The organism is Thermomicrobium sp. (assembly GCF_053493975.1).
This window is the reverse complement of sequence record NZ_JBRBZA010000033.1, coordinates 1-57132: the sequence shown is the minus strand read 5'-3', so window position 1 is coordinate 57132 and position 57132 is coordinate 1. Positions and strand designations below refer to the sequence as shown.

Here is a 57132-nt window from a genome sequence, read left to right as displayed (position 1 = left end):
CTTCCCAATCCCCCACCCCACCACTCGCTGCCGGTTCGGACGGGGGAGAGAAACCATTGACGGCGCTTTCGACCGTGTGGTAATGTGCTCTCGTGGAACTCTCACTGCACCGTTTTCGGCAAACTTGGACCGGGTCACACGGTGAGCTGAGGAGTGATGGATGACGCAGTACATCGCTCGTCGCCTTCTGATGGTCATTCCGACCCTCATCGCCATTTCGCTGATCACGTTCGTCATCATGCATGCGACACCGGGAAGCCCGATGCAGCCACGTGCCCCACAAGCGAACCCCTTGCCACCAGCCGCCCAAGAAGCGCTGGCCAAGAAATACGGGCTCGACAAGCCGTTGTGGCAACAATATCTGCACTATCTGCGGAACATTTTCACGCTCGACTTCGGGTTCTCGTACCAGTACCAGACGCGTGAGGTGCGCGATATCATGGCTTCCACTCTGCCAGTCTCTCTCCATCTCGGTGTCATGGCCATGGCTCTCGCCATCTTGATCGGCATCCCGCTCGGCGTCATCGCAGCCATCAACCAGAACGGCCCGGTCGATTACCTCTGTAGTTTCATCGCGACGCTGGGCGTCGCTGTCCCGAACTTCATCCTGGCCCTCTTCCTCATCGTGCTGCTCGTCCTGCTCATCCCGATCATTCCTCGTACCGGCGGCTGGGATTCACCGATCGACTGGGTTCTGCCCACACTCGCGCTTTCACTCGGCCCGATCGGGATCATCGCCCGCTATACCCGGGCCAGTATGGTCGAAGTCTTGCGACAGGACTTCATTCGGACCGCCTACGCGAAGGGGCTGAGCGATCGACAAGTGATCGTGCGCCATGTGCTCAAGAACGGCTTGATCCCACCCATCACCATCCTGGGGCCCATGTTCGCTGCCATCGGCACCGGCTCGCCATTCGTCGAGAAGATCTTCCGTGTGCCAGGGATGGGACGCTTCTTCGTCGACAGTCTGATCGCTCGTGATTACCCGATGATCATGGCCGTCATTCTGATCTATGGGGCGTTCCTCGCCATCATGAATATCGTCGTCGACATCTTGTACGGTGTCGTCGATCCGCGTATCCGCCTGGCTTGAGCCGAGACTCGGAGAGGAGCTCACCGCATGGCCACCACCGGTGCTGGGATGACCGGTCGAGCGGAACGGGCCGATGCCCTCATCTGGGCAGCCCGCCCTCACCGGACGCTCTGGCGCGATGCGCTCAGTCGTCTCCTCGCGAACCGCCTCGCCTTGTTCGGGCTCATCATGGTCATCATCTTCACACTCATGGCGATCTTCGCACCCGTGCTCGCCCCGTACCCGTACGATAAAGCCGATTTTTCGGCAGTCTCCCAGTTTCCGACGTGGACCGGAAAGTATCCGCTCGGCACCGATCTCGTCGGTCGCGACATGCTCAGTCGCCTCATCTGGGGTGCACAGGTCTCCATGCTCGTCGGACTCGGTGCCCAGGTCATCGTCTTCTTGATCGGCGTGCCGATCGGGGCGCTGGCTGGCTACCTCGGTGGTCGCGTCGACGCGATCCTGATGCGCTTCGTCGACGTGATGTATGCTTTTCCACAACTTCTCTTCGTTATCCTGATCATGGCGGCGCTCGGACGCGGCATGCAGAACATCTTCATCGCGATCGGTGTGACTGGCTGGGTCACGCTCGCTCGTCTTACCCGCGCCGAGTTCTTGGCGCTGCGCGAGCGCGATTTCGTCATCGCCGCGCGCGCCGCGGGCGCTTCTCCCTGGCGTATCATCACGCGGCACCTTCTGCCGAACGCCCTGTCGCCGATCATCGTGACCCTGACCTTCGGCATTCCCCAAGCCATCTTCACCGAAGCAGCCCTGAGTTTCATCGGGATCGGCATTCCCGAGCCGCGCCCGAGCTGGGGCAAGATGGCTGGCGAGACGCAGCAGTACATTACCTCGTACTGGTACATGCCGATCTTCCCGACCATCCTGATCGCGCTCTTGATGCTCAGCTTTACGTTCCTGGGTGACGGGCTCCGCGACGCACTCGATCCACGGACGCGCAAACGCGACTGAAAGGAGGTGAGGACGATCGGAGAAGATGCACGCTCGTTTGGAGTGAGGAGTCGTCTCTTGACCCCAAGAGGAGGAGGTACGATGAGCGACAAACTCCGCTGGTGGGAAGACCCTGAACAAGTTGCACTCCTGTGGAAACGCTTCCAAGTCGTCGGGATGGACCGGCGCGAGTTCATCCGCATCGTCGGCGCGGTCGGCGGAACCACCGGTGCCGCATTGGCTGCTGCTGCCTGCCAGCGCGCACCTGAAGCCACGCCGACCCCTGTCGCAGCAGTCACGCCACCGCCTGTCCCCACCCCGACGCCACCGCGTGCAGTCGGCCCGACACCGACCGTTGCCCCCGCTCCTACGCCCGCCGAGGGGGAACTCGCCGCGGACCAGGTCTTCCGGACCAACATGGAGCGCGACCCACAGAGTTTCGACTTCAACCGCGATCTCTACTGCGAGGGCGATTCTTCCTGCTTCGCCATGCTCGGGATGTTCACGCCTGATCTCGAGGTGGTTCCCGATATCGCCGAGCGCTGGGAGCCCAACCAGGACGCGTCGGTCTGGACCTTCTACCTCCGCAAGGACACCTACTGGAGCAACGGCGATCCGGTAACCGCTCACGACTACGAGTGGTCCTGGAAGCGCCAGCTCGATCCAGCCACTGCCGCCCCGTATGCCGGCTTCCTGTACGACATCAAGAATGCCGAAGCCTTCAACACCCAGAAGCCCGGCGTGACGCGCGATGACGTCGGCGTCAAAGCACTCGACGACTACACGCTCCAGGTCACCCTGGAAGGACCACGCGGTTACTTCCCGATTTTGGCCGCCTATATCGCCGCCGCGCCAGCCCATCGACCATCGGTCGAAAAGTATGGTGACAAGTGGACCGAGGCCGAAAACATCGTCTGCAACGGCCCCTTCAAGCTCGTCCGTTGGGAGCACGACAAGATCGTCGTCTTGGAAAAGAACGAGAAGTACTGGAACGCAAAGAACATCACGCTCCAACGGGTCGAACGGCCGATCATCCCCAGCGAAGCCGTGCTGCAAGCCTATGAAAACAACGAGATCGACTGGATGTGGCGCGGGCCGCTCGGCCAGCTGGAACGGATCCGCTCCGATCCCAAGCTCAGCAAGGAGTACCACCAATTCAATCTCTTCGGAACGTGGTATCTCGTACCCGATCCGAAGTTCGAGCCCTACAATCTCAAGGAAGTGCGCCGGGCCATGGCGCATGCCATCGACCGCGAGACGATCGTCAAGCAAGTGCTCAAAGGGCTGGCGACCGTCGCCTATACGTTCACCCCGCCCGGCATGCCCTACTACATCGAACCGGACGACAAGATCCGCGAACTGACCGAGTACAACCCGGACAAGGCGCGCCAGTGGCTCAAAGGTACTCCCTACGAGGGCGGCAAGAACTGGCCGAAGGGGCTGACCCTCACCCACCGCGAGGAGGGTGACGCTCCCAAGGTCGCTGCTGCTGCCATCATCCAGATGCTCAAAGAAGTGCTCGGTATGGAACTCGAGCACATCATCGGCGAGCCGCGCGAGACCTACGAGCGGATGTGGAAGCACGAAATCCCGCTCATGTGGGTCCGCTGGTACGTCGACTACCCCGATCCTGCCAACACCCTCTTCCAAGTCTGGTATTCGAAGGCACCGACGGGCCGCCGCCATGAGTGGTCGAACGACGAGTTCGACCGACTCACGCTCCAGGCGAACGGCGAGCAGGACCCGAAGAAGCGGTACGAGCTGTACTACAAGGCCCAGCTGATCCAGCTGGAGGAGGCCGCAGCAATCTATGTCTACAACCCGTGGAGCTACGGACTCATGAAGCCGTGGGTCACCAATCTCCCACGCAATCGCAACGGTGACTTCATGCCGGAGTGGAACATTTTCATCCGACACTACGACTACTACAAGATCCTCAAGCACTGAGCATCTTCCTGGCACGACGACGAACGAGCCTGGGGGCAGCATTCCCCGGGCTCGTTCTCTCTCCTCCGTCATCGGATGTCTTCACGGGCTACACTAGATCCAGCGAAGCTGCTCGCCCCTGGCACGCATCGCCGGGTGTTCGACGAATGACAGCCCGAGCGTCCGCTCCTCAGTGCAGTCGCTCAAGGCTCCTGTCCAGACGAGGTGATGCTGACGCTCGCGCGACTCAGACTGTCCCTCACGATCGCACCCACGCCGACCAGTCCCAGCTGCAACCAGCGATCCGCTGACCAGTCGGCTCCGTGCTCCCCTGGGGACCCGGCTCGATCGTGATACCCATGCCACGATACCGCGTCCATTGGTCCGGAGCCTCGATCAGGAGCAGCACCGAACCGCCACGGTCGGGGAGAAAGACCCCCGCATCGACGCGGCTCCCATCAGTGCGCAGCAGCCAGACCTGATACACCCGGCCAGCCTCGGGACGCTCGAGACCACCGAGCACGAGCAGTCCATCGCGTCCCTCGCGATCGAGGAAGATCCGGCCGACCTCCGGTGGGAAACCTGCTCGCTCCCCCTGCACGACTGTCGACCAATCAGCCCTCGCGAGGACAGCGACGATGCGCTCTTGCTGGGTCGCGAACTCTTCGAGCCGACGCTCGAGGCGCGTCACGGCCAGCAGCAGGACCCCGAGCAACAAGAGCGCCGCCGCAGCCAGTCCACCCCATGCCCAAGCCAGTCGCCAGCGTCGCCGATCTCCAGGATCGGCTCCGGCGAGGATCCGATTCCGGAGCGCAGGCGGTAGATCGACTTGTCGAACGGCTGCTCCCAGCCAACCGAGTGTCTCCTCGATCCGGCGCAACTCGTTTTGGCACAGTACACACGCTTCGAGGTGCTGCGCCACCACCACCGCCTCCGCAGGGTCCAGCAAGCCCAAGGCATACGCTTCCAGATCCACCTTATGATCGGCCAACGATCGTCCTGTCATGACTCGCGATCTCCTGCCAGCGCTTCCGCGAGACGCCGCAGTGCTGTCCGCACGCGTGTCTTGACCGTCCCGAGCGGGAGTCCGAGCCGTTCGGCAATCTCCCGTTGAGTCAGCCCACTGAAGTAGGCGAGTTCGAGCACTTCCCGGAGTCCACTGTCCAGTTCGGCCAGAGCGCGCCGCAGCCCAGCAGCCACATCGGCTCGCAGCACCAGATCCTCAGGATCGTCCTGGCCCAGCGCGCTCATCGTGTCGAACTGCACCCCGACCTGGTAGTCGCGAGAGCGCCGGCGCAGGACATCGATGGCCCGATTCCGAGCCGATCGCAGGAGCCAGGAGACAAATGCCCCTCGCTCCGACTCGTAGAGATGCGGGTACTGCCACAAGTGGATGAACAGCTCCTGGGTGATGTCCTCGGCAGCCTGCTGGTCGTGCACGATGCTCAGTGCCAACGAGTACACACGACGCGCGTAACGGTCATAGAGCGCCTCGAGTGCCGCTCGATCACGGGAACGAAGCCGGGCGACCAGTTCGAGGTCGCTCGGTCCAGTCATCTCTCCCTTCATCGTGCGCCACACACCAGACACCCGACCATCCCAGTGCCACTATCATACGTCTTGCCCTGGGCCGTAGGATTGCTGCTGGGGCTCGGAGACCAGGGAGGGAGTCGAGCATGCACCGCCTGTCCATCGCTGCCGGTATCGTCATCGCCTTTTTGGCTGGCTGGCTCGCCGGGAGCGGTTGCCTGAGCGTCCGTAGCGCCGCGACCCCGACGACGGTTCCCGCGCTCACGCCGATCCCTACCAGCACGCCATCACTCGCGCCGATCGCCGAACTCTCGCCGCCGGTCTCCGCGAGCCCAGTCATCTCTTCCGCTCCGCCACCGACGGGAGACTTCGCGACTGCGATCGAGCATGTCGCCGCTCAGGTGATACCAGCTGTCGTCTACGTGTCTGTCCGGGCCGTCGTACCGGGCTTCTTCGGCTTCGGGCAGATCCAGGAAGGAGTCGGCTCGGGGGTCATCTTCGATCCGCGCGGCTACATCCTCACCAACGACCACGTGATCGCTGGCGCGCAAGAAATCCGGGTCGTGCTCAACGATGGTCGGCAGTTCACCGGTCGCGTGCTGGGTCGCTCCCCAGCCAACGATATCGCTGTCGTCAAGATCGATGGGGAAAACTTGCCTGTCGCGACACTGGGTGACAGCGATCAACTGCGCGTCGGGCAATGGGTCGTCGCCATCGGGAACGCTCTCGGGCTGGAAGGTGGTCCCACGGTCACCGCTGGCGTGGTCAGCGCACTCGACCGGACGATCGACCCGGGCTTCGGTGAGCCGGCTATCGGTCCCCTCATCCAGACCGACGCGGCCATCAACCCCGGCAACTCCGGGGGACCACTCGTCGACCTCGCCGGTCGAGTAGTGGGGATCAACTCGGCCAAGATCCAGACGGCCGAGGGGATCGGCTTCGCCATTCCCATCAACAAAGCCAAGGAGATCGTGCAACAACTGTTGGAGGCTCGCCCGCGCGCCTATCTCGGCATCGTCTCAGTGAGCGTGACACCTGCCCTCGCCGCAGCCTACGGTTTACCGGTGCAGCGCGGTGTCCTCATCGTCGAGGTGACCCCGGACAGTCCAGCCGAGCGAGCCGGACTGCAACCCGGTGACATCATCGTCCGTGTCGATGAACGCGATGTCACGCGGAGCGACGAGCTGCCAGCGATCCTCGCTGCCCATCAGCCAGGCGACCAGGTCACGATCGTGGTCAATCGTCAAGGCCGCGAGCAGACGTTCACGGTGACCCTCGGGAGTGCCCCGGTCATCCAGTGAGGGAGGCGATCGCGATGGCGAGTCAGAGCGACGTGCTCTTCGCTCAGCTGCTGCGCGAGTTCGGGCGCCCAGCGCCGGAGGACCCGGCTCGGCCACGCTTGCTGCGAGCGCTCAGGGAACGTCAGTGGCTCGTGCCGGGAGCGAGTGTGCTTCTTCTCCTCCCCTCGCCGGAACTCGTTGCAGCCGTTGCGGATCACGGTGCGCACGTCACCGTGGTGGAACCGCTCGAACCCCTGCTCGAGCGAGCACGCCAACGGCTCAGTGGCCTGAAGACGCCGATCCACTGGATTCGACGCGATCCGCAGCGCCTCCCGTTCCGCCGCGCGTTCGATCTCGTGCTCGGCTCGGGCCTCGTCCTCGGAACGAGCGGTGCCCAGCAGGCTGATGAAGAAGTGTTGCGTCAACTCGCGCTGGCTCTTCGGTCTGGAGGGACGCTGCTCCTCGACCTGCCCAATCGGGAGCTGCTCGTCCGCGAGTTCGTCGAACGGATCTGGGGCGAGATCGACGGTTTGCGCGTTCTGGTCCGCCAGCACTGGGACCTACCCGAAGGCACAGTGCAGGTCGAGTGGCAGCTCCTCTGGCCCTCCGGGACTAGCGAGCGCTGTGAACGCACGCTGCGTCTCTACGCCGCGAGCGAGCTCGCAACGCTGGTACGCCGGAGTGGGTTCGCCACTCTCGAATTCTGGGGCGACGATGACGCTGCACCGTACCGACTCTGGTCATCGCGGCTGTTGCTCGTCGCGCAGACGGCCAGCGAGCCATCCCAGCCCTTGGCAGTCGGGAGCGAGCCGGAGCAGTCGTCCGCATGATGCGAGAGTCGTGGTCGATCGTCCAGATGGTCAACGCTGAACGGATCGTCGTATTGGGCTGGGGTCGAGCGATCCTCGCCCAACTAGCACATCCTCTCGTCGCAGCGGGGGTGGCCGAACACTCGTCGTTCGCCTGCGATACTTGGTCAGCCTTGCGTCGCTTTCGTGCAACAGTCGATGCGATGCGCGCGCTCACCTTTGGCCCCCCACAGGCAGCTCGAGCAGCCGCTGCTCGCATCATCCGCACCCACGCTCGCGTCCAGGGCAGGCTCCGTGAGCCGAGCGGTCGCTTTCCAGCCGGTACCCGGTACAGTGCGCACGATCCTGCTCTCCTCGCTTGGGTGCACACCACGACCGTCGAAGCGATGATCGCAGCATACGAGCGTTTCGTCCGTGTGCTCACCCCGGAGGAGCGCGACCGCTACTGTCAGGAAGCGAGCGCCATGGAGTTTTGGCTGGGTAGACCGTCTGGGTACCTTCCTCGCTCCTGGGGGGAGATCGAGGAGAAGATCACCCGAGCGCGCCAGGACGGGACGCTCGTCGTCACACCGCTCACGCGGCAACTCGCCGACTCTGTCCTTTCCCCACCGCATCCCTGGTGGCTCGCGCCGAGCGTCCGCTTCTGGCGCTGGCTGACCATCGGTCTCCTGCCCGACTGGCTCCGCGCGGCCTATGACCTCACCTGGTCTGCTCGTGACGACGAGCGATTCGAGCGCTGCCTCGGTGCGATCCGCTGGATCTGGTCGCGGCTTCCCGCGATCGTCCGCACCTGGCCAGAAGCACGGTCTGCCCAGTCAGGTGCGCTTCCCCCCGAAGGAATGACGCGCGTGGGAGTTCCGCGGTGAGAGCTTTCTCCACTTTCGTCCGCCGCTTCGGCATTCCCCTCGGCCTGCTCGCCTTGAGTGTCGCGATCGCTGGCGCGACACTGGCGCGCTACGCGCTACCAGTCAGTACATCGTCCACCACAACGGTCGCCCCTTCACCCGAACCGACACCGACCCCCACGCCGACACCATCTCCGACGCCCGAGCCACCCTCGCTCAGCGCCCGCTCCGTCCTCGTCGTCGATCTCACCACTGACCGGATACTCTTGGAGCGCGCCAGCCGGACACCCCTTCCTCCAGCCAGTACCCTCAAACTCCTGACCGCGCTGACCGCTGTGGAGATCCTCTCATCTGAAGAGATCGTCACGGTCCAGCCAGAAGACATGGTCGATCCGGTCCGTGAATCGGCCATGGGGCTGGGTGCTGGGGACACGATCACGGTCCACGATCTGCTGATCGGCCTGCTGCTCCCCTCCGGCAACGACGCCGCCCGGGCACTGGCCCGCATTGCTGGCGAGCGACTCGCTGGTCCTCCCGATCGATCACCGCGCGACCGCTTTCTCTTTGCGATGCAGGAGAAAGCTCGGGAACTCGGCCTCAGCGAAACGGTCGTCCTGTCGCCGGATGGCGACGACATACCCGAGCAGACGACGAGCGCGCGCGATCTCCTCCAGCTCGCTCGCGCCACGCTCGACCATCCGGAACTCGCTGCTCTCGTTGCGTTGCGCACGGCGCAGATCCGTGTCGGCGGTCCGAACGCACGGGTGCTCGAACTCCGGAACACGAACGAGCTCCTCGGTCAACTCGGGGTCATCGGCATCAAGACCGGCACGACCCCCGAGGCCGGGCAATGTCTGGTCGCTGCGTGGCGCACCAGTGACGAACGGACCTTCGTCGCCATCGTCCTCGGGAGCCAGGATCGCTACGGTGACGTGCGAGCGATCATCGATTGGGTCGCGCGGGCGACCGGCAGCGCACCGGCCCCCTGATCCCCCGTGAACAGCGCCAGGGTGGCCGGGGACTCCAGCACTGCGCTCATCCGATCGAGCGGCCCCGCTTCACCCATGCCGGGCGGAGACAGGTAGTCCAGCGAGGCTCGCTGGACTCTCTCAGCCTCAGCGAGCGCACGCAGACCGAACCCGGCACTACACCCTCGCGGAGTCTCGTGTCGCATAGCTCCGTGCGCCCTCGGCATCCCGTGCCAGAGCGTTGCAGCGCGGATCGCTCGTCTCGTCGCACTACCTGCAGGAGCGGTGGGAAAGTAGCTGCCACTCCAGGCCAGCACCTGTTATGCTTGCCAGCCGTCTTCTCGATTCCTCCAGCGCCCCCCGGAGTAGGAGCGCGAAGGAATGGAAGCGTGACCGCCGAACGTCCAGCCGCACCGTCCGGAGAGACATCGCGACTGACGCGCCTGTACGGCGCTCTGGCCGCGAGCGCGCTCGCGGTGCCAGCCTACCGACGCTTCTGGGCCAGCATGCTCGTTTCCAACATCGGGAGCTGGCTCCAACTCGTCGCCCAAGGATGGCTCATCCTGGCCCTCACCGGCTCGCCCGCCTATCTCGGGTTGTATGGTCTCTTGCGATCCATTCCGACCCTGACGATCACGGTGGTCGGCGGGGCGATCGCCGACCGGGTCGATCGGCGCCAGATCCTACTCGTCACCCAGTCGTTGGCCGCCCTGCTCGCGCTGCTCCTCGGGATCCTCGATCTCACCGGGACGATCAGGCCGTGGCATATTCTGGCTATCGCGTTCGCCACCGCGACCGTCATGGCGTTCGACAATCCGGCACGCCAGGCTCTGGTTCCCGGTCTCGTCGGGAACGAGCGCGTCGCTTCCGCCGTCGGCTTGAACTCCGCTGCGTGGAACGCGGCCGCAGTGATCGGCCCATCGCTGGCTGGCTTGCTGGTCGCCGCGGCCGGCACCGGTTGGGCCTTCGTGCTCAACGGGGTGAGCTATCTTCCGGTGCTCTGGGCCGTCTGGACGATCGCACCAGCACCGCCCGAGCACACGAGCAGGACGTCCCTGCTCGTCCACGTTCGCGTCGGCCTGAGGGCTGTCCGGCACGACCGGCGCCTGCTCGGCCTGTTGACCCTGCTCGCCGTGCCCACCTTCCTCGGTCGCCCCTACCTGCAGCTCATGCCGGTTTTCGCCCGCGATGTCCTGCACACCAGCGCGGCGGGATATGGTGTGCTCATGGGAATCAACGGAGCTGGCGCGCTGAGCGGGGCTCTGCTCGTCGGGCGGCTGGGGTCACGTCAGGATCGCGGTCGTATCCTGTTCCTCGTCAACCTGGTCTTCGCTGGGACACTCGTCGTGTTCGCGCTCTCACGTTGGCTCGAGCTGTCGGCGATCCTGCTCTTCCTCATCGGTGCCAGCCAGACGCTCCTGATGGCTCTCACGAACACGCTCATCCAGCTGATCGTTCCGGACGAGTTCCGCGGCCGCGTGATGGCCCTCTATACCTTGATTCCGATGGGCTTGATGCCACTGGGAACGATGGCACTCGGCGGGATCGGGGATCTTTTCGGCGTGCCAGCCACGGTCGCGGTCGCTGCAGCGGGCGCGTTCGTCTTCACGCTGGCCGGTCGCCGGCTCTTCCCCGAGGTCTACCGGCTCGCTTGACGTTCGCGCTCCGGCTCGGCAGCCAGTTCTGCTCGCACGGTCACGAGCTTCCCCTGGCGCACGACACCGAGCACGATCGTGCTTCCGACCGCTGCGCGCCCCAAGAGACGCTGCAGATCGGTCGGTGACCGCACGGGTGCGCCATCCAGGCTCACGATCACGTCACCCGGTCGCAGTCCGGCTCGCGCCGCAGGACTCCCGACGATGACCTCGCGGACCGCGATCCCAGCAGCTCGCGTTCCACCGTGTTCTGGAACGAAGCGTCCTGGCACGCTCTTGAGCTCACCGATGATCCCCAGCCAGGCGCGCTGCACGCGTCCCTCGCGCAACAGCTGGCCGGCCACCCACTGTGCGGTACTGGCAGGAATCGCGAAACTCAGCCCCTGCGCACCCGCGACGATCGCTGTGTTGACACCGACCACCTTGCCGCGCGTATCGACCAGCGGCCCACCCGAATTCCCCGGATTGAGGGGAGCGTCGGTCTGAATGACGTTCTCGATCGACCGACCGTCCGGCCCCCGCAACGAGCGGCCGAGCGCCGAAACCACGCCGGTCACCACGCTCGCCTGCAATCCCAGCGGATTCCCGATGGCGATCACCAGCTGACCGACCTGCAGGCGATCCGAATCGCCGAACTCGACGATGGGAAGCCCGTTCGCCTGAACGCGCACGACGGCGAGATCGGTCGCTGGATCTTCACCGACCAGCTGCGCCGCGTATTCCCTCCCATCGGCGAGCGAGACGACGATCTGCCGCGCGCGATGAACGACGTGACTGTTGGTGAGGACGTAGCCATCGGGTGTGATCAGGAATCCCGAACCCGCACCAGGAATCTCGGAACCACGATGTGTCGGGCGGACGACACGCAATCCGACGACCGCCGGTGCGACACGCTGGACGACACGAACCACGGCCGCCGAAAAGGCATCGAGCAGGGTCTCCGGCTCGACGGCAGGACTCGTACCGCCCGGCAGAGCCACATCGTCAGCATCGGCCGTTGCGATCGGCTGAACGAAGAGTGTGTGGTGCAGCACGGTTCTCCCTCCTCGGTGAAGCATCGGTCATCGTTCAATCGACATCCGGTCCAGCGTGCCGGAGCTCTTGCACCCGGACCAAGGCGCGGCGCAGTTCCTCGAGCCACTCCGCTTGGTGACGACCGACCAAGCGGACACACCAGGCCAGTGCCTCGCTCCGGCTCCGCGCGATTCCAGCTTCGACCAGCGTATCCAGGACCTGCCGCTCGGTGAGTCGCAAGCGCGTCATCACGGGTATGCTCAGCACCGTGAAGGACTGGCGAATCGGACCGCAGGCTGCTCCCCAGGAGACCTTGCGGCCGAACCGGTACTCGGCTTCGCTGGCGATGCGCATGCGCTGCGCACGCGTTTCCTCGCGGAAACGCTGGATCCGCGCCGCACAAGCGGCCTGCCGCTCCTCCTCGCTCGCACCCTCCGGAAGTGGCGGCTCAGCGAGACGACCGACGACGAGAATCTCGTCCCGGTCGTAGGCGATCTCGGGCGGCTCCACGAACCAACCTTCCGGGAGACGCCCGAGGAACCACGCGCGGAGCTCGGCTGCGAACGGATCGTGCCTCATCGGAGTCCTCCTTCTGTCGATTTCCATACTTACAGTATTACACACTGACACATCCGCCGGTCAGCGGGGCTGTCGGCTGTCCCGGCGAGAGCAGTGCGCCGGGGAGTATCCTCCGTGCGGACGGTGGCGGTGCGGTGCTTCGCGACCCGCGTACTGGGTGTTCGACGGTCTCCTGCCCGCGGCCACGCTCCCTCAGCGATGCCGCGCATCGCAAGACACGAACCAGTGCTTCATGGAATTCGCCTCCTCATTTTCCAGCCGAACAGCCGTCGCCATGCTGCTCACCCTTACGCACGGCTCGACTCGTATCGCCTCGACCGGATACCGCTAGTCATGTGTCATGAAGGCACGATGACCCGCGCATGCCGCTGAAGCGGAGTGGGCCAGGGGTCGCGCTAGCGCCGCGAGGATCGCGATCATGGTAGGCTACCCGCAGGGTGGTGAAGCGGACAGGGAGGGTTGGACACGATGGCAGGTCCAGTGGTCGTTCCCGTACTCCCGAGTTATCTCGATCCGGAGCGCGTGACCCATTGTGCGGTCCCGTTCGGTCGAGCGATCGCCCAGCGACTCGGGAGCGAACTCGTCCTGCTTTCCGTCGTCGAGATCACCGAATCCCTGCGCACGTATCTGGAAGCGGAGGGAGAGCAGGTCGAACAGTTGGTGCAACGCTGGTTGGAGCAGCGCCGCGAGGCGCTCGAACGTCTGCGGGACGCGATCAGCGACGTCCCCTGTCGTATCGAGGTACGGCTCGGGGAGCCGGCCAAGGAGATCGTCGCGTACGCCGAGGCGAGTCAGGCAGCAGTCATCGTGATGAGCAGCCACGGCCGCTTGGGTGTGGCCCGTCTGCTGGTGGGGAGCGTCACCTTCAGCGTGATGCAGCGGGCACGGCAACCGGCGCTCGTCGTGCGCGCTCGTGTACCCGTTCCAGCTCCCAACGCACCGGTCACATTCTCGCCGGTTCTCGTCCCCCTCGACGGTTCCGCGCTGGCCGAGGAGGCGATCGATACCGCGCTCGACCTGCTCGGTCGGGGTTCGGAGCCCCTGCAGCTCCACCTCTTTCATGTCCTCGCCGAGGAAGAAGATCCCGTGCGCTGGCAGCACTATCTCGAAGCTGTCGCTCAGCGAGTCCGTGCCCGCGGCTATCCGACCAGCTGGAGTCTCGGCAGTGGGCCGGTCGCCGAGACGATCGCGGCCGAAGCAGCCATGCGCCAGGCTGGCCTCATCGCGATGGGCACGCACGGCATGAGCGGGATCCGACGAGTCCTTTTGGGCTCGACGGCCGAGCACGTCCTCCATGCGACGACCGTGCCGCTCCTCCTTCACCGGCCTCAGGCCGTCCAACAAGCCCTGGCCGAGCCGACCAGTGCGAGCGAAACGCTGCGGGCGCGCGATATCATGACGCCGGACCCCGTAACGGTCGGGCCAGACGCCACACTCGAACAGGTCGCCCAACTCATGCTCGAGCGGCAGATCGGCGCCGTTCCGGTGGTCGATGCGGACGGAAGGCTGCTCGGCTTGATTCGCGAAGAGGACTTCCTAGCGCAGGAAAAACCGATCCCCTTTGCAGCCTTCCGCGCGCCGCAGCTTTTCGGCCACTGGCTGAATGCGGGAGGGATCGAGCGGATCTACGCTGAAGCGCGGACGCTGCAGGCGGGAGCCGTGGCGCAAGCACCGGCAGTGACAGTGACGGAGGACACACCACTGAGCCGAATCGCCCAACTCATGGTCGAACGCGGCGTCCGGCACATCCCGGTCGTGCGTGACGGCAAACTGGTCGGCATCGTCACCCGACATGATGTCCTCAAGGCGATCGCCCGACAGCACAGCACGTCAGCGACGACGCACGCATCGTAGCCCAAAGCGCCTTCGCTGACTGCCCCGCAGGTCGGAGAGTGAGAGGATCGCGTTCTCATGCGAGACACTGTACACTGGCATGCCCTGACGGTAGCGGAAACGCTCGAGCGCCTCGGCACGAGCCTCGAGGGGCTTCCCACGCGAGAAGCGGAGCGTCGCTTACAACAGTTCGGCCCGAACGAAATCGAAACCGTCCCGCCACCGAGCCTTCTCCGCATCATCCTGCATCAGTTCAAGAGTCCACTGATCTACATCCTGTTGGTGGCAGCATTCGTCACGGCTGGACTGGGTGAATGGATCGATACCGGTGCGATCCTCGCCGTTTTGCTCATCAACGCAGCGCTCGGAACCTACCACGAGTTGCGAGCTGAGCGAGCGATCCGCTCGCTCATGCTCTACCTCAGCCCACGCGCTCGTGTGATCCGCGATGGCGTCGAGCGCGAGATACCCGCCAGGTCTCTGGTTCCCGGTGACATTGTCCTCCTGGAATCGGGGATCCGCGTTCCAGCCGACCTTCGACTCGTTTCGACCACAGCACTCATGGTGGACGAGTCGGTTTTTACCGGCGAATCAGTTCCGGTGGTCAAACGCACCGATCCGGTCGTGCCCGAAGCACCGATCGCTGATCGTGTTTGTATGGCGTTCCTCGGCACGATCGTCACGAGCGGTCGCGGTGTCGGCGTCGTCGTCAGTACCGGTAGTGCCACGGAACTCGGCAAGATCGCTCATCTGGCTCGGGCCGAGACCCAACCGCAGACGCCGCTCGAGAGACAGTTCGCGCGCTTTGCCCGTCTCGTCGCCCTCGTCGTTCTCGTCAGCATCGCAGCGATCAGCGTCTTCGGCGTGCTCCGTGGTGATCAACCGGCGCTCCTCTTCAAGTTCGCGGTCGGTGCGGCGGTCGCCATCGTTCCAGAAGGGCTTCCGATCGTCGTGACACTCGTCCTCGCAGTGAGTGCCCAGCGAATGGCACGGCGCCGTGCCATCGTGCGGCACCTGGCTGCTGTCGAGACGCTCGGCAGTACCACCGTCATCGGCTCCGACAAGACCGGGACGCTCACCGAGAATCGGATGACGGTTCGGGCTCTCTGGGCCGCAGAGCGAGTCATTTCCTTCGAGGATGAGGCACTCGATCCCATACCGCATCCATCGTTCTCTGCACTGCACGAGACATCGTTTTGGGATCTTCCGCCACCTCTCCGCGTGCTCGTGACCGGCGTGCTCGCGAATGAGGCGACCCTCGCACACAGCGAAGAAATCGGACAAGAACGAGTAGGCATGGGTGATCCGACCGATCTCGCACTCCTCATCGCCGGTGCAAAACTCGGTCTCGTTCGAGAGGAACTGGAAGGTATTTATCCGATTCTCGCCGAGATACCGTTCGAACCGGAGCGACGTTTCGCAGCGGTCGTCGCGCGGATCGACGGCCAACCGGTTTTCCTCGCGAAAGGAGCGCCCGAACGCATCCTCGACATGTGCAGTACCTGGGCGAGCCCGCAAGGACTCGCTCCGATCGACCGCGAGGCGATTCTGGCGGCAGCCCACCAACTCGCTCGACAGGGCCTGCGAGTACTCGGCTTCGCGGCAGGCGAAATACCGTTCGAGCACGCCGACCGCATCGAGTCACTGCTCGAGCCCAGTGGCTTGACGTTCCTCGGTCTGGTCGGGCTCTGGGATCCTCCCCGCGCCGGTGTCCGCGAGGCTATCGCCAGCTGCCACACCGCTGGTATCCGCGTCGTCATGATCACCGGCGACCACGCCGCGACCGCTGCAGCGATCGCCGATTTCCTGGGCATCGCTCCCCGTTCGAGCCCTGTCCTCACTGGCCGGGAACTGCAACGACTGTCCGACGAGGAACTCCGTTCCGTCGTCCAGCAGGTTTCGATCTTTGCACGGGTCGAGCCCGAGCAGAAATTGCGGATCGTGCGTGCCTTGCAAGCCAACGGCGAAACGGTTGCCGTGACCGGAGACGGCGTGAACGATGCCCCCGCACTGCGGGCAGCTGAGATCGGTGTCGCGATGGGCAAGAGCGGCACCGATGTCGCCCGCGAGGCAGCCGATATCGTCCTGACCGACGACAACTTCGTGACCATCGTCGCGGCAGTCGAGGAGGGACGCGGCGCCTTCGATAACTTGCGCAAGGCGACCTTCTTCTTGATCTCCACCGGCGCAGCGATGCTTTTCATCCTGCCGTTCGCAGTCCTGGCCGGGTGGCCCCTACCCTTTTATCCAGCACAGCTGCTCTGGCTCAACCTGGTCACCAACGGACTCCAGGACGTCGCCATGGCTTTCGAGCCGAAGGAACCTGGGCTCATGCGTCGTCGTCCACGGCCCCGACGCGAGGGAATTCTCTCCCCACTTCTCTGGGAACGGACACTGCTCAGCGGTCTCGTCATGGCCGCGGGCACGCTGTGGATTTTCGACTGGACTCTGCGTTCGACCGGATCCCTCGATCTCGCCCGCACTGTCGCACTGACGACGATGGTGATCTTCCAGAATTTCCAGGTCGGCAATGCGCGCTCGAGCATTCGCTCGCTCTTCCGGATGAGTCCCTTCTCCAATCGAGTTCTCTTCGGCGCGGTCATCGCCGCCATCATCGTCCATGTCGGCGCACTCCACGTCCCGTTCACCCATTTCGTGCTCCGCGTCGAGCCGATCCCGCTCGACATGTGGCCGCGCATCATCCTGGTCGCCAGCACGATCCTCGTGGCAGTCGAGGTGCACAAGTGGCTGCGGCGACGCTGGCCGCGCCGCGATTCCTGGGAGACGAGCGAAGTTCTCGAGGAACTGCCTCGACAGCCGACGATGCAGCCGGCAAGACAGCCGACACCTGATCCGTGATCGACGGCTGCCTCTCGTTCAGCCGCTGTGCGGGACGGAGAACGCGGCACTGACGACAACGAGCGCACGTGCCGTCTCAGCGGCGCACGCCCTCGTAGAGCAGTTCCCGCGTGCGCGCAGCGATGTCGTCCGGATCGACCTGCAAGCGAGCGACTCCGGTTTCCTGCGCGGCCCGCGCGACGGCCGCAGCGACAGCCGGCGGCACGGAGAGGTCGAGACTATCTGGAATCACGTACTGCGGCGAGAGTTGGCGCGGCGAGACGAGTTCAGCGATCGCTTGCGCGGCAGCCAGCTTCATCGCATCGTTGATGTCGCGTGCTCGCACGTCGAGCGCACCGCGGAACACGCCGGGGAAAGCCAGCGAGTTATTGACCTGATTCGGGAAATCCGAGCGCCCAGTCGCCACCACTAGTGCTCCCGCCTCCAACGCTCGATCCGGATGGATCTCCGGATCGGGATTGGCCAGCGCGAAGACGATCGGATCGGGCGCCATGCTGCGGATCATCTCCGGTGTGAGGATGTTCGGGCTGGAAAGCCCGATGAACGCATCAGCACCCACCAGCGCCGTTGCCAGGTCACCGCGCACGCCTGCCTTGTTGGTCAGCCGAGCGATCTCCATCTTGTAGCGGTTCATCCCCGTCTCGCGCTCGCGGTAGATCGCCCCCAGCCGATCGCAGAGAATGATGTCACCGACCCCGTAGACCAAGAGCAGCTTGGCAGTCGCGATCCCCGCAGCCCCGGCACCGTTGATGACCACTTTCGCCTCGGCGAGCGGTGTGCCCCGCAGCTTGAACGCGTTGATCAGCGCAGCCAAAACCACGATGGCCGTCCCATGCTGGTCGTCATGGAACACCGGCATATCCAGGCGTTCCTTGAGCGCCGACTCGATCTCGAAGCAACGCGGTGCCGAAATGTCCTCTAGGTTGATCCCTCCGAAGGAGGGAGCGATGGCCGCCACGATGTCCACGATCCGCTCGGGGTCCCGTTCGGCGATGCAGATCGGGAACGCTTCCACCCCGCCGAGCGATTGAAAGAGGACCGCTTTCCCTTCCATCACCGGCAAGGCAGCTTGCGGCCCGATATCGCCCAGCCCCAGCACGGCACTCCCATCGGTCACGATGGCCACGAGGTTCCCCTTGACGGTCAGGTCGTAGACCGCTTCGCGGTGCTGGCGTACCTCCTCCACCGGCGCCAGAGCTGCCGGCGGCAAGTAGAGCAAGTTCAAGATGTGATGGTCCCGGACCGGCAACTTGCTGCGGATCTCCAGCACGCCACGATACCGCCGGCGCAAATCCAGCGCTTGCTCGGCTAACGAGCGAGGACGCCGGTTGGCCGGCCGCGCAACGTCGAAGACGCCCTCGTAGATGTAGCGGCGCGTGTTCTCCGCCACCTGCTGCGGGTCGACTTCCCGCGTCGCTTCTTTGGTCTCCAAAGCCGCTTGCACCACCGCCGCCGCGATCGCCGGTGCGACGCGAAAGTCGAAGATCTGCGGGACGATCTGCTCCGGACCACGTTGCTCCGGCGGCACCAAACTGGCCAGTGCCTCGGCAGCATAGATCAACGTGCGCAACCGAATGTTGCGGGCGCCCGAATCGAGCAGGCCACGGAAGACACCGGGAAAAACGAGCGACACATCCATCATGTTCGGGTAGTCGGAGCGCCCGGTCGCGACCACCGCTGCACCCGCCTGCCGAGCCAGGTCGGGATCGATCTCGGGAGTCGGTAGCGCCAGCGCGAAGACGATCGGATCGGGTGCCATCGCCGCGACCATTTCCGGCGACAGGATGTTGCCGCGAGCCAATCCGATGAAGACATCAGCACCCTTCAACACCTCAGCGAGCGTTCCGCGTCGCCGCTCCGGATTCGTCTCCTTGGCCAAGTACGCCTTGGCCCAATTCATGCGGTACGGTCGCCCCAAGTAGATCGCGCCCGCGCGATCGCACACGATGAGATCCTTGACCCCGACTCGGGTCAGCAGGCGCGCGACGCCGATCCCGGCGAGGCCTGCCCCAGCGATGACGACTCGGACCTCCTCCAACCGCTTCCCCACCACCTCCAGTGCATTCTTGAGCGCACCGAGTACCAAGATCGCCGTACCGTGGTGCTGGTTGGAGAAGACCGGGATCGGTGCCGCCTTCTCCAAATGGTCCTGGATCGTGAAGCTGTGCGGGGCCCGGATATGATCGAGGCAGAACGCGCCGAAGGTGGGAATCAACGAACGTGCCACTTCCACGATCGCCAAAGGATCTTGGAGATCGACCGCAATCGGGACCGCATCCACGCCAGCGAAGGTCTTGAAGAGAACGGCCTTCGCCTCCAAGAGCGGGAGCGCCGCCTCGACTGGCGCCCGGGTGGGTCCGAAGAGATCGGACGCATCCGTCAGGATGGCGACCGTGTTCCCGCGTCCAGTCAGATCGAACGAACTCACCTCGTCCTGGCTGATCACCCGGCACGCCTCGGCAACGCCGGGCGTGTAGACCAAGCTGAGCATGGCACGATCGCGCAGCGGCACTTTGCTCGCGATGCCGATCAGCCCGCGATATTGCCGGCGATAGGCCAACGCTGCATCTGGCTGATCGAGCAGATACATGCCCCACCCCGTTCAGCGGAACCGAACGCCGTCATCTTTCCCCGGGCATTCTACGGCTCGGAGGATACCTTGGCAATTCGCAGCTGGCAACGCAGCACCGCACGAGCGATGCCGTGCGCTTCACTCCGCGTTCCATGCCTGCCTCACTGCCCACCGCTGGAGCTTGCCGCTCTCCGTCCGGGGAAGCTCGCTCACGAACCGGAACGCTCTCGGCACCTTGTACCCAGCCAGCCGTTCCCGGCACCAACCGGCAAGGTCCGCCGCGCTCACCGTTGCACCAGGACGCAGGACGACCGCCGCGACGACGCGCTGTCCCCATTCCACATCGGGAATCCCCACTACCGCCGCTTCCGCGACCGCGGGATGCGCCAGCAGCACCGCCTCCACCTCCGCCGGATAGACGTTCTCGCCCCCGGTCACGACGAGGTCGTCGCGCCGGTCGAGCACGGTCAGATACCCATCTTCGTCGAGATAGCCCAGGTCACCCGTCCAGAGCCAGCCGTCACGCAGTGCGCGAGCCGTGAGGTCGGGTCGTCGCCAGTAGCCGGGCGTAACGACTGGGCCGCGAACGGTGATCTCGCCCGGCTCCCCTGGTGCAGCCGGGCTGCCGTCTTCCCGCACGACCCGCAACTCGTTCGGGTACAAGGGCTTGCCGGCCGAGCCGAGTTTCCGCAGCGCGTCCTCCGGCGCCAGCGTCGCCAACTGCGAGGCGGTCTCGGTGAGCCCGTAGGTCTGCAGCACGGGAACGCCGAGGGCAGCGGCGCGCTCCAGCAAGGGACGGGGCGCGGGCCCGCCACCGAGCAGGACAGCGCGCACATGACGCGGATAGGGGTGCTCCCCTCGCGCTTCGAGCATCCGCCAGAGCATCGTCCCGACGACCGAGAGCAGCGTCGCTCCCTCATCGATCGCCTGGTTGACCGCAGCCGGATCGAAGCGTTCGTGGAGCTCCACCGCGAAGCCGCCGATGAGGCTGCGGAACAGAATGGAGAGCCCACCCACGTGGAAAAGCGGCAAGCACAGGAGCCAGCGATCCTCCGGCACGGCCCCGATGTTCAGCTGAGACCCGAGCGCGCTCCACCAATGGTTTCCGTAGGTCAGCAACACTCCTTTCGGTCGGGACGTCGTCCCCGAGGTGTAGACCAGGGTGTGCACAGCGGTGAGGTCGATCGTGCGCCGCAATTCCACCCTCGTCTCGGACAGCGACGACCACTCCCAGTCGATCTCGACCGCGGTGCCCGACCAACCATCCAGCACCGACCAGGTCGTGCGATCGACCACCACGACCCGCGGTCCGGCATCGTCGAGCAAGGCGTGCAGTTCGCTTCTGGTGAGCCGCACATTGAGCGGGACGAGGATCGCGCCCAAGCGGCTGACCGCATGGACTAGCTGGACGAACTCCGGCCGGTTCGCCAGCAGCACAGCGACGCGATCGCCCGCCTGAACACCGAGGCCGGCCAAGCGTCGCGCCGCTTCGTCAGCCGCCGCGGCCAGCGCGGCGAACGACCAGACACGGTCGCGCCAGACGAGTGCCGGACGATCCGGGGTGGTCTGCGCCCGCCAGGCCAGCCACTCGGGGACCAGCATCGGCGCCTCCGCTCAGAATCCGCCCAAACCGAACCAATCGAGGGTATACGTCAGCGCGAACGGCCAGAGCAGAACGGAGTAGAGCACGAAACGGACGATATCGACGCGACCGTAATCGACTTGCCACGGATCGAGGAGGATGGACCCGGCCGTCCAGGCTGAACCAGCGACGAGATACGCGATGAGGCCGACCAGGGCTCCTCGCCAGCGAGCTCCCCGCCGACTCGCCACCCCTCCGACGATCCAACCCGCCGCGACGAGCAGCGCACTGGCCACCGCCAGCAGATTGGCGAGCCCCCGTGAGGTCGCGAGGGTCCGTGGGACGAGCACTGCCGAGACAGCCAGCCCTACCTCGGTCTCGAGCACGATGACCCCGAGCCCTCTCACCACCCGTTTCCGCTCGCCTGCTGTCATCCCACTTCCTCTCCTGCCAGCACCTTCGTTCGATCCAGTCCCAACCCTGGCCCGGGCGGGAGCACGAGGTAGCCATCGGTCGGCTGGAGCATCCGCTCGCGACCGAGCGATTCGACCAGACCAGCGGTGGCGAGTCCGTGAGCACGCTGCCCGCTCCCGGGCAGTGCCGCTGCCACGTGGAGGGCCGCCGCCAGACCGACCGCCGATTCCAAGGTACTCGTCACCACCACCGCGATGCCGGCCCGCTCGCATCGTTCGGCCAGGTCGAGCAAGCGCTCCACACTGCCCACGAGCGGCAGCTTGGCGATCAGGATATCCGCTGCCTTCGAGACGAGCGCCCGTTCCAGTTCGTCAGGGCCGGCGAGCGCCTCATCAGCGGCGAGTGGCACCGGACTCTCCCGCCGCAACGCCGCGAGTTCCTCCAGGGAACCCACCGGCTGCTCCAGGTACTCGATTCCGAGCGGTGCGACCGCCCGCGCGAAGGCGAGTGCAGCTGCGACCGTCGCCGAGGCGTTCGCATCGAGCCGTAGCTGAACCGCTGGGCCGACTGCCCGGCGGACCGCCGCGACGCGCTCCACCTCGCTCGCCGCGATGCGCACCTTGAGCTTGAGGGTCCGAAACCCAGCAGCGACGGCTGCTCGCGCAGCCTCGACCGTGTGCTCCGGATCAGCGATCCCGATGAGCGCGTTCACGGGGACAGAAGGACGCGCCGACGAGCGCAGCCAGAAGGCCAGAGGAACACCGACCCGCTGGGCGCCGAGATCGAGCAGCGCCGTTTCCAGCGCGGCCCGCGCCGCCCGTGCTCCAGGCGTCACTGCCGCGACTCGCTCCAGCGCCTGCCGGAGCGCTTCCTCTCCCTCCTCGGCGACTGCGCGAAGCGCTGCTAACCAGTCAGCTGCCTCCGGAAGCGCACGGTCTTCCGTTCCCGGCCAAGGAGCGATATCCCCGAGTCCGACCAGCCCATCCGCAGTCACCACGCTGAGCAGGATCCCTCGTCGGGTCCTGAGCGATCCCGCGGCCGTCTCCAGCGGAACGCGGAAGCGCAGGCGGTACCATCGCCAATCGAGGCGCGAGCCGCTCACCCGAGCAACCCCAGAGCGAAAAGCGTGGCGAACAGCAGCTGGAGCTGGCCAGTCCGCTTGAGGACAGGGTTGAGGGCCGGACCGCTCGCACCGCGCAGGACCACCTCCACCAGTCGGAGAGCGAGTGGCGAGGTAAGCCAGGGAAGCAGCACCACCGGCCCAGCCCGGTCGAGCAGCCAGAGCAACACGGGGACCAGATAGGCCCCGGCGAGCAGCAGGGCGTACTGCCAGCGCGTCGCCCGCTCACCGATGCGAACCGCTAGCGTGCGCTTGCCAGCAGCTCGATCGGTCGGGATATCGCGGAGGTTGTTGACGACCAGGATCGCGGTGATGAGCAAACCGATTGGAACCGCCGCGAGGAGCGCGAGCCCGGACAGGGAACCGGTTTGGAGATAGGCACTCCCGCCCACTGCGACGAGCCCGAAGAACACGAAGACGAACACGTCTCCGAGCCCAGCGTAGCCGAGCGGCATCGGTCCAGCCGTGTAGAGGATCCCGGCCGCGATGGAAGCCAGACCGATGAGCAGGATCGGCCATCCGCCGACCCAGACGAGATAAAGACCGAACAGCATGGCCAGAGCGAAGGTCAGGATGACCGCCCGGCGCATCGCGGTCACCGTCACCAAGCCGCGCGCCGTGATGCGCGTCGGCCCCACTCGATCGGGACGGTCCGCCCCCTTGAGATAGTCGAAGAGATCGTTGGCATAGTTGGTCCCGATCTGAATGAGCAGCGCGGTCACCAGCGCCGCCAGGAACGGTAACCAGCGGATCGTCCCGGCTTCCCGCACCCCGGCTGCTGTCCCGACGAGCACCGGACCGATGGCAGCGACCAGCGTAGCCGGTCGCGCCCCCAGCCACCACACGCGCCAGCTGGTGCCTCGTCCGGTCATCCGTGCGGGATCGCTCACCGGGACACTCATGCGACTCGCTCCATCACGGGAAGCGCGGGAACTTGGAGAAATCCGGTTTGCGCTTCTCGAGGAACGCCCGGTGCCCCTCCTTGGCCTCGTCCGTCAAGTAGTAGAGCAACGTCGCATCACCGGCCAGCTGTTGCAATCCCGCCAAGCCATCGGTATCGGCGTTGAAGGCCGCCTTGAGGAAACGGATCGCCATCGGGCTCTTTTCCAGGATCTCCCGCGCCCACTCGACTGCGGTCTCCTCGAGCTTCTCATAGGGCACGACCGCGTTGACCAGCCCCATCTCCAGTGCTTCCTGCGCGGTGTACTGCCGGCAGAGGAACCAGATCTCCTTCGCCTTCTTGTGCCCGACGATCCGCCCCAGCAAGGTCGCACCGTATCCCGCGTCGAAGCTCCCGACGCGCGGCCCGACCTGCCCGAACTTGGCATGCTCGGCAGCGATCGTCAGGTCACAGACCACGTGCAGCACATGTCCACCGCCGATCGCATAGCCGTTGACGACGGCGATCACCGGCTTGGGCAAATAGCGAATCTGCTTCTGCAGATCCAGCACGTTGAGCCGCGGGATGCCCTCGTCGTCCACATACCCGCCGTGGCCGCGCACGCGCTGGTCGCCACCGGAGCAAAACGCCTTGTCCCCGGCTCCGGTCAAGAGGACGACGCCGAGCGAGCTGTCGTCCCGGGCATGGGCAAAGGCGTCCATCATCTCCATGACCGTCAGCGGGCGGAACGCGTTGCGAACTTCCGGCCGGTTGATCGTGATCTTGGCGATCCCCTCGCCGGCGAGTCGCTCGTAGAGAATGTCGGTGTACTGCTTGATCGGTACCCACTCGAACTGGCTCATTCGTCCTCCTAATCGAGTCGTGCCGGCAGTGCCGGCCTCCTTCCAGTTCATCAATCTTAGCCATCTCCCACGGTGAGAGTTGTCCCCTCTCCCACTGCCCGCACCGAGTACAGCAGAAAACCACCTTTCGAGTAGCGCACTACTCGGACGAGTCCCGCCACTACCTCGCGCCCAGCAGCATGGAAGGGATCGGCGTGCAGCGAAGGAGCTGTCCTCACCGCTGACTCAGCGATCCCTCCCAAAAGACGAGAGACCGAGACGACAACAGGACACGGCAAGCAGACGGGGCGTTCGCTCGCGAGGCCCCATTCCCTCGACAGACGGGCGCGGTGCCCGGCGGACGGTTCTCCTTCCCTTCGACCAGCTACGCGGCCCGCGGCATCCCGCTGGCCCGCACGACCGTCGGGCAGGAGCGTGTGCCGCATCGGGCCTGCCGCGACCGGAGCGCCGTCACGGAAGGCGCGATCGCGCAGCGAGTCGCGCAGGGGAACATGTCGCGACTGCTCGTTTTGGGCCGGTTCTGCTCGTCTCCCTCCACTACGCCATCGTGGGTGTCGCCCGAGAGGTGGTGCACGTCGTCCCCGCGGTGCCCCGGCGCCGTTGCCGCCGTGACGAGTCGGTACCGGTACCCGCTCGAGACGGAACTCCCCAGTCCTACTGAGCCCCCTCGTGCGATCTCACCCAAGCGAGCCGAGCCTGTCCCACTCGCGCCACGGCAGGCCGATCGCCGCTTTGTCGGTTCCCGCGCGATCGAGCAGTGCACGCCGGACAGATGCGAAACGATCCGACTGCACTCCCGATCTCGCCGCGAGCGCTGTCGGGCGCGGCGAGCCTCGGCCGATCAGCGTTCCCAGTTTTTGTAAACGTGAATTCATCGTTTGCTCTTCTCCGCGCCCAGTCGTCCCGCGTAGAGTTACTCCGACGAGCAGTGTGCAGCGGCCGGCGCCGCGGATGGAAAGCATCGTGCCGCGTTCGTCCCGAACCCGATCGATCAAGCGCACGCTGGTGACCGTACTCGTGCTCAATCTCACGGTCGCGGTCGCCAAGCTCGTGGTCGGCTTCCTTTCCGGCAGCCTCTCCATCTTGGCCGACGGTCTGAACTCCCTGCTCGATGCCGCAGCGAACATCGTCGGACTCGTCGGCATGGCCATCGCGGCGCGTCCGCCCGATCCCGATCACCCGTACGGGCACCGGCGCTTCGAAGCGCTGACCTCGCTGGTCATCGCGGGCGCGATGGGTCTCCTGGTCGTGCAAATCGTCCAAGACGCCTGGCATCGTCTCCAGGAACGCGTTCAACCGGAGGTGACGCCCATCTCCTTCGCCGTCATGCTGGTCACGCTGTTCGTGAATATCGGCGTCAGCACGTGGGAACGCCGGCGCGGACGCGAGCTCCACAGCTCGATCCTGAGCGCCGATGCCAAGCATACGGCCGCCGATGCGCTCGTCTCGCTCGCCGTCATCGGTGGGCTCGTGGCTGTCCGCGCTGGTTATGCCATCGTCGATCCGCTCTTGGCGATCGCCATCGCTGGTGTGATCGCCTGGGGCGCCTGGACGATCATCCGGGATGCCGCGCTCACCCTCTCCGACACCGCTGTCGTTCCAGTCGAGGTGATCGAGCACGCAGTACGGAGCGTTCCTGGCGTCCGGGGTGTCCACAACATCCGCACGCGCGGCGGCGACGGTCTCGCCTGGGTCGATCTCCATATCCAGGTCGACCCGGAACTGAGTGTCCGAACGGCCCACGAGATCGCCAGCGAAGTCGCGCGCACGGTCGAGCAGGCCATCGGTCAGGCCGCCGATGTCACCGTGCACGTCGAGCCGGCTCTCCCCGAACACTTGCGCGTCACCCGCGGGTACCGTGTCTGGACCGAATGACCGATCCGCTCAGCTGATGCCGCCAGGCCACCGCTCCAGCACACCGTTCCGATCAGCCAGCGTGGTATGATGATGGGGCATCGACCCGCATGAGACGATCAGCGCACGCGTTGTGCGCACTCTTGGAAGGAGCGCGATCATGCCGCGACTGCAGGTGCTCATTTGGTTCTTGCTGCCGCTCTTCGCTCTCCTGGCCCTGCTTACCTTCGCCGGATGGGTCAGTGGTGCAGTGGGCGCCATCCTTTTCGTCGCGCTGGCAGCGCTCATCATCGTGCTTGCACTCGTCCTCGCACGCCAGCGCGCTCCCAGCTGACCAGCGTGTCAGGTGTCCAACCGTGCTCGACCTCGCGACCGTGTTCCTGGCACTCGGTGCGTTTCTTCTCGGCCCGCACTGGCTGCTCGGCGCCATCCGCCAGGCTGACCAGTGCGAGGCCGCCGGTGATCCCTTGGGTGCTTTGGCTTGGACGCTCGCCGCGGTGCTCGGCTCCTATGCAGTCGCCCTGGCCTTCCTCGTCCTGGTCATCCAGGCCGCCCGGCACGGCTTCGCTGCGTGAGTCCCGGCCTAGACGACCAAGCCCAAGGCATGGCGCAAGAAGTAGATGACGAACGCCGCGCTCACCACATAGAGGACCGGGTGCACCTCGCGGAACTTGCCGCGGAAGACCTTGATGAGCGTCCAGGTGATGAAGCCAGCACCGATTCCATCGGTGATGCTGTACGTGAAGGGCATCATCAGCATGGTCATGGTGACCGGGAGTCCGACTTCGATATTGGCGAAGTCGATACCACCCACCTGCACCCGCGACGGCTTCCCCTCGGCCTCGGCTTCGGCTCGACTGAGTACACCCATCATCATCCAGCCGACGACGATCAGTGCCGGTGCCGTCGCTTGGGCCGGGACGATCCCGACGACCGGCCAGAACGGCATCGAGAGGAGGAACAAGATCCCAGTCACCACCGAGACCAGACCGCTCCGCCCGCCGACGCCGATACCAGCCGCTGACTCGATGTAGGTCGTCGCTGAGGAAGCGCTGCAGGCGCCACCGACGACCGCCCCGAGCGAGTCGACGAGCAACGCCCGCTGTGCCTGTGGTAACTCGCCACGCTCGTTCAAGTATCCTGCCTGCCGTCCCACGCCGATCAACGTTCCCATGGTATCGAAGAAGTCCGCCAGCATGATGGAGAAGACGACCAGGATCGCGGTGAGGATACCCAGCTTGGCGAAGAAACCGAAGCTGAAGTCACCGATTCGGCTGAAATCCGGTACGGCGATCCACTGCGTGGGGAACTGGGCCACACCGGGTGGGAACGCGTCCGTCCCCGTCACGGCGCGGGCAATCATGGCAACGACCGTGGTGAGCAGGATCCCCCACAGGAGTGCCCCGCGAACGTTGCGCGCGAGCAAGAACAGCGTGATCAACAACCCGACACCGGTGACGAAGACCGGCACGCTGTTCAAGTCACCCAGCCGTACCAGCGTCGCCTCGTCGCGCACCACGATGCCGCCATTGACGAGACCGATGAACAGGATGAAGAGCCCGATGCCGACCGAGATCGCCTGCTTGAGTTCGAGCGGGATCGCTTCCATGACGTAGCGCCGGATACCGAGCAAGACCAGCACCGTGATGACCAGTCCTTCGGCGACGATCACCCCCATCGCCTCGGCCGCAGTCAGCCCGAGCGCTCCCATCAGCTGGAATGCGACGACGGCATTCAGCCCCATCCCCGGGGCCATGGCATAGGCCCGATTCGTCGCCAATCCCATGGCGATCGTCATCACGCCAGCGACGAGGGCCGTCGCGGTCGTCACCGCCGAGATCGCGAGCTTGTCCGGCACATCGGGAGCGCTCAAGATCTGCGGGTTCACGAAGATGATGTAGGCCATCACCATGAAGGTCGTGACGCCGGCCAGAAGCTCCGTCCGAACATTCGTCCCGAGTTCCCGCAAGTGGAAAAAGCGCTCGAGCCAGCTCTCGCCCGTCGCCGCTCCTGCCCCGACAGCCCGCCCGCTCACGCCTTACCTCCTTCGGCCCACCTTCCCGCACAGTGGATACTCTACCGGTCGGGCGAAAAAGCGACAAGACGCGCGCCGAGTCACCCGCGAGGCCGCCAGACTGATTCGAGAAGACGACGATCCATCCCTCTCCTCTGGCGAGTCAAGTCCGATCGCAGCGCCGAGCGGATCACTGCGCCCGCTTGCATCCACGCTGACTGTCGCGCCTCCAGCAACGAACGGAGAGGCAACTTGCGTTCGCCCCCGCCCTGCGCGGGATCGATGCGATCGGGAACGAGAGACGATCGCTGGAAGCGAGCGATCGCGGCGCCGAGACAGCCACACACCGCGAGCCTTTCGGCACCGATTGGCATGGAGCTGCTGAGCACAGCGTGTCGCGACAGCGTTGTTCCTCGCCAGGTGATCGATCAGTCGAGCCACGTACCGGCCAGCCGAGCCCGCCGGACCGGACGAGCTGGCTCGTTCCGCGGAGGACGGAGCTGATTGCCCCCCAGCTGCTGGTGCCTCACCCAGCGCAAGAGTCGAAGGGCACACTGCGACCGGATGAGGCGGCCCCGGCAGCGAGCGCTCTGCAGCCGCTTGGGTGGCGTCGGCTCGCTCCCGGCGCCTCGGTCGAACCGAGCGAGTCACACGCTCACGTGGTCCGCAGCGTCTCGAGAAGCTGGACGATTTCGGCCGAAATCCTCCGTACCTCGTCCACGAGTTCCCGCGCGCGCTCGCGGTCGCCCCGGTTCCAGGCGCGCACCGCCTCGGCCGCCGTCTGGTGCAAGCGCTGGTGCGGTGCTTCCAACTGCCGGAAGACGCTCGAGTTCCCGTAGCGCTCGCGACCGCGACCGTAGTACCAGCGTCCCAACCGGCAGACAGTCCAGTCGGCCACCTGCTCCGGTTGCAGCTGCTCCTTGCCGTGCAGCATGGCCAACAAGCGCTGAACCCACAACAGGTGATCGGCCTTCGCCACCTGCACGAGCTGGGTATCGGAGAGGGCCAGCGTCGTTTGCGCGATCAGCTCCCGCATCGCCCGCAGTCGCTGCATCTGCTCGAGAACACCGATCGTCAACTCCTCGGCCTGTCGCCCGACCGACTCCGCAACCTCCGCGACCGCCTGCACGTTCCGCGCCAGCTGGTTGACCGCCTGGGCTTGCTCTTCGGCTGCCGACGCGATCTCCTGCAAGGGAACGACGATGGAATCGACACTCTTGCGGATCGAGGCCAGCGCCTCCTGCCCACCGGCTGCCACCAGCGCCCCGTTCTCGACCTGCTCGGCGACGACACCCATGGCTTCGCCGACTCGCTGCATCCCCTCGGACAGTGCCTGAACTTGCTGCCGAATTCCCGCCACCGCGTCTTGCGTCGAAACGGCCAAGCGCCGGACCTCCTCCGCCACCACCGCAAAGCCGCGCCCATGCTCGCCAGCGCGCGCCGCCTCGATCGCGGCGTTGAGCGCCAACAGATTCGTCTGTTTGGCGATCGTGGCGATCGTCCCCAGGACTTGGGTGATCGGGTGCACCGCCTGCGACAGCTCCTCGATCCGTCGCTGGAGCTCACCCACCGAGCGCGCGACATCTGCCAAAGACCGCAAGGCCTCGTCGACTCGCTGGATCCCAGCATCGGCACGGTCGGCTGCCCCGCGAGCGGCATCCGAGACTTGCCCCACGCTCCCGAAGACGAGCTGGACAGCTTGTGCCAGTTCCCGGGCGACGCTGGCGGCTTGCGTCACCTGCTCCTTTTGCGCGCGGAACGCTTGAGAGAACTCATCGGCCGCGCGCACGGGCCGGAGCCCCTCGGCCACCGCACCCGATGCCGCAACGAGCAGCTCGGCGACTCGGTCGCGCCAGGCCGCGACCACGCCGGACCATTGGCGACGCAACGCTGGCGGTAACTCGGCGACGACCTGCTCGGCCGTCACCAAGTCTCCACGCGCCAGCTCCGTCGCCAGCCGCTCCAGCGCCAACCAGATCGTCTCGTCGCTAGCCATCTCGTCGGATCCCTGTCCGGGCCAGGGAGCTGCCACCGCTGCCCCACCTGCTCCACCCATTCCCGTCATCAGGTCACCCATGACGACCTCCCTCGATCCGCCACGCCACAGCCTTCTCACTGATTTCATCGGCAGCGTCGGAGCCCTCCTCAAGATCCATCGCGCTCGTCTTCCTTCCAACCGACCAGCGCTGCACCCCAACGATGCCCTTTGACGAAGAGGGGTACGGTCATGACCGTCATCACTTCCCCGGTATCGCGCGCATAGGTCTGGACCAGAAACTGCGACCGCTGCTGTGGAGATTCGCGCAGATCACAGCCTGCCCTGATGAAGTCCGTGCGCGAGGCCATATTCGGCAACCGCTCGGCCGCTGCGCCGAGCCCGACGCGCGCTCCACGCACCAGCACTCGCTGATCCCAGAAGAAGCGCTTGACCCGATTGCCGGCGAGATCCCGCTCCGGAATGCCGGTCCAGTCCTGGCAAAAGGCCCGGTTGTGCATCGGCGCATAGGTGTTCAGGTCGATCGGTAGTGCGAAGACCAGGCGTGGCTCTTTGCGCAGCACTGCCTCCATTTCCTCCGACAGCTCCAGATCGACCACAGCATCGTACGCCGTGCTGTACTTCGGCGGCTGGAATCCCTCCGGTGGTACCCGGCTCACGTCGAAGAGGCGCGCCAGCGAACGGATCGCTGGCCCTTCGATCTCGGTGTAGCGGAGTTCCAGGAGGTCTTCCAGGCGTACGCGTCGCTCGTCGACCGCTCGTTCGAAGACGCGTTGGCAGCGCTCCGCGAGTTCCCGACAGGCGGCGAGAGCCCGATGGAACATGGTACCGGTATCGACTTTGGCGAGCTGTTCGTAGGCATCGGAAGCGACGTGCGCGAGCGCGAAGGTTTCCTCAGCGATCCGCTGGGCCTGGTGTTCGATCGATCCGATGCTCTGGACGATCTCTCCGAGCGAGGCAGCCGCGCGCTCGAGGGCAGTCGTTTGCTCATGAATGACGCGGGCGATCGCGTCGACCGCTTGCGCTGCTCGCGCTGCGAGCTCGCTCGTGGCTCGAAGGGTCGTTCGGGTCTCGACGGTCGCACTTGCCGCCGTCTCGGCGGACTCGACGCTCCGACGGAGCGCCTCGCGGGCCGGCGCGAGCTGAGCCGCGACTCTCTCCGTCAGTGCACGGATCTCGTGTGTCTGCGTCGCTGCATGCTCGGCGAGCTTGCGCACTTCCTCCGCCACCACCGCGAAACCGCGACCCTGCTCGCCGGCCCGCGCCGCTTCGATTGCCGCATTCAGCGCCAGGAGGTTCGTCTGCTTGGCGATCGTGGCGATGACTTCGCTCACCCGCGTGATCTGTGCCACGTCCCCGAGCAACATGTGCAACCGTTCCGCTGCCTCCTGCAGTTGCGCTTGGAGCGCGACCACTTCCCGCTCAGCGAGCTCGCTCGTGCGCAGACCGCGCCCGGACTGCTCATCGACGGCCTGCGCAGCTGCCGCCGCGTTCCCTGCCGCAGTGGCCAGTTCCTCTACCCCTCCATGTATCTCCCGCAATGCGTGCGCTACGGCGTCTGCCTGCTGGCGCGTCTGATCGATCGCCTTGGTTACCGCTTGGATGCGCAGCGCGCTCCGCGCCACCCCGATCGCTGAGCGGCGCACCGATGTCTCCAGAGCCCGCAGCATCGCCTTGAGATCATTTGCCAACCCATCGAGCGCCCGCGCTACTCGGCTGCCCACCGGATCGCTCCCCTGCAGGACGATCGGTTGACTGAACGAGGAGATTCCCGCCTCGAAGAACGCTCGCAACCGTTCCAGGAACTCATGCGTCGTGTCGCTGGCGCGGTCTTCGAGATCGTCCAGGTTTTGCATCCGCACGTGCCTGGTTTCCTCAGGTATCATCGCAACACCCTCCAGGTCGAGCAACAGGATTCGCCGTCTTCCTAAGGAAGATCGGTAGCGACAGCTCCCACCGAGAGGGCCACCTGGTCATCGGATGAACTGCGTGCGGAGACTTCTCCTGTTCGCGCCGATGCTGGATCGGATGCACGGTGCGCCGCTATCGACTGGTAGCGGGTACGCCGGTCGAGGAGCGACGCCCGTTCCTTGCCACGCGACCGGCCTTATGCCATGATCTGGCCAGCACCGCACCCGATCGCGTGGCAGGGCAGGCTGAAGCGATGAGGCGGACGAGCCAGCGGACGAACCGAGCGCGGCGCGGAGCAGCGCTTTCCGCTCAGCTCCTGCTCGTGCTCCTCGTGCTCGTCACTGCCTGCCGCAGCCTTCCCTTCCGCGACCAGTCGACACCGACGCCAACGGCACCCCGCGCCAGCGATCAGCCGCTTTCTTGGACAGAAGTCGAGGAGCGCCTGCGTCCTGCGACCGTCTTGGTCGAGTTCACGTTGGGCGATCAGTCGCCATTTCCTACCACCGGTGTCGCCTACGCACCGGGGCTCATTTTGACGGTCGCTCCGCCCATCGCTGACCAGCCGCCGACCCAGGTGCGTGTCCGCCCACCCGACCGGAGCGAGTCCGAGCCAGCCGAACTGCTCGGCCTCAGCACGTGCGATGGGCTGGCGGTGGTGCGGGTCGCTTCCCCCCATCGACTGCCACTCGCTCCCTTGGCCATCGATCGGACACCGGACATCGGCGAGGACGTTCTCGTCTTCGGCTACCCGGCGAGTGATCCCACCAAGCCAGCGATCAGCCTGCCGGCCGCCGCGACCGGCACCGCGACCGACTCCGACCGCGAGCGCGACGAACTCGGCGTGAACATCGCGCTCGGCGACCTCACTTTGGGCGCCCTGATGGCTGATCGCTACGGCGCAGTGCTCGGCCTCGCCCTGCCTGCTGGCAGCTTCCTCCCCGCGGCGACAGCGCTCCAGATCGCCCAGTCGCTCGCCGAAGGACGCGGCGTCCTGTGGCTCGGGATCCAGCTGAGCACCCACCGCAACGCCGTGCTGTTCGGCACGGCGACCGGTCTCGTCGTCCGTGGGGTCACACCCGGCGGGCCAGCCGCCACCGCCGGTGTCGAGCCGGGCATGCTCCTGACTCGTCTCGCCGATCGAGAGGTGGCCAACTTCGGTCAGGTGTGCGCGACCCTCCGCCAGTATCGCCAGGGGGACGAACTCGCGGTCGAGCTCCGCCAGCCGCGCACCGCGGAGGTCACCATTCTGACGACGATCATCCGCGTCGGTGAGCCGAGCCAGCGCACACCGACCGTCATCCGGGTCGAGCCGCGGCCGGCCAAGGGGCAGCCGCTGACGTACCGCTGGACCTTCGAGGAGACGACGCCGGACGACTGGCCGCTCGGCCGGAGCGATCTCGGCTCGGGCGAGATCGCCGACGGCGCCTACGCGGTCACCTTGACCCAACCGCAAGCCTTCGGCATCCTCGAGCCCCGCACGATCCCGCCTGGCACCGACCAGCGGGTCCGGACCCGAGTCACCGTCCCGGACGAGGCAGCGGTCGGCCTCCTCGTCCGGTCCAGTATCGAGCCGGACCAATCGCGTTCGTTCTATGTGTGCATCGTGGTACGCTCCGGTGGTCAACTGGTCGCGCTCTGCTCGCTCGCTCTCGCCGGCGAGCCGTTCGTGCTGCTGCCGGCCACACCGCTCGCGACGAGCCTGCCGCCAGACGAGCCGATCGAACTCGAACTCGCAGCCCGGGACAGCTCGCTCACCTTCCGCGTCGCCGGCGAGACCATCGCCGAACTCGAGGACCCGCTCCTCGGCAGCGGCACGATCGGTCTCTGGGTGGAAAGCTTCGACACCGTCCCGGTCACCATCCGTTTCGACGAGGTGGAGGTCGAGCTCGTACCAGCCAGCGGGAAGACCCGTGCGCAGACGACCGGTTGAACATCCTGCCTTACCGTGACCGACGCCTGCCAGACAGGTAGGCGAGCGCGAGCATGCCTGCGACATTCGGGGCGAGTCGGTCGTCCGGTCGAGGAGGTACGACGATGTCAGGCCGCTCGTCTCTGCCTGCAGCCCGCCGCTGGTTCCGACAGACGGTTTTCTGGCGTGCGTTCCTGCGTTTCCGTTCACGCGACGGGGCTCTTCACGCGTCAGCCATCGCCTACAGCGCGCTCCTCGCGCTCGGACCGTTCCTGCTCTTCCTCGCCATCGTGACGAGCAGGCTGTTGCGCGGTACGATCCCGCCCGACCTCGTTCTCCAGTTTCTCCTGACCGAGGTGCCGCAAGCCGCACCATTGGAGCCAGAACTCCGCGGTATCCTCACGAGGCAGGCAGACAACTCGAGCGGGCGCCTGGCACTGGTTACCATGCTGCTCTCCCTTTGGTCGACGAGTGCACTCGGTGCAGCGCTGCGACGCGGGCTCCGTGCCGTGGCAGCGCCGGAGCGGCCGGGCTCGTTCGTCCGCGACCGCCTCTACGGCATCGGGGCGACTGTCGGCGTACTCGGGCTGGCGCTCCTCTGGTTCACGGTCGGTGGCATCGTGAGTGGCATCGCTCTCGCCTTACCGGCCGCGCTCCGTTTCGGGAGCGGTCTCCTCGCTTCCTTCGTGCTGTTCGTGCTCCTCTACCGCTTTCTCCTGCCCGCGCCGTCACCCTCCTGGCGGCTCGTCACCGGCAGTGCCCTCGCCACTGCGCTCGCCTGGGAAGCTACGAAGTTCGCGATCACCGCCGCAGTCCAGTGGCTCGGGGGCGGGAGCGCGGTGTACGGCTTACTCGGCGCGGTCACCGGGATACTCGTCGCCACGAACCTCGTGGCTGGACTGACGCTTTACGGCGCAGCGCTCATCACGACCATGACGGAACGGTGATCCGCCCCGGTCGTTCCTGAGGCTCGAGCTGAGCAGTGCATTTCGGGACGAGCGGCGCGCACTCCCCCGCAGAGGCGACCGGTCTCGCCGAGCGACGATCGCGCCGGCATGCTACGCTTGCCACGACCAGACGACGCCAGCGGGGAGGGCGGTACCATGCAGCAGACAGTCCCACCGGTACCGACGCGGCACCGCTTCACGGTCGACGACCTCGAGCGCATGGTGCGCTCCGGCATCCTGCGCGAAGACGCGCGGGTCGAACTGATCGAAGGAGAACTCTACGACATGAACCCGATCGGCTGGGCACACCAGGCCTGCGTGAACCGGCTGACGGAGCTGTTCGTCCGTGCCCTGCACGGTCAAGCGATCGTCCAGCCACAGGGACCGGTCCGGCTGAGCGACCGCTCGCTACCGCAGCCCGACCTCGCCCTCTTGCGCCCTCGCGCCGACTTCTACGCCCGCTCCGGACCAGGACCGGCCGATGTCCTATTGCTCGTCGAGGTGAGCGACACGACGCTCGCCTACGACCGGGACATCAAAGTTCCCCTGTACGCCCGGGCAGGGATTCCCGAAGTCTGGGTCGTCGACCTCGCGGGCGGACAGGTGCTCGTGTTCCGCACACCGATGCAGGATGGGTATCGGGACTCCCAGGTCCATCGCCCCGGTGACCGGATCAGCCCTCAGGCGTTCCCGGACATTTCGCTGGCTGTCGACGATCTCCTCGGGGCGTAACGCTGTTGCCCGTACCGTGGTGGGAGACGTTCGGTTGCAGCACGGCGGGTGGACCACGGCGCGTCCTGCGCCCGCCCGCTCGGCTATCCCCCTGCACCGCGGTGTCGGGTCCAGTACGAGACCATAGCCGAGATCGAATCAGCGAGCTTCCCTCGCGACCCGCCGAGGCGGCAGCGCCCGTCGCCTGGCGTCGTTCGCGAGGGCAGCGAGGCAACCGCGCCTCTTTCGCTACAGCACGCGCCGCGCCCGGAGCGTAGCGGGGCTCTTCATCGAGCAGTGTGGTCGCCGCCGCTCCAGCCTCGACCCACCTGTCGCTCCCCCCAGGGGGTGCGCTGCCTGAGACGAGCGTCTGCGGCATGGTACGAAGGGAGGTTTGGATCCGCGACGCTGACGCCACCCTGCTGTAGCGCTTGCGTTTGCGGCGCGATACGGGGCGGGAATTCTCCGTGGTGGTGCCCCTGCGCTCCACCCCACAGTGCAGGGGAGATACCTCGAAGGATGCAGAAGCCTCAGCGAGTCGCTTGTTCGACGCGCTCTTCACTGCCAGCCCTGACGCAGCAACTCCAGCTGGCTCTCTCGCTCCAGCACGGCTGCACAAGTCTCCCACGAAACTGGCGTGATCTGATGGTAGCGAAGCGCGAAGGGATGCTTCCGGGGTACGGCATCGATGAGGTGCCGAGCCTTCTCTTCCTCGTGCAAGGCGACCGCGATCCATACATCTTCCAGTGTCTCGGGGAGCTGACCGAACATATCGTGAATCGCACGGAACCGATCCGAGAGAAGCTGGTGCACCCGATCCTCCACCGATCCCCGATAGCGCAGGTTGCAGAGAAAAACGACCGCCCGAGGCTGACCGATCCGCTGGATTCGCCCCTTACGCTGCTCGAGACGGGTCGGATTCCACGGCAGATCCACATTGATGAGTGTCCCGAGTCGCTGCAGATTGAGCCCTTCCGAGGCAGCGTCCGTCCCGACCAAAATGCGTAATTCCCCCCGCTGCACACGCTCCTTGAGTACATCCCGGCCAACGCGCGTCGCAGTTCCCTCTTGGAAGAGCTGCGACTTGCCCGAGCCAGCATACAGGCCGATCTCCTCCTCGGGAAGCTGCTCGGAGAGGCGTCGCGCGAGCCACTGCGCCGAGTCATAATATTGGCTGAAGACGATACAGCCGAGAGACCGCCACGGTCCGGTATCGTCGACACCGCGGCAGAGCAAATCGGTGACCGCTTGCAACTTTGGGTCTTCCTCCCTCGCCGCTTCCAGCAACCGGAGAAAGCGCTCGAGCAAGTCCCGCTCCCGTTCGGTGAGGGGATAGAGGAGCGAGGGGCGTTCCTCCTCCTCGTCTTCATCGGCCTGCTCACCACCTTCGAGGAGTCGCAGTGCGGTCAACCTCCCCGCCTCGATCGTGCTTCCCACCCGGCGCAGGAGGAGCGTCTTGAGAAAACCCGAATTGAGCCCAGGGCGCGATGCCACTTCCTGACAAAATTCTTCAGCAGTCTCATAGGCATCCTTGAGAATCGGCGGCAACAAGAGCGCATCATGCTCCCCTTCACCGAACAGGCGGACCCGTACCGGCGTGAGATAGGGCTCACCTGTGTTGGGGTCGATGGTCTGCTCCAAGAACTCGCGCGTTCGCCGGACAATATGTCGAACAAAGGGATTGTGGTTCCGGAAGAACTCGCGGCCGAGGCGCTCGAGCTGATGCTGCGCTGGTGGAGCGAGACGATCGAACGCTTCCGGCGGTGCCCAGCTTTCCGTCTCGTTCATCCCGAGTGACCGGCGGAGGATAGCGAAGACTGGCCCCTCGCCCGCCGGCGGCAACGGATCGCGGACCCACTCCCACACTTCCCGCACGTCGTCCGGCGGACTCGCCCGGTCGAGCACATAGTCCAGCCCCTCACGCGGGCGAGTGAGCCATCGACTGTACCGGCTTCCGAGGACGGTCTCGTTACCGCGATTGAGTGCTTCCAGCAAATCCCAGGCCTCGATCGGATCCAGTTGCACAGGTGTCGCCGTTGCGAGGAGCAGGCTCCGCGTCCGCTCGGCTACACGCTGCAGGAAGCGGAGCAAGTTATTCGGATCGGCCTTCTCGTTGCGATGCGATGGACCCAGGTTTCGGCGTCGCGCCCGGTGTGCCTCGTCGAGGATCACACACTCGTAGCGGAGGCTAGCCAGGATCTCGGCAGCCTCATCGGACTGCGTGATGAGCCCAGCCGAGACGATTCCCACCTTTCGTGGGCAACGGCGCAGTCCCTCCAGCCCATTCGCCGGATAGTCCACGCCGTTCTCGTCGATCCAACCCCGGCCTGTCCACACCGCCGAGGGCACCGCGAGCAAGTCCCACAGTTCGTCTTGCCACTGCCAGAGAAGGGGCTTGGGGACGAGCACCAGGACATTCCCACCACCCCAGAGAGCCATCAATTTGGCCGCGAGCCCGAGCTGGACCGTCTTGCCGAGCCCAACCTCGTCCGCCAGGAGGAGTCGGGCCCCACGCTCGCGATGCAGGTCGAACGCGAGCTTGACGAAGTACTTCTGGTGCGCCCACAAGCCCGTTCCCTGGCGAGCGACCGGCAGCTCCACCGCCGCAGCGGCCGGCTCCGCTCGGTACTGCTCACGCCACTCGGCGATACTCGGTACCACGATCCGGCGCGTCAGGCGCTCGATATCCCGCACCACGGCATCAGCCAGATCGACGGCACCAGCGTGGTACCAGAGCGCCTCGAACTCCTCTATCGTCCAGGAGACACCGGCTTCCGAGTCGTCAGCCCAGAGGAGTTCGTAGTTGACCTCCCACGCTTCCCGTGACTCGTTGACGCTTCCTAGAAACGCGATCTGCGAGCCATCGGCTCGCGTGATCACGCCGGCCTTCCCGTGGATGAGACCGAAATAGGCATCGGGCAAGACGCGGACCTGGAGTTGACCGCTCGCCAGAAACGTGTAGAGGCGACGCAGCCGCTCCTTCAACCGGGGTGGGAGATACTCCGGAAGTGCCTGGCACCACTCAGCGTACATCGCGGCCTTCGCCGCCCGTGCCGTCGCGACGTCCAGCGGCTGCAACGCGGAGTTGGCGACGACACGCACCCGCGCACCGGGTGCCATCCGCTCCAGCGGCTCTCCAGCTACCTCGAGGATCGAGGAACTGAAGAAACCAGCGATCCGATCGTATGCCAGTGCACCGTCCAGGGCCTCGGTGAGAAAGGCACGGAGCGGTGCGCGTCGGGAGGAATAGCGCAACAGCACCGGCAGCCTCCGTTAGAGGGTATCCGCTTCCACGACAGCCTTCAGCCGTCGCGCCGCCTGCACGTCGGGCTGCCAGTGCGCCAGGCCCACCGGTTTCGTACCGAGATACTGCAGGAGCGCGATGATTGCCTGCCGCGCCTGCCAGTAGTCGGGCACTTCCTGCCGGAGGTACTGACGCGCTGGACGCGGGTCCTGTCCAGGATCACTGGCAGTCCGGTAGATCGCGAACAGCACATGACGGAGAAGCGTGCCACCGAACCCGCCCTGCCCGATCGGTCGTAACTCACGGTTGCCGAACTCCGACGGTGTCTTGAGACGCACGCGGTTGGCAGACCGGCTCGCGAGCAGCGAACGGAACTCCCGCGCACCGTAGGTCCGGGCGAACTCCTGGTAGACCCCCTCGCGTGCTTCACCGTGGGCTTCGATCTCGATCCCCTTGAGGTACAGTCGCTCTTCCGGGCTGAGTTGCCGCCAGACGGTCCGCTCGAGCCCGTCGGGTACCAGGTAGTCAGTCGCGATCCGTACGGCCTGCTCGATGATCCGGCCGATCGGTGTGACCTCACTGCGGGTCCGGGGGCGCCGCAACTCGCGCTCGACGTCGAGATCGCCGATCGCGCTGTAGCTCGTCAGGACGCGCAGGGCAGCCGCGTAGGCGGCGAGCTGGTAGTCGGCGTCGCCGAAGTTCGGATCCTCCTTCGGGTCGAGCGCGAGCATCGTTTCCAGCTGGCGCTCGACCTCAGCCCGAATCTCCGGGTACAGATCGACCAGTTCGCCACGGCGGTCGCCTTGACGCTTCCGCAGGACGAGGAGCACCGTCCCCTGGACGTAGTTGCCGGAGCGGATCCCACTCGTGGTCTCGGTCAGCACCGTCCAGGCGGCAGTCACTTGGAGGCCTGCTGCCCACAGCACGAGGGTGAGGTCGACCCACATCTCCGGATCCTGGTGGACGAACAGGACTACCTGGTAGCCGTCCTCCGGCATGCGGCGCGCCAGGTTCCGGTAGCACTCCGCGAGCGCCAGGCGGAACGACTCCCCCTCACCCTTCACTGCGAGCGCCCGCTTGCTATCGGCGTACCAGCCGGGAAAGAGCTGGGGGAGCCGCTTCTCGTACCAGGCCAGGAAGAACTCGGAGAGTTCATGGTAGTTCACGTTGTCGCCATAACCGGGATCGGTGATCCAGATGTCGGCCTCCCAGTCCACGGTACGGGCATCGGCTGGCTGTAGGTGGTACGGGCCGGCCACCGGCGCAACAGCGAGTTGGGCGCAGAAGGCGGTTTCGAGATTGCCTATGGCACGGCAGGCATAGTCGACGAGCGTGTTCAGTGCCTGGTTGAGAAATGTCTGCTGAACGGTCTCACGACCCCTGTCCCACACACTCAGCCTGCTGTTCCAGTTCGCGACGCGGCCGAGCATCAAAAGGAGCGCTGCCGCCTCGAGCCCAGCTTCGTGGGCCGCGCGCTCGGCCAAGAGGCCGTGCAGCAGGAGCTGCCGGGGGTTGAACAGGTGGTGCCAGTGTGTCCAACCGCGCTCCCGGATCGGTTGATCCGTGTTGTAACCTGGTTCGATCCGGGCGCTCGGCAGGTAGCCCTTGTTCTGCCACTCGGCGAAGCGCGCGCGCACGAGTTCCACCACCCGCTGCTCCCGGGCCAGGTCGGCCGCAGTCGGCGCGCGGTAGAAACGTTCGCCCGTCTTGGGATCGATCCAGCGGATGCAGTAGAGTCGCTCCTGGAAGACGTCGTCCGGGCGTGGAACCAGGTCGTCGTTCTCCCACGGCCGCAGGCCGGTCCGGCCGCGGAGTTGCTCGGCGCTCGTCACTTGCCGCTGGGCCGGCGGCAGCCAGTTTCCGTCGCGGTCGACTGGACAGCGCACGCCGCTGGCCCAGGTTCCATCCTCCTCGGCCCGGCGGAGTTCGGCGTCGCTCGCTCCCTCGTGGATCTCGATGGCGAACCGCTTGGTTACCGGATCGGGCACCAATTTCGCCACCACCCGCTTCTTCTTGGAGATCACCCAGGTCGGCGCCAGCGGTACCCACCAGCCAGTCAGCGGGTCGCGCACCTCATGACAGTACAGGTAGGCATCAGCGACCCACCCCTCCTCGTTCCGCTCGATTCCCCAGGCCTCGACCTGCTGCCGCACGTCCTCGAAAACGCGACGCTGGGCCGCGGTCACGCGCTCGACGACCTCCGGCCCGCCGCCGGTGAGCGCCAGTGCGCCCCAGGTAAGCAGCACCGCGACCGGGTTCAAGTCCGAGGCATAGGCCTCGCAGCCGAGCCGGGCCGCCTCGAATGGAATGCTCCCGCCACCGCAGAAGGCGTCACCCACCCGCGGCACGTGCCCGAAGCGTCGTTCACCCAGCTGACGGACGAGGTCGGGCAGGCTGCGGGCGTTCGTGCCCAGGTGCCGGTTGATCCGCTCCCAGGCTGCCGCGCTCGGTCCATCGATCTCCTCCGGCCGGAGACAGAAGCGCAGCCGGTCGTCGTAGCCCATGCGGAGGAAGGCCCGCCTTTTGAGGTGCTCGCGGTCGGCCGCCGAGAGCCCGGGCCTCCAGCTCAACTTCCCGTGCTCGCTCACGAAGTACTCGGCGCGCTCGCGCGGGGTACAGAACGGAGCGAGGTCGGCAGGACTCGCTTGACCGGTGAACCGGCGGAGCATCCCGTCGTCGTCCATCGTCAGCGCGGCGAGGAAGACCTCGCGGTCAGCGAGCGGGTCGTCGGTGGCCGGCATCAGGAGTCCGAGCAGGATGGCCCGCACCAGGACGAGCGGCTTGCGCCCCCACCACTTGCCGAGCGGATTCAAGGTCTGGCCAGAGCCAGCCTTGCGCTCCTTGTAACACTCCTTGGAGAGCTTGCTGACCGGAAACTGCACCTCGATGAACGCAGGCGCATCGCCCTGGGCTCGCACCGTCTCGGTTGCCGGGTGTGGAGCAGCGTTCGGCCCTTCCCCCGTTTGCATCCGTCCCCTCCTCAGCTGTCACGATTCACCGAGCGGCAGGCGCGGCTGTTCGGGGCGCCGCCGCTCCCGGCGACTCCGGCGCTCCTGCGCCTCGAGCAGCGGTGCGAGCTCGCGCAGCGCCGAGGACGGCGTCCCGTCGGTGGGGTTTTCGGCGAGTGCGATCCGGATCGCCTTGCGCCAGCCGCGGTCTTTCCCGTGCTCCGGGTGCCCGGCCGTCGCGTTGATGGTCGTGTAGAGCCACCAGCGCTCCTCCGGGGCGAAGCCGCGCCAGTTCACGATGACATTGGGGATGAGCGACGGGTCGACGTCCTCGACCGCCCACATCAACAAGGCCAGCTCTTTCCCGAAGTGCGGTGCGAGCAGCGTCCGCGTCTTCCAGGTAGCCGGGCGCAGTCCAGCTCGCCGGAGACGAGCATTGAACTCGTCGGCCACCGCCGCCGCGATCCGCGACCAGCGATAGCGGTCCAGATGCACCTTCGGTTCCGGGGCAGGGAGCAGTGGCTCCTCTTCCCCTCGGTCAGACCCGTTCCAGGCGAACCACTCGACGAGCGTCACCGACTCACCTTCGTCGCTCAGCTCGAAGTGATGACCGCCCTGGCTCGGATCGAAGCCGAAATCGTAGATCTGTCGTCGGCGCGTCACTGCTGGACCTCCTCCGACCGGAGCTCTGTCCGTAAGTCGGCGACGAGATCGAGCAGCTGTTGTCCGGTCTCGGTCCAGACCTGCTCGGCATCCAGCGTGACCAGTCCGCTCGGGATATACTGGCGCAACGCTTCCAACATCTCCCGTACCTGGGACGCGGTGAACTCGGTCTGCGGGTCAGCGCTCAGCTGGAGCCAGCGCTGTTCCCGGGCAACGATCGCAGTGATACCGCGCAAGCGCGCCCCGTGCCGCTCGATCGACTCGAGGAAGCGATAGGTGTCCCCCGTGTCGTCCAGCTTGTGACGACGCCGCCAGAGCGCTGGCTTGCGCGGATCGACGGTCGGTCCAATCGGGTCAATCGGCACATCGATCTGGAGGACAGGAGAGCGCAGCCCGTCGGCGACGGCTTGCGCCAGGATCGTCCGTGTATTCGACAGGACCGGAAACGGCCCCTCATAGCGGATCCCACTGCGTTCAGGACTGGAACCGTCGAGCGTGTACCGGATCTCCCCTTCGGGGATAGCGCGGAGTTCGCACATCCGCTGCTCACCCTGCTGGTAGAAGCGATACTTAACTTCCAGGTCGTTCGTCCAGCACACCGGCTCGCCGGTCTCGTGCTCCCCTCGCGAGTCGACGGCGAGGAACCAGATGCGCAATGCCCGGGTCGTGAGCTGGTTACCCTCGAGCTTCGCCGACTGCGTGGTGGGAGGGCCGTCGAAACTATAGTAGATCGTGTCTCCGTGCAAGGGTTGGATGCGGAGGTTGGCTTCGCCGGTGTTGTGGTCGCGGAAGAGACGTTGGACCTGTACCGACGTTTTCGGCTTCGGGAACGGCCCACGCTGGATGTACCCCCCACCGATATCGCGCCAGATGTCTCGCTGGACGAGCGCATCCTTGAGGTGGTCGAGCGCCCGCGGGTGATGGAGTACCCAGCCGGCGTCCGTTGCCGCTCGCCGCTTGATCTCCGACCAGAGCACTTCCTTTTGCCCCTCCGGCCACAGGCGGCTCTCGAGGAGCTGCCGGAACCCCACCGAGTCTGGGCCAGTATCCTCACGGAACTTTCCGACCGCCTTGAGGGCTTCCACGATTTGCTGTTCTCCCTCGTAACGGTTCGCGACGTACCGCGGGTCGAGCTCGACCTGAACGAGCCCGGTCCGGTGCGGGTAGTAGAGGATCTGAAAGGTTTCGCGGCAAGCCAGGTAGAACGCGCTCTCCTCTCGCTCGGCGATCTTGCGCGCCTCGATGAACTGCGGATCGGTCTCCGGAAGATTCTGCTGCTTGAACTCCTGCAGGATCTGCCGGATGGCTCGGAGATAGGCCGCGCGCTCGATCACGCGCTCGTAACCGGAGGGCGTCCCCGTGAGGAAGAGGACTCGATTCTTGTATTGCTGGTTTTCCCACCAGCGTCGTACCTCGTCCAGAGCTGTCGGCAGTGGTCGGAAGACGATCAGCGTCACCCGTTCCGGACTCAGCTGAATCTGATCGAGCGCTGGCAACGGTTCCACGACCTGGTAACAGTTGCCGACCTTCGGCGCGAACATCTCGCAGATGCGGTCCCGGAGCTCGAGTTCGCGTTCGTCGCGTAGTCCGCTCGCGTAACTTTCGAGTTTCGCGTTCAGGTTCTCGACGTTCTTGAAGAGCAGCTTCCCAGCTGCCGTCGGATGGAGATACCAGGCACGCTGCTGGAGACGATCCAGAGCCTCTCGCACCTGCGTAAGGTCACGACCCGGTTCGGCCAGATAGCCGAAGATCTCCGACCGATCTAACCCGAGGACCGGATTGACTGCCAGCGACAACGAGGACAGGAAAATCAACGTTGCCGCATCACGAGCACTGCTCCCACCGAGTTCAGCGTCGATCTGTTGGGCAACCGCGCCACCCCGCTCATCGACAATGTCGTGGGCGATCGCGTTCTCGAGTGCGGCATTGATCTGCCGGATCTCACTGATCATGTCCGAGCGGCTGAGGTCGACGTCATCAGCCCTGATCAGAAACTTGTAATGCGCGGCGCCCGCCGACCACAACTGCGCGACGACAATCCGCATGATGCGAATCAGCGCGCGTGTTTGCTGAAAGCCAGGGTTCTCGCGAAAGCGGGCGAAAAGGTCGCGGATCCCCGGATGGAAGGGGTACGAAGACAGGATCTCGCTCCGCACGGCCTGTGGCGAGAACGCCGTCAAGTCGAGCACGCGCGCCTGCTCGAGTGCCTGGGCGTAGGCGTCTGCAACCTCGCTGATCTCCGCATCCGCGGGAAGGGCCTTGAAGAGTCGTTGTCTCAGGATCGCGTACAACTCGGCCGTATTCAAGCGAACGGGATCGATCCGCGTTGCAGTGCGGTTCGCTTCCAGCTCCAGATTGCGGAGCGCCTCCGAGATTGCCGTGCTCCCCGCCTCGTAGGCCTGGGCACGCAGGTCGGTGAGGACGACACAGACGTTCGGGAGTTTTCCGCTCGCGACGGCGACCAGGAGATTGGCGAGAGCGACGGTAGTCAGGTGGTCGAGCGTCGTTTGCCCGACTTGAATCGCTCGCGCAGCCTGGAAATAGGGCGGCAACTCGTCCAGGAGCAGGAGAACCGGATCACCCCGCAAGAGTTCGACCCAGTTTTCCACACCCGGTGCCCGGAGCGGACTGTAGAAGTCGCGCAACACCTCCCGCCGGTTCAGTCGTTCAGCGATCTCGCCCCAGATACCGTAGGGGGTATTCGTCTTCCGTCCGCTGAAGGCAACCACCCGGACCGACCCGAGCGGTCCTGGTCGATAGAAGGAGCCCATGACCGGCTCCCGCCACTTGGGATACTTGGCGAGGAGCCCAAGTGCCAGCAGGTTATGCGTCTTGCCACCACCCATGGACTGCGAGAGCAAGAAGATACCGGAAGCGTTCTCGGTCCGCCCCTCCAGACGCTTGAAGGCCTCGCTGAGCAGTTGCCGCATCCCCTCAGTCACATAGTTCTCGGCGAAGAAGCGCTCCGGGTCGAGTTGGTCCAGCTCGTCGATGTCATGGACCGTGTCACGAACGTTTGGATCGAACACCCATTCGCGTGGAATACACAGCTCAGCGAGCGTCTTGGCCATCGTTCGCCCTACCCCACCATCGCTGCAGCCTTGTAAGACACCACCGAACAGGACCTATCGGTAGTAGAGATAGGATAAACCGGATCCGGGGCGGGCGCGAGGTCGGAGGGAACCCTGTCCACGCAGCGCGTTTCTGCCGTTCCAGCGGCGCACGTGACTGATCGTTGACCATTCAGAGCGCTTTATCCCCACGCAATGTGCCGCCTCAGCTCGTTCTCGATCGAACGTAGTCCTTCCGTACTAAACACGACGCTGATGCGGGCTGCCGCAACGCGGCCCGCTCGAGTGCGGGGTAGTCATGCGTGTGTGCAGCACACGGCAGCAGATCAGCAGCGTGCCAGCTGGGTGTATCGTTGACGGTAGAAGAGATTATCCGGTAGACTCTGGGAGGGGGTGTACGTACACATTGCGAAGCAACCGACCATCTCAAACGCTCTCGACCAGGAGGTACCGCATGAACATGTTCGAATTGGTCGCTGCGTTTATGACTGCCGCCGCGACAACGATCACGGCTGTCCTCACGGCATTGCGCTACCGGCACGAACGCGCCCTGGAGCGACGGGCGTTCGTGCAGGCGAAGCTCGTCGAGTATCCGGAAGTTTCCGGGTTGTCCCGGCGAGGCGACCCCTATCGCATCGAGCTGCACAACGCGAGGCAGGCGAAGGCCGAGAACATCCGTCTGCTCCTCGACGGCGAAAAGGTGAAGGCACGTCAGGCCGTCGGATCGATGAAGATAACTTCCCTTATTCCTCATGCATTGGAACCGGGTCAGACTGCACAGCTTCGGTTGGCTCTCGACCTCGGTGGCCCACAACCGACAAAGTTCACTGTAGCATGGGACGACCCCGCAGGCCGTCATCACTCCTCGAGCCTGGACTTGTCCTTTTGATGGATCGTCGGAGTGCAACGCCATGAAGTCAACCTGTGAGCCCATCACACATCTCGCCTTCACCGACGAATCGCACTGGAACACCGGTCGCTACCGAGCGATTGGTCTCGTCACACTGGTAGCGCAGTGGCAGGCAGACATCGAGCGGGTCATCCGGGAGATCCTCTCCGACCAAGGGATCACGGGAGAGCTGAAATGGTCAAAGATTGACCGCGACCAGGATCGCGATGCGGTGCTCGACCTCCTCTGCACGGCTCTCCGCCTGATCGCTCAGGATCAGCTTCGTGTCGATGTGCTGATCTGGGATATCGAGGATTCCCGCCACAAAGTGCGACGACGCGACGATCTCAACAACCTGCAGCGACTGCTGTACCGTATCTGCATGGTCGTCCTGACCCAACGCTGACCGGCCGAAGCGTGCTGGGCGATCTATCCGGACCAGCAGGACGGAGTCGACTGGCAAGCCCTGCACCGCATGCTTCGCCGCGGTATCGCTCGCTGGTATCGGCAGCGGCCAGGGCAACTGCTCGGGCCAGTAACCCGCCTGCGTATCGCCGAGCTCAGGCCTGTCTCGTCGGCTGACACGCCGATCTCGATACTCGCCGACCTCTTCGCTGGACTGGCAACATTCGCGTACGAGCAGTGGTCGGCCTTTCGAGACTGGCAGAAGGAACAGCGGGGACAGATCAGGCTGCCCTTGGCAACGGAGAGCGATCCAGCCTCACAGACATCGAAGCGAACACTCCTGCGCTTCGCCATTCTGGATGCTGTGCTCGCGGCATGTTCCAAGCACCGCCTGGACGCCTCTCTGGATACCAGCGGAGGACTGCGCACGAAGGATCCGGCATGTCGACTGAACTTCTGGCTCTACACACCCCAAGGTGCCTACGACAGAGCACCGGTGAAACCGAAGCGACAGACAGGAGACGGATCGCATCTGCACTGAGCTGGACAGCGAACTCCCGCTACTCCAGCCCCTCACCGATCACGAGCCAACCGAACCGGAATAGCCGTTGCACACGCGGACACACGACCCGCAACCGGGGGAGGGGGTCAGTTGCCCCTCTCCTCGCTACAGCACGCGCCGCGCCCGGAGCATCGTCGGGTCGTAACCGCGCCAGACCGGCACGCCGCAGTAGCGCTCGCCTTCCGGGCAAGGCGGATGGATCCCGGCGCGGTCACGCAGGACGCAGGGCGGCTGCATCACGAAGCGCCCGATCCGCGGCAACGCGCGCGCCACTTGCTCGGTCTCCTGCCGGGCCGTCTCCCAGATCTCCCGCTGCGCGTCGAAGCAGAGCCGCTTGACCCACTTCCAGAAGTAGGTGAGGAGCGTCCCCGATTCGTAGAACCGCACGTGATGCGCGTTGGGAAGGAGATAGAGCGCGTACTCCGGCGCCACGCCAGCGTCGAGCAACCGGTTCTTCGTCTCCCAAAGCACTCGGATCGTCGCCCAGTACTCCTCCAGCGCTGCCGGCACCCGCGCGATGTCCTCCGGCACGATCACGTCCGGCTCCGGACGCAGATGCGCCAGCAGGATCGGGCCGGAACTCAGCGTCCCGCGGTGCCGCTGGTTCTGCGCGTCCTCCGCCCCGCTGATCCGCTTCTGGAAGGTGAAGGAGACGTGGTTGAGCGTCTGCATCAGCTTGGAATGCATCGCTAGGTACAGCGGGTGCCCTAGATAGTGGTTGCGCGCCGGGTCGAGCACCAGCGCGATGGCGGTGTCGTCGTCGAGCTCGCTCTCGGCACGGCCGAGCACGGTCCGCACCGCATCAGCGAGCAGACGCTCGGCATCGGGCGTGTAGGCCACGAGCCGCGAGTGAGAGGGCCCGAGCGCCGCGTCGAACTCGCGGAAGAACGCCTCGCTCGCGCTCCGCTCGACGGCGTCCGCGAACTTCCGGAGCGCCCGATACTCCAGCGTGTCCTCGAGCGCCAGCACCTGCGGATCGAGCGGATGCCCCGGCGCACCGAGAAAGTTGGGATCGACCGCCAGCACCTCCTCGACCATCCGGTTGACGACGTAGCGCACCTCGCGCGGGACGTCGAGCTGGTTGGCGAGCGCGTAATAGCGGAGCAGCGTGAGCCCGTTGATCGTATGGTAGAGATGCGCCGGTGTCGCCAGCGGCAGAACGTAGCGGGCCACCTCTTGCGCCCGGCGCTGGATCGCCGTCTGGACGCGTTGCTGCACGTCCGGCCGTTGACTGCGTATCCTTGCCGGGAACACCTCGGCATAGCGCCGCGCGATATCGGGCGTCAGGAGCTCGACGAGCCGGCGGTAGCCACTGAGCGCTCGCTCCATCGCCGCTCGGTAGAGCGCGGCCAACGGTTCGGGGAGTTCCGGCGTGACCATCGTCGCGCCGGTCACCTCGCGGTAGCGCTGCGAGACCTGCTCCGAGTTGTAGAAGGGATGATGGTGGAAGAACGACCAGATCGCCAGGCGGGAGACGCCATCCAAGACGAAGACGAAGTGCGCATGCTGGAAGGTCGTGTGATGGCCGGCCGCAAAGAGGTCAGGATAGAGCGCAGCAGCCCGCTCGCGCCGCGCTGCCTTGGCCGCCTCCCCGTTGCCGCTGAAGAGTTCGACCACGCGCTCGACGCTCGCCGGCCGCGCGCCGTAACACGACCAGGCAGCCGCGATCGTCAGGGCGAAGGGGTGCGCCGCCGACTCGCTCCGCACCAGTCGCACCGTCGGTGGCGGTGACCGGAACGGAAACTCGACCGCCAGCGACTCCACCCACCGCGTCGCCATCGCCGCCCCTCCTCTCGACCACCACGAGTGTACGCCGCGCGCTTTCGAAGCCTACCATGAGTGTACGTACACCGCAAGGGGTGTCCGGACAGGCACCGCTCACGCGACCGCACTCCTCCGGCGTTTCCTGGTGCAACCAGCAGTAAGATGGAAGGGACCGGCCGAGGTGGCGAGGGTGCGTCGATACCGCGCGAGGGCGGGAAAAGGAGGAGAGGCACTCGATCATGCGTGAACGACAGGAACCGCTCGTCGAAGCGGTCACACCGTTGCAGGAACTGGCCCAGCGCGTACCCCAGCTCGAGGGTGTCCCGACCGGAGTACCGGGCCTCGACGAACTCTTCTTCGTCACCGAGTGGCGCGAGGGGAAGGCCGTGCGGCGTGTCCTGGGCGGTATCCCACGCTACGCGGTCCTCCAGGTCACGGGGGTATCCGATACCGGCAAGAGTCTCATGGTCGAGCAGTTCGCGGTGGAGCGAGCCCGGCGGGGTGAGCCCTGCATCTTCCTCACGACCGAGGCACCAGGGCCGTTCGTCGCTGGCAGTCTCCAGCTCCGCGCGCAGGCGATGGGGGTACCCCGCGAGGCGATCGACCGCGCCATCATTCTGATCGACGCGGCCACGCACACCAGCTTGGCGCACGATCTGGGAACGCTCCTGAGCACGCTCGCCTTCGCCATCCGCACCTACCATGCCCAGGCCGTGGTCATCGATTCGCTCACCGGCTTCTACGAGGCACGCGAGATGCAGGCACGCGAAATCGTGCGCCCTCTGTACCTCTTTCTCAAGAAATGGCACCAGACCGCACTGGCGGTCTCCCAAAAGCGGAGTGGACACGAACTCCTCACCGCCGAAGCTGCTGGCGGATTCGCCGTCGGTCACATCCTCGATGGCTCGCTCGTCCTCGCCAAGCAACCTGTTTTGTCCTACCAACAGGCGAAACTGTACCGGACACCGATCGGCGAGACGGTCCGGCTCTTCCGGATCGATGGTTGCCGAATGAGCGGCCACGATACGGCCACGCACCTACTCGAGATCACCCCGGAAGGACTGGTGCGGATCGGACCGCGGCTGAGCGACCTCGCGCGCAGTGCAGCTGTCCGCACCGGAGAGGAGGAGGTGGAATGACACCGATCGAGGTCACGCCGCAGCCACCGGACATCGATCAGCGCGCGCTCCGCGTCTTCCTCAAAGCCATCGAGCTCGTCGGCGGACCACGTCAGCTCGTCGAGTTGCGTCGGCTCACCTGGTTACCCAGTCTGATGGAAGCAGCCTACGCGGTGGTCCTCGCCGAAGAGCATCACTGGCCAGCCGAAGAGATCGCCCGGTTCCTCGGTGTCTCCAGCGCGGCGGTGCGCCATCTCCTGCGCGCTCCCGAGGCAGCCGTGCTGGAGCGCCTCCGCGGCGAGGAACCCAGCGAGCACAACGTCCACATCGCCGGTGGACTGGCCAAACTCGCCCTGGAGGCCCTCCGCCGCGAGGAGGAAAGCGGAACGCTCCAGCCGTGATCGAGCCAACTCGGCAACGAGCAGCACAGCGGCGACGTCGGCGGGGCGACAGCGTCGATCGCCCTTCCTGGCGCCTGGCTTCCTCGCGAGCGGGTCTGGCCGAGCGACCGTTCCGGCACGGTCGTCTCGATCCGGCCCGGAAGTCCTGGGTACCGAGGACGATCTTCCCTCTTTGCAGGCAGCGACCGGAGTGCTATGCTCAGGCAGACCAGGCCGACGCGCCGATCGACGCGACGGGACGGTGCGGATGACGAGCGAAATCGAAACCTGGGACGGCCTACCACCGGACGAGGACCTCGGCTGGCTGATCGAGCCACCCTTGTACTGGATCGTCGAGCATACCGAGCCGCTCCCGCCGATTCCCGGTTTGACCTATCTGGCGACCAATCGCTACGCCGATTGCGCCGCTGACCAGACGCTCGTCGCCACTCCTGACGAGCCGGAGCTGATCGAGCTCCTGCGCGGTGCGCCCGGTGTCCAGGCGATCGAGCCCGGTTACTTCCGCTACTTCTTCCAGGGCGACTCGGTGATCGCTGTGGTCAACAGCGCCGCCATCACCTGGTTCGACTCGGTCGACGAGGCACTGCGCTGGGATCCCTTCGCTGAGTCCGGCAGCTCGTTCCCGCCCGGCCCCTCCTGTTGAGACGATGCCTGCCCCGAACGCACTGACAGTCTTCACGGTGACGCTCCTCTTCGCTGGTGAGCACTGCCTGCTTCTCCACCGCCATGCCTGGCGCCACCGCTTCCCCGACCAGTGGACCGGCCTCGGAGGGCGCGTCGAGCCGGCCGAGCTGGCTGACTTGGCGAGCGCCGCTCGGCGAGAGCTCGCCGAAGAGATCGGAGTTCCGCCCCACGACCTGCCTCCACTCGTCCTGCGCCGCGTCCTCCTGCAGCACCGTCCGGGAGACGCCGAACTGGAACTGCTCCTCTATTTCACCGGCGAACTCGCCGGCCCCCTCGCACTCCCGCCGAGTCGCGAAGGAACGCTCCACTGGGTCGCGCCTGCCGATCTTGCGACGCTCCCGCTGGTCGACAACGCGCGTCTGGTCTTGCCCCACCTCGTCGCCGATCGCGCCCGCGATCCAACCGGCAGCGAGCCGGTCAAGCTGGGCATCGCCCGCTGCGATGAGGAGGGGCGCGTCGTCGCCGTCACCTGGGCCTGATCGGCCAGTCCTCACCGCAGGATCCCCGGGTGTCCACTGCGCATCATCGCGTGCCGCCGCCGACTGCACCCGCCGCCCCGCCCGACCCCTGCCGGGCCGCTCGGGCCATCAGGACACATCGGCCAGGCCAAACCGGACGCGTGCGGCCGGCCTCGAGTCGCCGCTCGCCAGGAACGTAGCCCTCCCGAGCCCGTTTCCCCCCGCGCCGCGAGCACCTCCCAACTCGGCATCCCGCCGCACCGCCCGGCCCCGCTGCCGTCAGCGCGGACCGGTCCAGCATTCCCGCTCGCTCGATCCTGGCACCGAGCGTGCCGCCGGGTGCGACCGATCGCCACCCGCCGAAAAGACCTGGGCTCCCGCTCGCGCGGAAGCCCAGGTTCCGGACGGGGCGATCTCCGGCTCGCTAACCGTCATCCCTCGCGGCGCTTCAGCTGCTCGACCACTGGCTTGGCCTCGCGCTCGAGCGTCTTGGCCACCTCAGCGAAGACACCGGCCGGATCCTCCTGCTGCACGGTCACTCGCTCCAGTCCCTTGCCGATGATCTGGTCGCCGTTCGGGATCCAGACGCGTGCTGCATCCTGTTGCCGTGTCTTGGGCAGCTGCTCGACCGCGGTCTTGAAATTCGGGTTCTCCTTGTAGAAGTTCTGCATCTCCTGGCTGGCGGTCGCCGATTTGCGGACCGGCATGTAACCCGTGTTCTGCGACCACCACATGGTGTTCTCCGGGTCAGTCGCGAAGGCCAGATACTTGAAGGCTGCTTCCTGGATCTCCTTGGGCTTGTTCTTGAGGATCGCCAGGCCAGATCCACCGGTGCAGCAGCCGAACCCCTTCGGTCCCTCCGGCAAGAAGGCCGTCCCGACCGGGAACGTAGCCGTCTTGAGGATGCCGCGCAGCGAGGCAGTCGAGGCCATCATGGCTGCTGCTGCACCGTTCGTGAAGTCAGCCACGATGTCCTTGGTCGGCACCGCCCAGCCGTCTCGCACGGACGCGAGGTAGAGCCGCCCTGCTTCGACCGCCGGATCCTCCTGGATGCGGATGGTGAAGTCCGGGTCGGAGTACCGTCCGCCGTGCTGCCAGACCACCGGCTGGAAGAGCCAGGCGATGTACGACGCCGCGCTCGGGTGGGCGAAGGCGTAGCGCGTCGTCTTGTCTCCTTCTTTCTTGACCAACTTGGGTACCCACTCGAGGAACTCGGCCCAGGTCCCGGGGCCCCGATCGGGCAGCCCGGCCTCTTGCCAGACCTGCTTGTTGTAGTAGAAGAGCGGCGTCGAGCGGGCGAACGGCACCCAGTAGATGACTCCCTTGCGCGTCCCTTCCTCGATCAGCGGATCGACGTAGTCCTTGGTATCGATCCCGTTGGCAGCGAAGAGGTCATTGAGCGGGAGCAGCACGTCGTTGAGATAGAACTTGAACCACCACACGTCGGAGAGCAAGACGATGTCCGGCGTGGTCCCAGCCGCGAGCGCTTGGGTCAGCTTCTGCGCCGTTTCCTCGTAGTTCCCTTGGTACTGGTAATCGACGACCACGTCCTTCTGGGACTCGTTGAACCGCTTGACCATCCCCTGCTCGGCTTCACCCAAGTTTCCGCTGAACGAGCCCCAGTAGACGACTTTCACCGTCGAGCCGGGCGACGTCACCACTGCGGGCGCCGTCGGGCTCGCCGCCGCTGCCGCGGGGGTGGGACTCGGCTGGGCGGTGGTGCCTGCCGCCGGGGCTGGCGTCGGCGTCGCCTCCGTCCCGCCACACGCTGCGAGCAAGGCCGCGCTCGAAAGCTCGCCGAGGGCAACGAGCAGTCGTCGTCGAGTCAAGCTCTTGTGCATCGCGTTCCTCCTCCGTACTCTTTCCGACCTCGCCGACTCGTCGAACCGATCGCTCCGCGCGTCATCCCTTCAGCGCACCACCTCCGATTCCCTTGACGATCCAGCGCTGGGCCACCACGTAGACGACGAGCATCGGTACCAGCGCCATGACCGTGCCGGCCAAGATGGGACCCCAGTTCTGCACACCCTCGACCTGGTAGAGATAGGCCACGCCGACCGGCACCGTGCGCCACTCTAGGCGGTTGGTCACGACCAGCGGCCAGAGGAAGTCGTTCCAGTGCGCCACCAGGTAGATCACCAGAAAGGTCACGATCACCGGCTGCGAGAGCGGCACCACGACGTGCCGCAGGAGCCCGAGATGACCGCAGCCGTCCAGCCGCGCCGCATCGAGGAGATCGCGCGGCAGAGTCAGGAAGTGCTGCCGGAACAGGAACACGCCGAAGGCGACAGCAGCGACCGGGATGATCAGCCCCTGATAGGTGTTGATCCACTTTAGACGCGCCACCGTGAGATAGTTGGGGAGCAGCGTCACGGTTCCGGGGACGAGCAGCGCCGCGATCACCACGGCGAAGACCAACCCCTTTCCCCGCGCGCGCACGAAGACGAGCGCGTAGGCTGAGAGGAGCGCGAACAGGAGCTCGAGCGCCACTGCTCCGAGCGTGGTCACGATGCTGTTGACGAAGAAGCGTCCGAAGGGAACGGCCTGCCACGCCTCGACGAAGTTCCCCCATTGCGGCTCGCGTGGTATCCAGACCGGTGGAAAGGTGTAGATCTCTTGGTTCGTCTTGAGCGCACCGGTCGCCACCCAATAGAGCGGCAACCCCATGATCACCACCACCAAACCGACCAGCAGGCCACGCAGGCCGGTCGCCATCGCTCGTCGCCAGTTGCGCCGCTTAGTCATAGGAGACCCTCCGCTCGCCGAGCCGCACCTGCAACCAGCTGATCACCGCCAAGAGGGCGAACAGCACCACCGCGGCGGCCGCTGCCCGCCCGGCATTGAAGGCGACGAACCCCTGCTCCCAGATGTAGTAGAGGAGCGTCGTGGTCGCGTTGACCGGCCCACCATCGGTCAGGACGCGGATCAGGTCGAAAGCCTGGAACGAGGCGATCGTCGAGACGACCAGCAGAAAGAGCGTGATCGGCCCCAATTGCGGCAGTGTGATGGAGCGGAACCGCTGCCACGCCCCTGCCCCGTCGATCGTCGCCGCCTCGTACAGCTCTTGGGGAATCCGCTGCAAGCCGGCCAGGTAGACGATCGTGCTGAAGCCGACGTTCTTCCAGACGTAGACCAGGATGACGGCGACCATGGCCAACTGCGGGTGATTGAGCCAGTCCGGGGAGATCGTCCCCAACCAGCTCGCCACCTGGGCGACCAGGCCGAAGCGCGGGTTGAGCATGTTGACCCAAAAGACGGCGACCGCCGCGCCGCTCAAGACGTACGGCGCGAAGACGACGCCGCGCGCCAGCGCCAGCCCGCGCAGCGGCTGATCGAGCAAGAGGGCGAACGCCAACCCGAGCAGCATCGTCCCGCCTACCGTGCCCAGCGTGAACACGACCGTATTGCGCACGACTTCGCGGAACTCGCTGTCTTCGAGCAGGAACCGGTAGTTCTCCAGGCCGACGAAGATCTTGACCGGACTGATCAGGTCCCACTTCATCAGGCTCAGGTAGGCGTTGTAGACGAGCGGCCAGTAGGTGAAGACACCCAGCAGGATCAAGTTGGGCGCGACGAGCAGCCAAAAGAGCGGCCACTCGCCGAGCGCCTGGCGCAGCCGCTCCAGTCGCGCTCCGGTCAAGGGCCGTACCTGCGTCGCTGTCTCGGTCCGTTCCAGCACCTTCATCGCTCGCTCCTGACCGTCCCCCGCTTCCGGTCCGCGGGATTGATACGACATAGTCCCCCCAGGTATGTTGCAATTCGGTTACCGATCGGCGCTCTGCCGACCATGCACGCGCGTATCGCAATCGTTCGGTCACGAATCGCTCGTGAGTGTGCGAGAAAATGATAGCGAACAGGGGGAAACTGGGAGGAAAGGAGCGACCACGATGCAGAGCAGCGAACTGCGACACGAAATCTTCCGGAACCGGTCGACCCGCCCGTGGGTCATCGCCCACCGGGGAGCCTCCGGCTTGGCACCGGAGAACACGCTGACCGCCTTCGTCTTGGCCGTCGAGCAAGGGGCGGATGGGATCGAGTGCGATCTCCGCCTCACCCGCGATGGGCACATCGTCGTCTGCCACGATGCCTCGCTCCAGCGCACCACCAACGGGCACGGCCTGATCCACGAGCACACGCTGGCCGAGCTGCGCCTGCTCGACGCTGGCTACGCCTTCACCACCGATCGCGGGGCGACGTACCCCTTCCGGGGTCTCGGGCTGCGCATCCCGACCTTCGAGGAAGTGCTCGCCGCTCTGCCGAGCCACGTCGTGGTCAACGCCGAGATCAAGTCGGCGCCGTGGGATCCCGCCGACCGTCAGCGCGGGCAGGTGATCGCCGAGCGCGTCGTCGCCTTGGTACGCCAGCGCCCCGACCTCCGCACGCGTCTCCTCGTCTCCTCCTTCGATAGCGCCGTGCTCGACACCGTCCGCCGCCTCGACCCCGAATTGGCAGTGGCCCTGTGCACCCTGCCGCTCGCTCCCTTGCCCGAGCAGCTGCGCAGCACGCTCGACCGCGGGTACGACGCCTTCCACCCGATGGACGTCGGCTTCGACGAGCACGGCGCTGCGGTCATCGCCACCGCGCACCAGGCCGGCGTGCCGGTGAACGTCTGGACAGTCGATGTCCCTGACCGGGCAGTGGAGCTGGTCGTGCTCGGCGTCGACGGGATCATCACCGATTATCCGGAGGCGACCCGCCGCGCCCTCGAGCGCGCCGTCGGCGCTACGGCTGCGCGCCCCGTCACCCCCTGAGCGGCGGACGCGTCCCCAGCACGACACCGAGAGGCCCGGTGGACGCTCGGCCAATCCGCCCGCGCGTCCCGCTCCTC

Annotated in this window: 44 protein-coding genes and 1 pseudogene; 23 read left to right on the top strand and 22 right to left on the bottom strand. The window is 65.7% G+C overall.

Annotated features, from left to right (window positions below; genetic code table 11):
- The first annotated feature begins 160 nt into the window (after window positions 1-160).
- The 3 genes from ACWIVK_RS06395 (at window position 161) to ACWIVK_RS06385 (ending at window position 3973) form a co-directional block, all read left to right on the top strand.
- Window positions 161-1093 carry an ABC transporter permease gene (locus ACWIVK_RS06395; RefSeq protein WP_448575769.1) on the top strand — a complete coding sequence of 311 codons (933 nt, stop codon included), beginning with the start codon at window positions 161-163 and terminating at the stop codon, window positions 1091-1093.
- 27 nt (window positions 1094-1120) lie between these two features.
- Complete coding sequence (locus tag ACWIVK_RS06390; protein WP_448575767.1) at window positions 1121-2047, top strand: ABC transporter permease; 927 nt, start codon at window positions 1121-1123, stop codon at window positions 2045-2047.
- Window positions 2048-2128: 81 nt separating this feature from the next.
- Entirely contained in the window at window positions 2129-3973 is a 1845-nt protein-coding gene (locus ACWIVK_RS06385) for a peptide ABC transporter substrate-binding protein (RefSeq protein WP_448575765.1), read from the top strand.
- Between the two features lie 238 nt (window positions 3974-4211).
- Here the strand turns inward: ACWIVK_RS06385 and ACWIVK_RS06380 are convergent, their stop codons facing one another.
- The gene (locus ACWIVK_RS06380; RefSeq protein WP_448575763.1) at window positions 4212-4958 is read right to left on the bottom strand and encodes an anti-sigma factor; all 747 of its coding nucleotides are present in this window, start codon (window positions 4956-4958) and stop codon (window positions 4212-4214) included.
- Window positions 4955-5509, bottom strand: a complete 555-nt coding sequence (locus ACWIVK_RS06375) for a sigma-70 family RNA polymerase sigma factor (RefSeq protein ID WP_448575762.1) — start codon at window positions 5507-5509, stop codon at window positions 4955-4957. The genes ACWIVK_RS06380 and ACWIVK_RS06375 overlap by 4 nt, the downstream gene beginning before the upstream one ends.
- Before the next feature lie 119 nt (window positions 5510-5628).
- Between ACWIVK_RS06375 and ACWIVK_RS06370 the strand changes: the two genes are divergently transcribed.
- The 5 genes from ACWIVK_RS06370 to ACWIVK_RS06350 all read left to right on the top strand — a co-directional run bounded on the left by ACWIVK_RS06370 (window position 5629) and on the right by ACWIVK_RS06350 (window position 11039).
- A complete protein-coding gene (locus ACWIVK_RS06370) occupies window positions 5629-6783 on the top strand; it encodes a S1C family serine protease (protein WP_448575760.1) in 1155 nt (384 codons plus the stop codon).
- 14 nt (window positions 6784-6797) lie between these two features.
- Window positions 6798-7592 (top strand): class I SAM-dependent methyltransferase, encoded by a 795-nt coding sequence (locus ACWIVK_RS06365; RefSeq protein WP_448575759.1) that lies wholly within the window; start codon window positions 6798-6800, stop codon window positions 7590-7592.
- A complete protein-coding gene (locus ACWIVK_RS06360; protein WP_448575757.1) occupies window positions 7589-8437 on the top strand; it encodes an oxygenase MpaB family protein in 849 nt (282 codons plus the stop codon). The genes ACWIVK_RS06365 and ACWIVK_RS06360 overlap by 4 nt, the downstream gene beginning before the upstream one ends.
- The gene (locus ACWIVK_RS06355) at window positions 8434-9405 is read left to right on the top strand and encodes a D-alanyl-D-alanine carboxypeptidase family protein (protein WP_448575755.1); all 972 of its coding nucleotides are present in this window, start codon (window positions 8434-8436) and stop codon (window positions 9403-9405) included. The genes ACWIVK_RS06360 and ACWIVK_RS06355 overlap by 4 nt, the downstream gene beginning before the upstream one ends.
- Before the next feature lie 368 nt (window positions 9406-9773).
- Window positions 9774-11039 carry an MFS transporter gene (locus ACWIVK_RS06350; RefSeq protein ID WP_448575754.1) on the top strand — a complete coding sequence of 422 codons (1266 nt, stop codon included), beginning with the start codon at window positions 9774-9776 and terminating at the stop codon, window positions 11037-11039.
- Here ACWIVK_RS06350 and ACWIVK_RS06345 read toward each other — a convergent pair.
- Window positions 11024-12073 carry a S1C family serine protease gene (locus ACWIVK_RS06345; RefSeq protein WP_448575753.1) on the bottom strand — a complete coding sequence of 350 codons (1050 nt, stop codon included), beginning with the start codon at window positions 12071-12073 and terminating at the stop codon, window positions 11024-11026. The genes ACWIVK_RS06350 and ACWIVK_RS06345 overlap by 16 nt on opposite strands.
- 34 nt (window positions 12074-12107) lie before the next feature.
- Entirely contained in the window at window positions 12108-12632 is a 525-nt protein-coding gene (locus ACWIVK_RS06340; RefSeq protein WP_448575752.1) for a hypothetical protein, read from the bottom strand.
- A gap of 468 nt (window positions 12633-13100) precedes the next feature.
- Here ACWIVK_RS06340 and ACWIVK_RS06335 point away from each other — a divergent pair, with 468 nt between their 5' ends.
- Together ACWIVK_RS06335 and ACWIVK_RS06330 are read left to right on the top strand one after the other, a co-directional pair.
- Window positions 13101-14486, top strand: a complete 1386-nt coding sequence (locus tag ACWIVK_RS06335; protein WP_448575750.1) for a universal stress protein — start codon at window positions 13101-13103, stop codon at window positions 14484-14486.
- A 57-nt stretch (window positions 14487-14543) separates the two neighbouring features.
- Window positions 14544-17324, top strand: a complete 2781-nt coding sequence (locus tag ACWIVK_RS06330) for a cation-translocating P-type ATPase (protein WP_448575749.1) — start codon at window positions 14544-14546, stop codon at window positions 17322-17324.
- A 76-nt stretch (window positions 17325-17400) separates the two neighbouring features.
- Here the strand turns inward: ACWIVK_RS06330 and ACWIVK_RS06325 are convergent, their stop codons facing one another.
- From ACWIVK_RS06325 to menB, 7 genes and pseudogenes are all read right to left on the bottom strand, one after another.
- Window positions 17401-18690: an NAD(P)-dependent malic enzyme gene (locus ACWIVK_RS06325; RefSeq protein WP_448575772.1), complete on the bottom strand. Its 1290-nt coding sequence runs from the start codon at window positions 18688-18690 to the stop codon at window positions 17401-17403.
- A 78-nt stretch (window positions 18691-18768) separates the two neighbouring features.
- Window positions 18769-19914 (bottom strand): annotated as a pseudogene (locus ACWIVK_RS06320) (NAD(P)-dependent malic enzyme); the annotation flags it as partial.
- 120 nt (window positions 19915-20034) lie between these two features.
- Window positions 20035-21498 (bottom strand): o-succinylbenzoate--CoA ligase, encoded by a 1464-nt coding sequence (locus tag ACWIVK_RS06315; protein ID WP_448575748.1) that lies wholly within the window; start codon window positions 21496-21498, stop codon window positions 20035-20037.
- Window positions 21499-21510: 12 nt separating this feature from the next.
- The gene (locus ACWIVK_RS06310) at window positions 21511-21912 is read right to left on the bottom strand and encodes a hypothetical protein (protein WP_448575747.1); all 402 of its coding nucleotides are present in this window, start codon (window positions 21910-21912) and stop codon (window positions 21511-21513) included.
- Complete coding sequence (gene menC / locus ACWIVK_RS06305) at window positions 21909-22994, bottom strand: o-succinylbenzoate synthase (RefSeq protein WP_448575746.1); 1086 nt, start codon at window positions 22992-22994, stop codon at window positions 21909-21911. Before menC ends, ACWIVK_RS06310 begins: the two co-directional genes overlap by 4 nt.
- The gene (locus tag ACWIVK_RS06300) at window positions 22991-23914 is read right to left on the bottom strand and encodes a 1,4-dihydroxy-2-naphthoate polyprenyltransferase (protein ID WP_448575745.1); all 924 of its coding nucleotides are present in this window, start codon (window positions 23912-23914) and stop codon (window positions 22991-22993) included. Before ACWIVK_RS06300 ends, menC begins: the two co-directional genes overlap by 4 nt.
- Before the next feature lie 13 nt (window positions 23915-23927).
- Window positions 23928-24755, bottom strand: coding sequence for a 1,4-dihydroxy-2-naphthoyl-CoA synthase (gene menB / locus ACWIVK_RS06295; RefSeq protein WP_448575743.1), 828 nt, complete (start codon window positions 24753-24755; stop codon window positions 23928-23930).
- 963 nt (window positions 24756-25718) lie between these two features.
- On the opposite strand from menB, the gene ACWIVK_RS06290 reads away from it, so the two are divergent.
- The 3 genes from ACWIVK_RS06290 (at window position 25719) to ACWIVK_RS06280 (ending at window position 27184) form a co-directional block, all read left to right on the top strand.
- Window positions 25719-26630 carry a cation diffusion facilitator family transporter gene (locus ACWIVK_RS06290; protein WP_448575742.1) on the top strand — a complete coding sequence of 304 codons (912 nt, stop codon included), beginning with the start codon at window positions 25719-25721 and terminating at the stop codon, window positions 26628-26630.
- Window positions 26631-26769: 139 nt separating this feature from the next.
- The gene (locus ACWIVK_RS06285; protein ID WP_287415481.1) at window positions 26770-26943 is read left to right on the top strand and encodes a hypothetical protein; all 174 of its coding nucleotides are present in this window, start codon (window positions 26770-26772) and stop codon (window positions 26941-26943) included.
- Window positions 26944-26965: 22 nt separating this feature from the next.
- Window positions 26966-27184: a hypothetical protein gene (locus ACWIVK_RS06280; RefSeq protein WP_448575741.1), complete on the top strand. Its 219-nt coding sequence runs from the start codon at window positions 26966-26968 to the stop codon at window positions 27182-27184.
- Window positions 27185-27192: 8 nt separating this feature from the next.
- On the opposite strand, the gene ACWIVK_RS06275 is transcribed toward ACWIVK_RS06280, so the two are convergent.
- From ACWIVK_RS06275 to ACWIVK_RS06265, 3 genes are all read right to left on the bottom strand, one after another.
- Complete coding sequence (locus ACWIVK_RS06275) at window positions 27193-28644, bottom strand: NCS2 family permease (RefSeq protein ID WP_448575739.1); 1452 nt, start codon at window positions 28642-28644, stop codon at window positions 27193-27195.
- A 634-nt stretch (window positions 28645-29278) separates the two neighbouring features.
- Entirely contained in the window at window positions 29279-30700 is a 1422-nt protein-coding gene (locus tag ACWIVK_RS06270) for a methyl-accepting chemotaxis protein (RefSeq protein ID WP_448575737.1), read from the bottom strand.
- A gap of 68 nt (window positions 30701-30768) precedes the next feature.
- Window positions 30769-32475 carry a methyl-accepting chemotaxis protein gene (locus ACWIVK_RS06265; RefSeq protein WP_448575771.1) on the bottom strand — a complete coding sequence of 569 codons (1707 nt, stop codon included), beginning with the start codon at window positions 32473-32475 and terminating at the stop codon, window positions 30769-30771.
- A gap of 308 nt (window positions 32476-32783) precedes the next feature.
- Here ACWIVK_RS06265 and ACWIVK_RS06260 point away from each other — a divergent pair, with 308 nt between their 5' ends.
- From ACWIVK_RS06260 to ACWIVK_RS06250, 3 genes are all read left to right on the top strand, one after another.
- Window positions 32784-34460, top strand: coding sequence for a trypsin-like peptidase domain-containing protein (locus ACWIVK_RS06260; protein WP_448575736.1), 1677 nt, complete (start codon window positions 32784-32786; stop codon window positions 34458-34460).
- 104 nt (window positions 34461-34564) lie between these two features.
- On the top strand, window positions 34565-35386 hold the full coding sequence (locus tag ACWIVK_RS06255; protein WP_448575735.1) for a YihY/virulence factor BrkB family protein: 822 nt from the start codon (window positions 34565-34567) through the stop codon (window positions 35384-35386).
- Window positions 35387-35542: 156 nt separating this feature from the next.
- Window positions 35543-36118 (top strand): Uma2 family endonuclease, encoded by a 576-nt coding sequence (locus ACWIVK_RS06250; RefSeq protein ID WP_448575734.1) that lies wholly within the window; start codon window positions 35543-35545, stop codon window positions 36116-36118.
- A gap of 537 nt (window positions 36119-36655) precedes the next feature.
- Here ACWIVK_RS06250 and ACWIVK_RS06245 read toward each other — a convergent pair.
- The 4 genes from ACWIVK_RS06245 to ACWIVK_RS06230 are packed head-to-tail and all read right to left on the bottom strand — an operon-like array spanning window position 36656 to window position 46023.
- Complete coding sequence (locus ACWIVK_RS06245) at window positions 36656-39358, bottom strand: phospholipase D-like domain-containing anti-phage protein (protein ID WP_448575732.1); 2703 nt, start codon at window positions 39356-39358, stop codon at window positions 36656-36658.
- Window positions 39359-39370: 12 nt separating this feature from the next.
- The gene (locus ACWIVK_RS06240) at window positions 39371-42310 is read right to left on the bottom strand and encodes an anti-phage-associated DUF1156 domain-containing protein (protein ID WP_448575731.1); all 2940 of its coding nucleotides are present in this window, start codon (window positions 42308-42310) and stop codon (window positions 39371-39373) included.
- Between the two features lie 18 nt (window positions 42311-42328).
- A complete protein-coding gene (locus ACWIVK_RS06235) occupies window positions 42329-42952 on the bottom strand; it encodes a DUF3780 domain-containing protein (protein WP_448575729.1) in 624 nt (207 codons plus the stop codon).
- Window positions 42949-46023 (bottom strand): DUF499 domain-containing protein, encoded by a 3075-nt coding sequence (locus ACWIVK_RS06230; RefSeq protein WP_448575728.1) that lies wholly within the window; start codon window positions 46021-46023, stop codon window positions 42949-42951. The genes ACWIVK_RS06235 and ACWIVK_RS06230 overlap by 4 nt, the downstream gene beginning before the upstream one ends.
- Window positions 46024-46477: 454 nt before the next feature.
- On the opposite strand from ACWIVK_RS06230, the gene ACWIVK_RS06225 reads away from it, so the two are divergent.
- Together ACWIVK_RS06225 and ACWIVK_RS06220 are read left to right on the top strand one after the other, a co-directional pair.
- On the top strand, window positions 46478-46912 hold the full coding sequence (locus ACWIVK_RS06225) for a hypothetical protein (RefSeq protein WP_448575726.1): 435 nt from the start codon (window positions 46478-46480) through the stop codon (window positions 46910-46912).
- Between the two features lie 22 nt (window positions 46913-46934).
- Window positions 46935-47318 carry a hypothetical protein gene (locus ACWIVK_RS06220; protein WP_448575724.1) on the top strand — a complete coding sequence of 128 codons (384 nt, stop codon included), beginning with the start codon at window positions 46935-46937 and terminating at the stop codon, window positions 47316-47318.
- 666 nt (window positions 47319-47984) lie between these two features.
- Here the strand turns inward: ACWIVK_RS06220 and ACWIVK_RS06215 are convergent.
- The gene (locus ACWIVK_RS06215; RefSeq protein ID WP_448575722.1) at window positions 47985-49658 is read right to left on the bottom strand and encodes an FAD-dependent thymidylate synthase; all 1674 of its coding nucleotides are present in this window, start codon (window positions 49656-49658) and stop codon (window positions 47985-47987) included.
- 224 nt (window positions 49659-49882) lie between these two features.
- Here ACWIVK_RS06215 and ACWIVK_RS06210 point away from each other — a divergent pair, with 224 nt between their 5' ends.
- The 4 genes from ACWIVK_RS06210 (at window position 49883) to ACWIVK_RS06195 (ending at window position 52325) form a co-directional block, all read left to right on the top strand.
- Window positions 49883-50782 carry a KaiC domain-containing protein gene (locus tag ACWIVK_RS06210; protein ID WP_448575720.1) on the top strand — a complete coding sequence of 300 codons (900 nt, stop codon included), beginning with the start codon at window positions 49883-49885 and terminating at the stop codon, window positions 50780-50782.
- Window positions 50779-51162, top strand: a complete 384-nt coding sequence (locus ACWIVK_RS06205) for a regulator (protein WP_448575718.1) — start codon at window positions 50779-50781, stop codon at window positions 51160-51162. Before ACWIVK_RS06210 ends, ACWIVK_RS06205 begins: the two co-directional genes overlap by 4 nt.
- A 247-nt stretch (window positions 51163-51409) precedes the next feature.
- A complete protein-coding gene (locus ACWIVK_RS06200) occupies window positions 51410-51805 on the top strand; it encodes a hypothetical protein (protein WP_448575717.1) in 396 nt (131 codons plus the stop codon).
- 4 nt (window positions 51806-51809) lie between these two features.
- Complete coding sequence (locus tag ACWIVK_RS06195) at window positions 51810-52325, top strand: NUDIX domain-containing protein (RefSeq protein ID WP_448575716.1); 516 nt, start codon at window positions 51810-51812, stop codon at window positions 52323-52325.
- 410 nt (window positions 52326-52735) lie between these two features.
- On the opposite strand, the gene ACWIVK_RS06190 is transcribed toward ACWIVK_RS06195, so the two are convergent.
- The 3 genes from ACWIVK_RS06190 to ACWIVK_RS06180 all read right to left on the bottom strand — a co-directional run bounded on the left by ACWIVK_RS06190 (window position 52736) and on the right by ACWIVK_RS06180 (window position 55989).
- Window positions 52736-54145 (bottom strand): ABC transporter substrate-binding protein, encoded by a 1410-nt coding sequence (locus tag ACWIVK_RS06190; RefSeq protein WP_448575715.1) that lies wholly within the window; start codon window positions 54143-54145, stop codon window positions 52736-52738.
- A 61-nt stretch (window positions 54146-54206) separates the two neighbouring features.
- A complete protein-coding gene (locus tag ACWIVK_RS06185; RefSeq protein WP_448575714.1) occupies window positions 54207-55049 on the bottom strand; it encodes a carbohydrate ABC transporter permease in 843 nt (280 codons plus the stop codon).
- On the bottom strand, window positions 55042-55989 hold the full coding sequence (locus tag ACWIVK_RS06180) for a carbohydrate ABC transporter permease (protein ID WP_448575712.1): 948 nt from the start codon (window positions 55987-55989) through the stop codon (window positions 55042-55044). Before ACWIVK_RS06180 ends, ACWIVK_RS06185 begins: the two co-directional genes overlap by 8 nt.
- A 202-nt stretch (window positions 55990-56191) precedes the next feature.
- Here ACWIVK_RS06180 and ACWIVK_RS06175 point away from each other — a divergent pair, with 202 nt between their 5' ends.
- Window positions 56192-57055 carry a glycerophosphodiester phosphodiesterase gene (locus tag ACWIVK_RS06175; RefSeq protein ID WP_448575711.1) on the top strand — a complete coding sequence of 288 codons (864 nt, stop codon included), beginning with the start codon at window positions 56192-56194 and terminating at the stop codon, window positions 57053-57055.
- Window positions 57056-57132: the final 77 nt, after the last annotated feature.

Coding starts and splice junctions, on each gene's coding strand:
- ACWIVK_RS06395 (WP_448575769.1), top strand. CDS start 161: ATGACGCAGTACATCGCTCGTCGCCTTCTGATGGTCATTCCGACCCTC.
- ACWIVK_RS06390 (WP_448575767.1), top strand. CDS start 1,121: ATGGCCACCACCGGTGCTGGGATGACCGGTCGAGCGGAACGGGCCGAT.
- ACWIVK_RS06385 (WP_448575765.1), top strand. CDS start 2,129: ATGAGCGACAAACTCCGCTGGTGGGAAGACCCTGAACAAGTTGCACTC.
- ACWIVK_RS06380 (WP_448575763.1), bottom strand. CDS start 4,958: ATGACAGGACGATCGTTGGCCGATCATAAGGTGGATCTGGAAGCGTAT.
- ACWIVK_RS06375 (WP_448575762.1), bottom strand. CDS start 5,509: ATGACTGGACCGAGCGACCTCGAACTGGTCGCCCGGCTTCGTTCCCGT.
- ACWIVK_RS06370 (WP_448575760.1), top strand. CDS start 5,629: ATGCACCGCCTGTCCATCGCTGCCGGTATCGTCATCGCCTTTTTGGCT.
- ACWIVK_RS06365 (WP_448575759.1), top strand. CDS start 6,798: ATGGCGAGTCAGAGCGACGTGCTCTTCGCTCAGCTGCTGCGCGAGTTC.
- ACWIVK_RS06360 (WP_448575757.1), top strand. CDS start 7,589: ATGATGCGAGAGTCGTGGTCGATCGTCCAGATGGTCAACGCTGAACGG.
- ACWIVK_RS06340 (WP_448575752.1), bottom strand. CDS start 12,632: ATGAGGCACGATCCGTTCGCAGCCGAGCTCCGCGCGTGGTTCCTCGGG.
- ACWIVK_RS06335 (WP_448575750.1), top strand. CDS start 13,101: ATGGCAGGTCCAGTGGTCGTTCCCGTACTCCCGAGTTATCTCGATCCG.
- ACWIVK_RS06330 (WP_448575749.1), top strand. CDS start 14,544: ATGCGAGACACTGTACACTGGCATGCCCTGACGGTAGCGGAAACGCTC.
- ACWIVK_RS06315 (WP_448575748.1), bottom strand. CDS start 21,498: ATGCTGGTCCCCGAGTGGCTGGCCTGGCGGGCGCAGACCACCCCGGAT.
- ACWIVK_RS06310 (WP_448575747.1), bottom strand. CDS start 21,912: ATGACAGCAGGCGAGCGGAAACGGGTGGTGAGAGGGCTCGGGGTCATC.
- ACWIVK_RS06300 (WP_448575745.1), bottom strand. CDS start 23,914: ATGAGTGTCCCGGTGAGCGATCCCGCACGGATGACCGGACGAGGCACC.
- menB (WP_448575743.1), bottom strand. CDS start 24,755: ATGAGCCAGTTCGAGTGGGTACCGATCAAGCAGTACACCGACATTCTC.
- ACWIVK_RS06285 (WP_287415481.1), top strand. CDS start 26,770: ATGCCGCGACTGCAGGTGCTCATTTGGTTCTTGCTGCCGCTCTTCGCT.
- ACWIVK_RS06270 (WP_448575737.1), bottom strand. CDS start 30,700: ATGGGTGACCTGATGACGGGAATGGGTGGAGCAGGTGGGGCAGCGGTG.
- ACWIVK_RS06265 (WP_448575771.1), bottom strand. CDS start 32,475: ATGCAAAACCTGGACGATCTCGAAGACCGCGCCAGCGACACGACGCAT.
- ACWIVK_RS06260 (WP_448575736.1), top strand. CDS start 32,784: ATGAGGCGGACGAGCCAGCGGACGAACCGAGCGCGGCGCGGAGCAGCG.
- ACWIVK_RS06255 (WP_448575735.1), top strand. CDS start 34,565: ATGTCAGGCCGCTCGTCTCTGCCTGCAGCCCGCCGCTGGTTCCGACAG.
- ACWIVK_RS06250 (WP_448575734.1), top strand. CDS start 35,543: ATGCAGCAGACAGTCCCACCGGTACCGACGCGGCACCGCTTCACGGTC.
- ACWIVK_RS06240 (WP_448575731.1), bottom strand. CDS start 42,310: ATGCAAACGGGGGAAGGGCCGAACGCTGCTCCACACCCGGCAACCGAG.
- ACWIVK_RS06230 (WP_448575728.1), bottom strand. CDS start 46,023: ATGGCCAAGACGCTCGCTGAGCTGTGTATTCCACGCGAATGGGTGTTC.
- ACWIVK_RS06225 (WP_448575726.1), top strand. CDS start 46,478: ATGAACATGTTCGAATTGGTCGCTGCGTTTATGACTGCCGCCGCGACA.
- ACWIVK_RS06220 (WP_448575724.1), top strand. CDS start 46,935: ATGAAGTCAACCTGTGAGCCCATCACACATCTCGCCTTCACCGACGAA.
- ACWIVK_RS06215 (WP_448575722.1), bottom strand. CDS start 49,658: ATGGCGACGCGGTGGGTGGAGTCGCTGGCGGTCGAGTTTCCGTTCCGG.
- ACWIVK_RS06210 (WP_448575720.1), top strand. CDS start 49,883: ATGCGTGAACGACAGGAACCGCTCGTCGAAGCGGTCACACCGTTGCAG.
- ACWIVK_RS06205 (WP_448575718.1), top strand. CDS start 50,779: ATGACACCGATCGAGGTCACGCCGCAGCCACCGGACATCGATCAGCGC.
- ACWIVK_RS06200 (WP_448575717.1), top strand. CDS start 51,410: ATGACGAGCGAAATCGAAACCTGGGACGGCCTACCACCGGACGAGGAC.
- ACWIVK_RS06195 (WP_448575716.1), top strand. CDS start 51,810: ATGCCTGCCCCGAACGCACTGACAGTCTTCACGGTGACGCTCCTCTTC.
- ACWIVK_RS06190 (WP_448575715.1), bottom strand. CDS start 54,145: ATGCACAAGAGCTTGACTCGACGACGACTGCTCGTTGCCCTCGGCGAG.
- ACWIVK_RS06185 (WP_448575714.1), bottom strand. CDS start 55,049: ATGACTAAGCGGCGCAACTGGCGACGAGCGATGGCGACCGGCCTGCGT.
- ACWIVK_RS06180 (WP_448575712.1), bottom strand. CDS start 55,989: ATGAAGGTGCTGGAACGGACCGAGACAGCGACGCAGGTACGGCCCTTG.
- ACWIVK_RS06175 (WP_448575711.1), top strand. CDS start 56,192: ATGCAGAGCAGCGAACTGCGACACGAAATCTTCCGGAACCGGTCGACC.